At 67.0% G+C, this 55,160-nt stretch carries 57 protein-coding genes (2 of these 57 cut by a window edge); 26 read left to right on the forward strand and 31 right to left on the reverse strand.

Features of this window, described 5'->3' with window-relative positions; genetic code table 11:
- The 4 genes from ACYVI5_RS07175 to ACYVI5_RS07190 all read right to left on the reverse strand — a co-directional run.
- A protein-coding gene (locus ACYVI5_RS07175) for an ATP-binding protein (RefSeq protein WP_460579607.1) crosses the window boundary here: on the reverse strand, positions 1–463 show its 5' end (the start). Its footprint begins 1,166 nt before the window's first position; 463 of the gene's 1,629 nt are visible here — the first part of the coding sequence; the start codon lies at positions 461–463; its stop codon lies beyond the left edge, outside the window.
- Positions 464–562: 99 nt separating this feature from the next.
- Complete coding sequence (locus ACYVI5_RS07180; RefSeq protein WP_460537078.1) at positions 563–1,657, reverse strand: ABC transporter substrate-binding protein; 1,095 nt, start codon at positions 1,655–1,657, stop codon at positions 563–565.
- A gap of 69 nt (positions 1,658–1,726) precedes the next feature.
- The gene (locus ACYVI5_RS07185; protein WP_460537080.1) at positions 1,727–2,611 is read right to left on the reverse strand and encodes an ABC transporter permease; all 885 of its coding nucleotides are present in this window, start codon (positions 2,609–2,611) and stop codon (positions 1,727–1,729) included.
- Positions 2,608–3,462 carry an ABC transporter ATP-binding protein gene (locus ACYVI5_RS07190; RefSeq protein WP_460537083.1) on the reverse strand — a complete coding sequence of 285 codons (855 nt, stop codon included), beginning with the start codon at positions 3,460–3,462 and terminating at the stop codon, positions 2,608–2,610. The genes ACYVI5_RS07185 and ACYVI5_RS07190 overlap by 4 nt, the downstream gene beginning before the upstream one ends.
- Before the next feature lie 189 nt (positions 3,463–3,651).
- On the opposite strand from ACYVI5_RS07190, the gene ACYVI5_RS07195 reads away from it, so the two are divergent.
- A complete protein-coding gene (locus tag ACYVI5_RS07195; protein ID WP_460579608.1) occupies positions 3,652–4,500 on the forward strand; it encodes a hypothetical protein in 849 nt (282 codons plus the stop codon).
- Between the two features lie 3 nt (positions 4,501–4,503).
- Here the strand turns inward: ACYVI5_RS07195 and ACYVI5_RS07200 are convergent, their stop codons facing one another.
- The 3 genes from ACYVI5_RS07200 to ACYVI5_RS07210 all read right to left on the reverse strand — a co-directional run bounded on the left by ACYVI5_RS07200 (position 4,504) and on the right by ACYVI5_RS07210 (position 8,034).
- Positions 4,504–5,019 carry a MarR family winged helix-turn-helix transcriptional regulator gene (locus ACYVI5_RS07200; RefSeq protein WP_460537087.1) on the reverse strand — a complete coding sequence of 172 codons (516 nt, stop codon included), beginning with the start codon at positions 5,017–5,019 and terminating at the stop codon, positions 4,504–4,506.
- A 20-nt stretch (positions 5,020–5,039) separates the two neighbouring features.
- Entirely contained in the window at positions 5,040–6,890 is a 1,851-nt protein-coding gene (locus tag ACYVI5_RS07205) for an MFS transporter (protein WP_460579609.1), read from the reverse strand.
- Positions 6,891–7,011: 121 nt separating this feature from the next.
- A complete protein-coding gene (locus ACYVI5_RS07210) occupies positions 7,012–8,034 on the reverse strand; it encodes an aldo-keto reductase family protein (protein WP_460579610.1) in 1,023 nt (340 codons plus the stop codon).
- Positions 8,035–8,125: 91 nt separating this feature from the next.
- Here ACYVI5_RS07210 and ACYVI5_RS07215 point away from each other — a divergent pair, with 91 nt between their 5' ends.
- A complete protein-coding gene (locus ACYVI5_RS07215; protein WP_460579611.1) occupies positions 8,126–8,698 on the forward strand; it encodes a TetR/AcrR family transcriptional regulator in 573 nt (190 codons plus the stop codon).
- 26 nt (positions 8,699–8,724) lie between these two features.
- Here ACYVI5_RS07215 and ACYVI5_RS07220 read toward each other — a convergent pair whose 3' ends face one another.
- Both ACYVI5_RS07220 and ACYVI5_RS07225 read right to left on the reverse strand, forming a co-directional pair.
- Positions 8,725–9,411, reverse strand: a complete 687-nt coding sequence (locus tag ACYVI5_RS07220; protein WP_460579612.1) for an SDR family oxidoreductase — start codon at positions 9,409–9,411, stop codon at positions 8,725–8,727.
- A gap of 90 nt (positions 9,412–9,501) precedes the next feature.
- Positions 9,502–9,966 carry a CGNR zinc finger domain-containing protein gene (locus tag ACYVI5_RS07225; RefSeq protein ID WP_460579613.1) on the reverse strand — a complete coding sequence of 155 codons (465 nt, stop codon included), beginning with the start codon at positions 9,964–9,966 and terminating at the stop codon, positions 9,502–9,504.
- A gap of 124 nt (positions 9,967–10,090) precedes the next feature.
- Here ACYVI5_RS07225 and ACYVI5_RS07230 point away from each other — a divergent pair, with 124 nt between their 5' ends.
- Together ACYVI5_RS07230 and ACYVI5_RS07235 are read left to right on the forward strand one after the other, a co-directional pair.
- Positions 10,091–10,648, forward strand: coding sequence for an NAD(P)H-dependent oxidoreductase (locus ACYVI5_RS07230; protein WP_460579614.1), 558 nt, complete (start codon positions 10,091–10,093; stop codon positions 10,646–10,648).
- 101 nt (positions 10,649–10,749) lie between these two features.
- A complete protein-coding gene (locus ACYVI5_RS07235) occupies positions 10,750–12,153 on the forward strand; it encodes an FAD-dependent oxidoreductase (RefSeq protein ID WP_460579615.1) in 1,404 nt (467 codons plus the stop codon).
- A gap of 41 nt (positions 12,154–12,194) precedes the next feature.
- Here ACYVI5_RS07235 and ACYVI5_RS07240 read toward each other — a convergent pair whose 3' ends face one another.
- The 3 genes from ACYVI5_RS07240 to ACYVI5_RS07250 form a co-directional block, all read right to left on the reverse strand.
- On the reverse strand, positions 12,195–12,899 hold the full coding sequence (locus ACYVI5_RS07240) for a copper resistance CopC family protein (protein WP_460579616.1): 705 nt from the start codon (positions 12,897–12,899) through the stop codon (positions 12,195–12,197).
- Positions 12,899–13,672 (reverse strand): YcnI family copper-binding membrane protein, encoded by a 774-nt coding sequence (locus ACYVI5_RS07245; protein WP_460579617.1) that lies wholly within the window; start codon positions 13,670–13,672, stop codon positions 12,899–12,901. Before ACYVI5_RS07245 ends, ACYVI5_RS07240 begins: the two co-directional genes overlap by 1 nt.
- Before the next feature lie 277 nt (positions 13,673–13,949).
- Entirely contained in the window at positions 13,950–14,543 is a 594-nt protein-coding gene (locus ACYVI5_RS07250) for a hypothetical protein (RefSeq protein ID WP_460579618.1), read from the reverse strand.
- 422 nt (positions 14,544–14,965) lie between these two features.
- Between ACYVI5_RS07250 and recQ the strand changes: the two genes are divergently transcribed.
- On the forward strand, positions 14,966–16,816 hold the full coding sequence (gene recQ, locus ACYVI5_RS07255; protein ID WP_460579735.1) for a DNA helicase RecQ: 1,851 nt from the start codon (positions 14,966–14,968) through the stop codon (positions 16,814–16,816).
- Between the two features lie 60 nt (positions 16,817–16,876).
- Here recQ and ACYVI5_RS07260 read toward each other — a convergent pair whose 3' ends face one another.
- The 3 genes from ACYVI5_RS07260 to ACYVI5_RS07270 all read right to left on the reverse strand — a co-directional run bounded on the left by ACYVI5_RS07260 (position 16,877) and on the right by ACYVI5_RS07270 (position 18,944).
- Complete coding sequence (locus ACYVI5_RS07260; RefSeq protein ID WP_460579619.1) at positions 16,877–17,701, reverse strand: hydrolase; 825 nt, start codon at positions 17,699–17,701, stop codon at positions 16,877–16,879.
- 86 nt (positions 17,702–17,787) lie between these two features.
- On the reverse strand, positions 17,788–18,375 hold the full coding sequence (locus ACYVI5_RS07265) for a YdeI/OmpD-associated family protein (RefSeq protein ID WP_460579620.1): 588 nt from the start codon (positions 18,373–18,375) through the stop codon (positions 17,788–17,790).
- Positions 18,372–18,944 (reverse strand): DUF1697 domain-containing protein, encoded by a 573-nt coding sequence (locus ACYVI5_RS07270; protein ID WP_460579621.1) that lies wholly within the window; start codon positions 18,942–18,944, stop codon positions 18,372–18,374. The genes ACYVI5_RS07265 and ACYVI5_RS07270 overlap by 4 nt, the downstream gene beginning before the upstream one ends.
- Positions 18,945–19,159: 215 nt before the next feature.
- On the opposite strand from ACYVI5_RS07270, the gene ACYVI5_RS07275 reads away from it, so the two are divergent.
- The 4 genes from ACYVI5_RS07275 (at position 19,160) to ACYVI5_RS07290 (ending at position 24,873) form a co-directional block, all read left to right on the forward strand.
- Positions 19,160–20,095 (forward strand): DUF4436 domain-containing protein, encoded by a 936-nt coding sequence (locus ACYVI5_RS07275; RefSeq protein WP_460579622.1) that lies wholly within the window; start codon positions 19,160–19,162, stop codon positions 20,093–20,095.
- Between the two features lie 186 nt (positions 20,096–20,281).
- Positions 20,282–22,399, forward strand: coding sequence for an acyl-CoA dehydrogenase family protein (locus ACYVI5_RS07280; RefSeq protein WP_460579623.1), 2,118 nt, complete (start codon positions 20,282–20,284; stop codon positions 22,397–22,399).
- 133 nt (positions 22,400–22,532) lie between these two features.
- Entirely contained in the window at positions 22,533–23,465 is a 933-nt protein-coding gene (locus ACYVI5_RS07285; protein WP_460579736.1) for a LysM domain-containing protein, read from the forward strand.
- 88 nt (positions 23,466–23,553) lie between these two features.
- Positions 23,554–24,873: an MFS transporter gene (locus ACYVI5_RS07290; RefSeq protein ID WP_460579624.1), complete on the forward strand. Its 1,320-nt coding sequence runs from the start codon at positions 23,554–23,556 to the stop codon at positions 24,871–24,873.
- 209 nt (positions 24,874–25,082) lie between these two features.
- On the opposite strand, the gene ACYVI5_RS07295 is transcribed toward ACYVI5_RS07290, so the two are convergent.
- The 3 genes from ACYVI5_RS07295 to ACYVI5_RS07305 all read right to left on the reverse strand — a co-directional run bounded on the left by ACYVI5_RS07295 (position 25,083) and on the right by ACYVI5_RS07305 (position 26,363).
- Positions 25,083–25,670 (reverse strand): TetR/AcrR family transcriptional regulator, encoded by a 588-nt coding sequence (locus ACYVI5_RS07295; protein WP_460579625.1) that lies wholly within the window; start codon positions 25,668–25,670, stop codon positions 25,083–25,085.
- Between the two features lie 103 nt (positions 25,671–25,773).
- The gene (locus tag ACYVI5_RS07300) at positions 25,774–26,121 is read right to left on the reverse strand and encodes a hypothetical protein (protein WP_460579626.1); all 348 of its coding nucleotides are present in this window, start codon (positions 26,119–26,121) and stop codon (positions 25,774–25,776) included.
- A 50-nt stretch (positions 26,122–26,171) separates the two neighbouring features.
- Entirely contained in the window at positions 26,172–26,363 is a 192-nt protein-coding gene (locus ACYVI5_RS07305; protein WP_460579627.1) for a hypothetical protein, read from the reverse strand.
- A 198-nt stretch (positions 26,364–26,561) separates the two neighbouring features.
- On the opposite strand from ACYVI5_RS07305, the gene ACYVI5_RS07310 reads away from it, so the two are divergent.
- The 3 genes from ACYVI5_RS07310 (at position 26,562) to ACYVI5_RS07320 (ending at position 29,336) form a co-directional block, all read left to right on the forward strand.
- Positions 26,562–26,912, forward strand: a complete 351-nt coding sequence (locus tag ACYVI5_RS07310; RefSeq protein ID WP_460537120.1) for a hypothetical protein — start codon at positions 26,562–26,564, stop codon at positions 26,910–26,912.
- Between the two features lie 67 nt (positions 26,913–26,979).
- The gene (locus tag ACYVI5_RS07315) at positions 26,980–27,786 is read left to right on the forward strand and encodes an ABC transporter ATP-binding protein (RefSeq protein WP_460579628.1); all 807 of its coding nucleotides are present in this window, start codon (positions 26,980–26,982) and stop codon (positions 27,784–27,786) included.
- A complete protein-coding gene (locus ACYVI5_RS07320) occupies positions 27,768–29,336 on the forward strand; it encodes a transporter (protein WP_460579629.1) in 1,569 nt (522 codons plus the stop codon). The genes ACYVI5_RS07315 and ACYVI5_RS07320 overlap by 19 nt, the downstream gene beginning before the upstream one ends.
- A gap of 124 nt (positions 29,337–29,460) precedes the next feature.
- Here ACYVI5_RS07320 and ACYVI5_RS07325 read toward each other — a convergent pair whose 3' ends face one another.
- The 4 genes from ACYVI5_RS07325 to ACYVI5_RS07340 all read right to left on the reverse strand — a co-directional run bounded on the left by ACYVI5_RS07325 (position 29,461) and on the right by ACYVI5_RS07340 (position 33,078).
- The gene (locus tag ACYVI5_RS07325) at positions 29,461–30,300 is read right to left on the reverse strand and encodes a hypothetical protein (RefSeq protein WP_460579630.1); all 840 of its coding nucleotides are present in this window, start codon (positions 30,298–30,300) and stop codon (positions 29,461–29,463) included.
- 105 nt (positions 30,301–30,405) lie between these two features.
- Positions 30,406–31,425 (reverse strand): malate dehydrogenase, encoded by a 1,020-nt coding sequence (locus ACYVI5_RS07330; RefSeq protein ID WP_460579631.1) that lies wholly within the window; start codon positions 31,423–31,425, stop codon positions 30,406–30,408.
- Between the two features lie 37 nt (positions 31,426–31,462).
- Positions 31,463–32,503: an aldo-keto reductase family protein gene (gene mgrA, locus ACYVI5_RS07335; RefSeq protein ID WP_460579632.1), complete on the reverse strand. Its 1,041-nt coding sequence runs from the start codon at positions 32,501–32,503 to the stop codon at positions 31,463–31,465.
- Positions 32,500–33,078, reverse strand: a complete 579-nt coding sequence (locus ACYVI5_RS07340; protein WP_460579633.1) for an HhH-GDP family DNA glycosylase — start codon at positions 33,076–33,078, stop codon at positions 32,500–32,502. The genes mgrA and ACYVI5_RS07340 overlap by 4 nt, the downstream gene beginning before the upstream one ends.
- 77 nt (positions 33,079–33,155) lie before the next feature.
- Here ACYVI5_RS07340 and ACYVI5_RS07345 point away from each other — a divergent pair, with 77 nt between their 5' ends.
- The 10 genes from ACYVI5_RS07345 (at position 33,156) to ACYVI5_RS07390 (ending at position 42,516) form a co-directional block, all read left to right on the forward strand.
- A complete protein-coding gene (locus tag ACYVI5_RS07345) occupies positions 33,156–33,827 on the forward strand; it encodes a VOC family protein (protein ID WP_460579634.1) in 672 nt (223 codons plus the stop codon).
- A 99-nt stretch (positions 33,828–33,926) separates the two neighbouring features.
- Entirely contained in the window at positions 33,927–35,021 is a 1,095-nt protein-coding gene (locus tag ACYVI5_RS07350; protein WP_460579635.1) for a LacI family DNA-binding transcriptional regulator, read from the forward strand.
- A 21-nt stretch (positions 35,022–35,042) separates the two neighbouring features.
- The gene (locus ACYVI5_RS07355; protein ID WP_460579636.1) at positions 35,043–36,302 is read left to right on the forward strand and encodes an ABC transporter substrate-binding protein; all 1,260 of its coding nucleotides are present in this window, start codon (positions 35,043–35,045) and stop codon (positions 36,300–36,302) included.
- A complete protein-coding gene (locus ACYVI5_RS07360; RefSeq protein WP_460579637.1) occupies positions 36,299–37,273 on the forward strand; it encodes a carbohydrate ABC transporter permease in 975 nt (324 codons plus the stop codon). The genes ACYVI5_RS07355 and ACYVI5_RS07360 overlap by 4 nt, the downstream gene beginning before the upstream one ends.
- 40 nt (positions 37,274–37,313) lie before the next feature.
- Positions 37,314–38,129 (forward strand): carbohydrate ABC transporter permease, encoded by an 816-nt coding sequence (locus ACYVI5_RS07365; protein WP_460579638.1) that lies wholly within the window; start codon positions 37,314–37,316, stop codon positions 38,127–38,129.
- On the forward strand, positions 38,129–39,430 hold the full coding sequence (locus ACYVI5_RS07370; RefSeq protein ID WP_460579639.1) for a glycoside hydrolase family 1 protein: 1,302 nt from the start codon (positions 38,129–38,131) through the stop codon (positions 39,428–39,430). The genes ACYVI5_RS07365 and ACYVI5_RS07370 overlap by 1 nt, the downstream gene beginning before the upstream one ends.
- 38 nt (positions 39,431–39,468) lie before the next feature.
- Positions 39,469–40,374, forward strand: coding sequence for a glycoside hydrolase family 43 protein (locus ACYVI5_RS07375; RefSeq protein WP_460579640.1), 906 nt, complete (start codon positions 39,469–39,471; stop codon positions 40,372–40,374).
- 76 nt (positions 40,375–40,450) lie between these two features.
- Entirely contained in the window at positions 40,451–40,903 is a 453-nt protein-coding gene (locus tag ACYVI5_RS07380; RefSeq protein ID WP_460533480.1) for a universal stress protein, read from the forward strand.
- A gap of 138 nt (positions 40,904–41,041) precedes the next feature.
- Positions 41,042–41,725: a histidine phosphatase family protein gene (locus ACYVI5_RS07385; RefSeq protein ID WP_460533477.1), complete on the forward strand. Its 684-nt coding sequence runs from the start codon at positions 41,042–41,044 to the stop codon at positions 41,723–41,725.
- Positions 41,722–42,516: an SCO1664 family protein gene (locus ACYVI5_RS07390; protein ID WP_460579641.1), complete on the forward strand. Its 795-nt coding sequence runs from the start codon at positions 41,722–41,724 to the stop codon at positions 42,514–42,516. The genes ACYVI5_RS07385 and ACYVI5_RS07390 overlap by 4 nt, the downstream gene beginning before the upstream one ends.
- A gap of 51 nt (positions 42,517–42,567) precedes the next feature.
- On the opposite strand, the gene ACYVI5_RS07395 is transcribed toward ACYVI5_RS07390, so the two are convergent.
- The 3 genes from ACYVI5_RS07395 to ACYVI5_RS07405 are packed head-to-tail and all read right to left on the reverse strand — an operon-like array spanning position 42,568 to position 45,811.
- The gene (locus ACYVI5_RS07395) at positions 42,568–43,848 is read right to left on the reverse strand and encodes an MFS transporter (protein WP_460579642.1); all 1,281 of its coding nucleotides are present in this window, start codon (positions 43,846–43,848) and stop codon (positions 42,568–42,570) included.
- The gene (locus ACYVI5_RS07400) at positions 43,845–45,011 is read right to left on the reverse strand and encodes a MalY/PatB family protein (RefSeq protein WP_460579643.1); all 1,167 of its coding nucleotides are present in this window, start codon (positions 45,009–45,011) and stop codon (positions 43,845–43,847) included. Before ACYVI5_RS07400 ends, ACYVI5_RS07395 begins: the two co-directional genes overlap by 4 nt.
- Positions 45,011–45,811, reverse strand: coding sequence for a helix-turn-helix transcriptional regulator (locus ACYVI5_RS07405; RefSeq protein WP_460579644.1), 801 nt, complete (start codon positions 45,809–45,811; stop codon positions 45,011–45,013). The genes ACYVI5_RS07400 and ACYVI5_RS07405 overlap by 1 nt, the downstream gene beginning before the upstream one ends.
- Positions 45,812–46,067: 256 nt before the next feature.
- On the opposite strand from ACYVI5_RS07405, the gene ACYVI5_RS07410 reads away from it, so the two are divergent.
- The 4 genes from ACYVI5_RS07410 (at position 46,068) to ACYVI5_RS07425 (ending at position 48,909) form a co-directional block, all read left to right on the forward strand.
- Entirely contained in the window at positions 46,068–47,573 is a 1,506-nt protein-coding gene (locus ACYVI5_RS07410; protein WP_460579645.1) for an APC family permease, read from the forward strand.
- A 41-nt stretch (positions 47,574–47,614) separates the two neighbouring features.
- Entirely contained in the window at positions 47,615–47,974 is a 360-nt protein-coding gene (locus ACYVI5_RS07415) for a carboxymuconolactone decarboxylase family protein (RefSeq protein ID WP_460533460.1), read from the forward strand.
- 39 nt (positions 47,975–48,013) lie between these two features.
- The gene (locus tag ACYVI5_RS07420) at positions 48,014–48,406 is read left to right on the forward strand and encodes a PPOX class F420-dependent oxidoreductase (protein WP_460579646.1); all 393 of its coding nucleotides are present in this window, start codon (positions 48,014–48,016) and stop codon (positions 48,404–48,406) included.
- A gap of 329 nt (positions 48,407–48,735) precedes the next feature.
- Positions 48,736–48,909 carry a hypothetical protein gene (locus ACYVI5_RS07425; RefSeq protein WP_460579647.1) on the forward strand — a complete coding sequence of 58 codons (174 nt, stop codon included), beginning with the start codon at positions 48,736–48,738 and terminating at the stop codon, positions 48,907–48,909.
- A gap of 162 nt (positions 48,910–49,071) precedes the next feature.
- Here the strand turns inward: ACYVI5_RS07425 and ACYVI5_RS07430 are convergent, their stop codons facing one another.
- The 6 genes in view from ACYVI5_RS07430 to ACYVI5_RS07455 are tightly spaced (at most 37 nt apart) and all read right to left on the reverse strand, a layout consistent with a single transcriptional unit that may run on beyond the window.
- A complete protein-coding gene (locus ACYVI5_RS07430) occupies positions 49,072–50,055 on the reverse strand; it encodes a sugar phosphate isomerase/epimerase family protein (protein ID WP_460579648.1) in 984 nt (327 codons plus the stop codon).
- A complete protein-coding gene (locus ACYVI5_RS07435; protein ID WP_460579649.1) occupies positions 50,045–51,538 on the reverse strand; it encodes an FGGY family carbohydrate kinase in 1,494 nt (497 codons plus the stop codon). Before ACYVI5_RS07435 ends, ACYVI5_RS07430 begins: the two co-directional genes overlap by 11 nt.
- Positions 51,531–52,505, reverse strand: coding sequence for a transketolase family protein (locus ACYVI5_RS07440; RefSeq protein WP_460579650.1), 975 nt, complete (start codon positions 52,503–52,505; stop codon positions 51,531–51,533). The genes ACYVI5_RS07435 and ACYVI5_RS07440 overlap by 8 nt, the downstream gene beginning before the upstream one ends.
- The gene (locus ACYVI5_RS07445; RefSeq protein ID WP_460579651.1) at positions 52,502–53,380 is read right to left on the reverse strand and encodes a transketolase; all 879 of its coding nucleotides are present in this window, start codon (positions 53,378–53,380) and stop codon (positions 52,502–52,504) included. The genes ACYVI5_RS07440 and ACYVI5_RS07445 overlap by 4 nt, the downstream gene beginning before the upstream one ends.
- Positions 53,381–53,417: 37 nt before the next feature.
- Positions 53,418–54,323: a carbohydrate ABC transporter permease gene (locus tag ACYVI5_RS07450; protein ID WP_460579652.1), complete on the reverse strand. Its 906-nt coding sequence runs from the start codon at positions 54,321–54,323 to the stop codon at positions 53,418–53,420.
- On the reverse strand, positions 54,320–55,160 hold the 3' portion of the coding sequence (locus ACYVI5_RS07455) for a carbohydrate ABC transporter permease (RefSeq protein ID WP_460579653.1). Its footprint extends 80 nt past the window's final position; 841 of the gene's 921 nt are visible here — the last part of the coding sequence; its start codon lies beyond the right edge, outside the window — the gene reads right to left on this strand; its stop codon occupies positions 54,320–54,322. Before ACYVI5_RS07455 ends, ACYVI5_RS07450 begins: the two co-directional genes overlap by 4 nt.

Consider the following 55,160-nt stretch of genomic DNA (forward strand, 5'->3'; position numbering starts at 1 on the left):
TCACCTTGTGCTCGGCATTGAAGATCGGCGCCTTGCCGTTGGCCGAGCGGCCCAGGCTCCCCGGGTCGATGCCCACGTGCGTGCGGCCGTCGAGCACGGCCACCGGCTCTTCGAGCTTCTGCCCGATGAGCGCCGGATTCGGATGCGAGAACCGTACGCCGTTCCTGTCGGTCACGACCACGTAGCTGGCCCCGGTCGCCTTGCGCACCTGCTCGGCGAGTGTGCGGATGCTGTGCTGCGGGTCGCCCTTCGCGACGTCCTCGATGATCTGCGGCATCTGCGCCACGGAGGATGCGACGGCCAGCGACCGCTGCTGGTACTGCTCGTCGACGGTTGCGCTGCTGATCTGCGCGTACACGATCGCGCCGATCGCGCTGGTGACGATGAGGATGCACAGCACCCAGACCAGAATCTGGGTGGCGAGCGGCCAAGACCGCCATGGCATCCGTGTCGTCGTCGACATAGCTCTCATCTTCGTCTGTCACAGATGGGAGAGTGCTGTCTTGAGCGAGCGAAGCGGGCCGAGGAGTGCCCACCCTCGGCCCGCTTCGCTCCAGCTACCTCAGCCGTTGGATCCGGCCGGGGTGGTCGTGGTCTTGAAGCCCTCCAGCTTGTTGGCGGCCTCCGCGTACTTGTTGCTGAACGTGTCGGCGTAGGTGATCTTCGAGGTGTCGACGCCGAGCGTCTTCTCCATGTTGAAGATCACCTTCGGGCCGCCGGCCGGCATGATGCCGTCCGGAAGGAACTGACCCTTGTCGGTGGTCAGCCCGGCGATGTACTGCTGCTTGCTGATCGTGGCGTTCTGCACGAAGTCCGACGGCAGCTTGTTCGCGATGTCGGCGGCCGAGTGGCTGCTGATCCAGTGCATCGTGGCGACGAGCGCGTCGACCACCTTCTGCGCGGCATCCTCGTGCGACTTCACCCAGTCGGCACGTGCAAGCAGCCCGGCTGCCGGCCATGCCCCGCCGAGCGCCTTCTTGGCGCCGGACACGGTGGCGAGGTCGACCGCGGTGGTCGCCAGGTTCTTCGACGTGAGCGCACCCACGGTCGGCTGGGTCGTCATGACGCAGTCCGCGGATCCGCGCTGAATCGCGGCGATCGCGGTCGATCCGGCACCCACCGCGAGCGTGTGGTAGTCCGTCTTGGAGATCCCGTGCTGCGACGCGAGGAACTGGGTCAGCTCATCCGTTCCCGATCCGAGGTCGGTGACGCCGAGCGTCTTTCCCTTGAAGTCGGCCGCCGACTTCACGCCGCTCTTCGGGCTGCACATCTCGCGCTCGCCGGGGGCGCCGGAGAGCTGCACGAGGTTGATGACGTCCTTGCCCTTGGCCTGGAAGTCGACGGTGTGGATGTACCAGGCGCCTGCCATGTCGACCTGGCCGGATGCCATAGCATCCTCAGCGCCGACGCCTCCGTTCTGCTCCGTGGAGAGCTCGACGTTCACGCCGTACTTCTTGTAGTAGCCGAGGTTCTGCGCCAGCTGGTACGGCAGGTAGATCTGCTTGTCGATGCCGCCGACCATGAGCTTCACGGTGGGGACGGACTTGGCTGCCGGGGTGGACCCGCCTGATCCGCCGGATCCGTTGCTGCTGCAGGCGGCCAGGCTGAGCGCCAATGCTCCGGCCGCTGCCACTGCCAACACTTTGCGTGCGTGCATGTGAGTGCTTTCCTTTCTTCGTGGCCGCTTGCGGCCGATGTGGTGCAGGGTGGGTGCTTGGGGTGGGGTTCAGATGGCCTGCTGGGTCTCTGAACGGTTCGGGGGCCGCCAGCGCAGCAGTACGCGCTCGAGCAGCGTGATGAGGTATTCGGCCACGAGCGTGACGACGGCGATGATGGCCATGCACGCGAACACGGTGTCGGGGTCGAAGTTGCCGGATGCCTGCGTGATGATCAGGCCGACGCCCTTCTGCGCACCGAGCACTTCGGCCACGAGCGCGCCGATGATGGCGAAGCCGAACGCGGTGTGCAGGCTGGCGATGATCCAGGTCATCGCCGACGGGATGGTCACGTGCCGCGCTACCTGCAGCGGCGAGGCGCCGAGCACGCGAACGTTGGCGACGAGGTTGGGGTCGACCTCGCGCACGCCCTGGAACGCGTTGAAGAAGACCACGAAGAACACCAGCACCGCCGCCAGCAGCACCTTGGGGAACATCCCGAGCCCGAATGCGACCACGAAGATCGCACCGAGCAGGATGCGGGGAATGGAGTTCACGACCTTGATGTACGGCCCGAAGACCGAGGCGAGGTAGCGATTCGAGCCGAGCAGGATGCCGAACAGCACGCCGGCGACCGTGCCGAGCAGGAACCCGAGGAAGGCCTCCTGAACGGTGATCCAGAGGTTCTCCCAGATCGAGCCGAACGCCGTGCCCTGCGTGAAGAGCTTGACGAGGCTGTTCCAGATTCCCGAAGGCTGGCCGTAGAAGAACTTGTCGACCCAGCCGAGGGAGGTGAACAACTGCCAGCCGCCGATGACGAACACGAGGAGTGCGGCCCGGCCGATCCAGATCCACATGGTGCGCCTGCTGCGCGCACGGCGCGCGGATGCCTGCAGGTCGACCTCGTCGGTCGGGATCACGAAGTATCCATCGACCTTGGCCGTTGTGGTGCTCATGCCGCCACCCCCGTCGTCTGCTCGTATGCCCGGGTGACCTCTTCTTTGAGTGACTGCCATATGCGCCCCTGGATCTGAAGAAAGCGTTCCTCGTGCCGGATCTCCTGCACGTCGCCGCGGGGTCGCGGCAGATCGACGTCGAAGACGTCTTTGACGGTGCCGGGGCTGCTCGTCATGATGACGACCTTGTCGGCCAGCGCGACGGCCTCGTCGAGATCGTGCGTGATGAAGAGAACGGATGGCCGCAGCTGCTCCCACAGCTGCAGCAGCTCCGTCTGCATGATCGCCTTCGTCTGCACGTCGAGCGCTCCGAACGGTTCGTCCATGAGCAGGATCCGCGGGTTGTTGATCAGCGCAGCGGCCATCGCGACGCGCTTGCGCATGCCGCCGGAGAGCTGGTGCGGGTAGCGGTCTTCGAAGCCGGCGAGTCCGACGCGGCGCAGCCAGTCCATGGCGAGCGTCGTGGCCTTGGCCTTCGGTGTGCCGAGCAGGGTCGGTCCGATCATCACGTTGCCGAGCACGGTCTTCCAGGGGAAGAGCGAGTCGGCCTGGAACATGTAGCTGACGCCGTTCGTGATGCCGTCGACCAGCTTGCCGCCGACCCGAACCTCGCCTCCGCTGGGCTTCTCGAGCCCGGAGACCTGCGCCAGCGTCGTGGACTTGCCGCATCCGGTCGGTCCCACGATGGCGCAGAACTCGCCCGGCTCGACCGTGAGCGTGACGTCACGGATGGCGGTGAAGGGTTCGCCCTTCGGGGTGAGGAACCGTTTGGTCAGTCCCTGGATCTCGATGCGTGCCGCGTCTTCGTGTGCGATCGGAGCGCGGTCGCGGCGAGGAGTGCGTTCACTCATCAGTCCAGACCTCTCTGTCTTCTAGCTGGTGATGGACCATGCTGTGCGATCGCAGGTGAGCTTGTCTCGCTTGTGCGCCATAGCCGTCGATTAGCGCGTTTCACACCGTTTTGCGCGTTCTGCTCACCCGCGCCACGGGCGCCTCGTCAACCCCTGGTATCCGCTCCGGAGGCGCGCGAGGGTGCCACCATGACTGACACATCGAACCCACACGGCAGCGACCTGCCCACGCCGCCCGGGCACGTCGATCCGGGCGACGGCGACCCCACTGGGCGCGATCCCGGCGACCCGGTGCAGCCCGGAGGTCCTGTTCCTCCCGATATGCCGATGGGGCCGGGCGGGCCGACGGAGCCGGACATCGCGCCGGATCAGCCGAACCAGCCCGGTGGTCCGGGCGATCCGACACCTGAGCCGAACCCGCCGTCGCCGTCCGAGCCGACCGTCCCCACACCTGCCGAGCCGACGGTGCCGAGCCCGGCGGAGCCGAGGCCGGCACCGCCGGATGCCCCGAACCCAGGGGTACCCGATGTCGGTGGCGCCGGGTCAGGGGCCTCCGCCTCGAGCGATTCGTCGCTGGGCAGTCCCATTGCCGACAGCAACGCAGCGGAGGTGCTCAACGTGCCGGGAACGGCCGACATGCCGGCGAACAGCTCGTCGTCGGCTCATCCCGACCAGCCCGACATGCGGCAGGACGGCACGCGGGGCACCTCCGAGGGGCTGGCCGGAAGCCTCAGCGACTCCAGCGGCAGCGGTGACGCGAGCGGCGGGTCGGGTGGCGACGATTCGGAGCGCTTCGTGCGCGGCGAAGGATCGAACACCTCTGACACGAACCTCAGCGCTCTCGCGGAAGACGTCGCTCACCCGTTCGACCAGACGAACGGGATCCTCGACGATCTGGAGGGCGACGCCGACGACCCGGACCGCGTAGCGGAACGCCTCGGCGACCCGAAGGCGTTCGGGGATGCCTTCGCCGGCTCGGCCGAGGAGGGCGTCGACTACAGCCGTGAAGAGGTCATCGAAGACGACGAGGAGCCGTAAGCCTCACTCGGCGCGATCGGCCTCGGCTCCCGGCGGCAGCGGCACGTGCACCGCGACGATCTCGAGTGCGTCGAGTGCCGCCACCACGGTGGCCAGTTCATCGTCGTCGAGTCCGGCCAGGAGCACCGAGATGCGCTTGGCCCGCTCGGCGCGGGCGGCGAGCACCGCCGCCTGCCCCGCATCCGTCGCGCTGACCAGCGATGAGCGCCCGTCGGCCGGGTCGGGTTCTCGGGCGATGAGTCCACGCGACTCCAGTTCGGCGACGACGCGGGTCGCACTCGGCGCGGCGACCGACTCGATGCGGGCGAGGTCGCCGGGGCGCAGCGGTCCCTTGCGCACGATGCTCGACAGCGCAGACAGCTGCGCCTGGGTCAGACCCTCGCCGACCGCACGGATGCGCCGGTTGATGCGCCCCACCACGACGGCGAGACGTGCCGCGGTCTCCGCGCGGTCGGCACCGGCAGGGGATGCGGCGCCGTGCGTGGCGTCGCGGCGTTCCTGGTCCAGTGGGGCAGGCATCCGTCGATCCTAGGCCGTCGTCAGTCGCCGGGGCCGCCGGTGTCGCGGCGGGAGGATCCCGTGACGGCAGCCGCGGGGGTGTCGGCTGCCGTCGCGGCGGCGGGAGCGGTCGCTCGGGAAGCAGCATCGCCGCCCTCGCCGGGCTTGTGCGGAAGGGTCGTCGGGGTCGTGTCGACGTGCACGTATTTCTTGCCGCGGCTCAACGAGGCGACGGCGCCGATCAGCGACATGATCGCGGCGGCGATGAACACCACCACGAGCCCATCGTGGAACGACCCTTGGATGAGTTGCGGGAAGAACTCCTTGCCCGTGAGTACCGCGGCGTCGGTCTTCGGCAGCTTGTCGAGCACGCCGGTCGGGCCGAGCAGGCTCTGGATCGGGTTGTAGCCGAGGAATGCGGCGAAGACGCTGCCCACCGGGGGCAGCTCGGAGATCTTCTGCGCCGCGGCCGTCGGCACGCCGTGCGACGTGAGCCCGTTGTAGAGGGCGGAGGGCAGCGACGCCGCGAGACCCGAGATGAGCAGCGAGAAGAACAGTCCGATCGACAGCGACGTTCCGGCGTTCTGCACGGTGCCCGCCATGCCGGATGCGGCGCCTCGCTGATTCGCGGGAACGCTGTTCATGATCGCGGTGCGGTTCGGTGCGCCGAACATGCCGGATCCGATGCCCGACAGTCCGGTGATGATCGCGAACTGCCAGTACTCGAAGTTCACCGGGATGATGAGCAGCAGCACGAACGTGGCCGCGACGATGAGAAGTCCGACGGTGGCGAACATCCGGGCGCCGAACCGGTCGGAGAGTACGCCGGACAGCGGGCCGGCGATGAGGAAGCCGATGGTGATCGGCAGCATGTAGATACCGGCCCAGAGCGGTGTGTCAGCGTAGTTGAAGCCGTGCAACGGCAGCCAGATGCCCTGAAGCCAGATGATCAGCATGAACTGCAGGCCGCCTCGGCCGACGGATGCCAGCAGCCCGGCCAGGTTCGCCATCGCGAAAGCGCGAATGCGGAACAACCGCATGTTGAACATCGGTGCGCGGGAGCGCAACTCGATGAACGCGAACACGACGAGCAGCACGATCCCGGCGACGATCCCGCCGATGACCCACGGGTTGCCCCATCCGGTGGAGCTGTCGCCGTAAGGCTGGATGCCGTACGTGATCGCGGTGAGAAGTGCGGCGAGTCCGACCGCGAACGTGATGTTCCCGGGCCAGTCCAGCTTTCCGGGATTCTTGGTGCCCACTTCTTTCAGGGAGATGTACGACCAGATGGTGCCGATCACGCCGATCGGAACGCTGACGAAGAACACGGCACGCCAGTCGATGACGGCGAGCAGGCCACCGACGATGAGGCCGATGAAGCTCCCCGCGATCGCGGCGACCTGGTTGATGCCCAGCGCCATGCCGCGCCGGTTGGCGGGGAAGGCATCCGTCAGGATCGCGGTGGAGTTCGCGAACAGCATGGCGCCGCCGATGCCCTGCACGAACCGCCACACGATCAGCCACATCGCGCCCGCACCGTTCGTGAACGGGTCGAACGCGAGCGCTATGGATCCCACCGTGAACACCACGAACCCGAGGTTGTAGATGCGCACCCGGCCGTACATGTCGCCCAGACGCCCGAAGGTCACGACCAGCACGGCGGTGACGAGCATGTAGCCCATGAGCATCCAGAGCAGGTAGCTCACGTTGCCCGGCTCGAGCGGGTTGAGCTGGATGCCCTTGAAGATGGCGGGCAGCGAGATGATCACGATCGAGGAGTTGATCGTGGCCATGAGCATGCCGAGCGTGGTGTTGCTCAGGGTGACCCACTTGTAGTGCGGGTGCTCCTTGGTGAAGAGGGTTCGGGAGGGCGGCGGTGTGGCGGCTGTCACGGAACTCCAGGATGTCCGACGGGCGCGGCTCAGGCAGGGCGCCCAAAGTAGTTGCTTGTTGTGAAACAACTATAGTCGTGTTCCGGTAAAGTTGGACCGCCGTCGAACACTCGGGTGGCCGCTACCGTGCCGAACGAGAATTCGCGGGGCGCCGGCGAAGGGCGGCGTTCGCGACCTCGGGTCCCCGATAGACCATGTCCATAGCGCCGATGCTCTCTCCCGGCGGAACGATTGCGTCGATCCGGTCGAGGATGTCGTCCGACAGTGAGACATCGGCGCCGGCGAGAGTGTCCTCGAGCTGCTCCATGGTGCGCGGTCCGGCTATGGCGGCGGTGACGCCGGGGTGTGCGATCGCGAACGCCATCGCCAGGTGCGTGAGCTTGACGCCGACCTCTTCCGACAGCGCGATGAGCTGCTCGATGGCCGCGAGTCGGCGCTCGTCGCGGAAGTGCTGCATGCCGGTGCTGGCGCGGAAGTTCTCGTTCGCTTGGCCTGCCCGGTACTTGCCCGACAGTGCGCCGCCGGCCAGCGGGCTGTACACGAGCGTTCCCATGCCGTAACGCTGTGCAACCGGCAGGATCTCGCGCTCGATCTCGCGGTCGAGGATCGAATAGTTGGGCTGCTCGGTGCGGAAGCGCTCGTATCCGCGGTGTTCGGACATCCACTGCGCCTCTACGATCTCGGACCCGCGCATCGACGATGTTCCGATCGCACGCACCTTGCCCTGCCGGACGAGATCGGTCAGTGCCGAGAGCGTCTCGTCGATGTCGGTCTCGGGGTCGGGGCGGTGCAGCTGGTACAGGTCGATGTAGTCCGTGCGGAGGTTGCGGAGCGAGCGCTCGATGGCCTGCATGATCCACCTGCGCGACGCGCCGCGGTGGTTCACGTCATCGTCGACCGGGCCGAAGAACTTCGTGGCGAGCACGACCTCGTCGCGACGGCCGGCAAGTGCCTCGCCGACGACCTCCTCCGAGTCGCCGTAGCGATCGGCGGTGTCGACGAAGTTGATGCCGGCGTCGAGTGCCTTGCGGATGATCCGCACGCCCTCTTGTCGGTCGGGATTGCCGAACGAGCCGAGCATCATGGCGCCGAGCGCGTAAGGGGTCACCTTGATGCCGGTGCGGCCGAGGGTGCGGTACTGCATGGGGTCCTCCTGTAGCATCGAATACGGAACAACGTTCCGCTATCGACTCGACTATATGGAACGTTGTTCCGAATAGCAAGGAGGTGTTGTCGTGGCCTCGTCCATGGTCCCCGAACGACGAGTCCGTGCGGACGCGCGGAAGAACCTCGATGGTCTGCTGGCGGCGGCCCGGACCGTGTTCGCCAGGTCGGGCGTCGACGCTCCCTCGCGTGAGATCGCGGCAGAGGCAGGGGTCGGCGTCGGCACGCTCTACCGGCACTTCCCGACCAGGGCAGAGCTGGTCACTGCGGTTTTCACGACCGAGATCGACGCCACCGCGGCCGCAGCATCCGAACTGCTCGCCGACCACGACCCAGGCGAAGCCCTCGACCTCTGGATCACGCGTTTCACGCGGTTCGTCGCCACGAAGCAGGGTCTCTCCGCGGCTCTGCGCTCCGACGAACCGGCGTTCGACTCCCTCCCCGCGTACCTGAAGGACAAGCTGGGGCCCGCCATCCGGTCGCTGGTCGACGCTGCCGTCGAGGCCGGCGAGGTCCGCTCGGATGTCGACCCGTTCGAGCTGCTCCAAGCCATCGGCGATCTCAGCCACCGAGCTCCTTCGCCGGACGGCTCACCCAACCCGATGGTGCGACTACTGCTCGACGGCCTGCGCGTGCGTCACTGAGGGCGCCGGTTACGCCGGAGGTCGGGTCACCGGCCAGGGCGCACGCGAATGTCGGTGAGGTCGGCGTCGCGCGGCAGGTCAAGAGCGGTGAGCACGGCGGTGACGACGGACTCCGGTCTGATCCAGTCGGCGTCGTCGTACTCCGCGCCCTCCTGCTCGTGCACCTTCTGCTGCATGGGCGTCGCTGTGCGTCCCGGGTACACGCTCGTCACCCGTACGCCGTTGGCGCGTTCCTCCGCGCGCAGGGCGTCCGCGAGGGCGCGCAGGCCGAACTTGCTCGCCGCGTAGGCGCTCCAGTTGGGTGAGGCGTTGAGTCCGGCACCCGAGTTCACGAATACGACTCGGCCGTGTGCGGCGCGCAGCGCCGGGAGCGCCAGCCGGGTCAGCTCCGCAGGAGCGGCGAGGTTGACGTCGAGCGTGCGGCGCCACACCTGCGCAGGCAGCTCCGACACCGGACCGAGGTCGACCACCCCGGCGACGTGCAGCAGGGAGTCGAGCGTTGCAGGCATCCGTTCGCCGACGGATGCCTGCAACGACTCCGGATGCTCCAGGTCGCCCACCAGCGCGGTCGCCCCCGGAAATCCCGCGACGAGCTCTTCGGCACGTTCGGCGTTGCGCGCGAGCAGCACGAGATCGTCGCCGCGCTCGTGAAGTGCCTTCGCGAGGGCTGCGCCGATGCCGGAGGACGCACCGGTGACGAGGTGGGTGGGCATGGTCAAGACCCTTCTTTCAGGAGCGCGGGGAGCAACCCGAGCGCGGGAATCTGCTGCCGGTTGATCATCCTCCATGGAGACATGCGCCGGTTATGCGATTCGTGACCCGTTCGCCGGATGGTGGTTTGCGTGGCGGGCGTAGTGACGGCGCGCCTTCATGCGGTTGCCGCAGCCGGACATGGAGCACCATCGTGCCGTGTTCGGTTTGCTGTGGTCGATCAGGAACTTGGTGCAGTCGGGATTCGCACACGGGCGCAGCCTGCCAGGCAGTTCTCGCGTCACGCGCGCCCACTCCAGCACGATCCCGGCCGGCCGCTCGGCTCCGTCAGGCGCGTGAACCTCCCACTCGAGCCCGCTGGCGGTGAAGACCGGTCGCTGGTGCACGCCTCTCAGATGACGCGCCAGGATGCCCGCCTCGGCTTCCCCGCGGATCACCGCATGCAGGTCGTTTCGCACCGCTATGAGCCTCGGGTCATCAAGGGTTTCCACGATCTCGCCGTCGACGACAGGGGCGCTGTTCAACAGCGCCAGCAGTTCGTCTTCAGTCACATCCACCTAACCAGCATACCTCGATTGACAAGTTAGGGTGCGAGTCGTACAGTGAGCCCCTGACTAATCATCGGTCCTTTACCGGTTAGAGCCGGGAGGCTCGTGGTGGGGATCGCGGAAGGGATCTTCAGTGAGAACCGCTCTGATTGTGGGGCACCCCGACCTGGCGACATCGCGAGTGAGCCGGGCTCTGACCGACGCGGCGCGTTCGCTGCCGCTCGTCGACGTGCGCGTCTTGAGCGACCTCTACCCTGACGCAGGTCCGGACGTTGCCCAGGAGCAGTCCGCGCTCACCTCGGCTGATCATGTCGTTCTGCTCTACCCGACGTACTGGTACGCACCGCCCGCGCCGCTCAAGCGCTGGATGGATGAAGTGTTCGTGCGAGGCTGGGCGTACGGCACCGGAAGGCCGGGTGCCCTCGCAGGCAAGTCGCTGACGGTCGTCACCTCGACAGGCGGTGACATTCGTGGATATCACCCGGGGGAGCTTCACAGCTTCGCCTACGACGACGTCCTTGCGCCCATGAAGGCGACCGCTCATCGGCTCGGAATGATCTGGCAGCCACCGCTCGTCATCCACGGCGTCCGGGAGCTGAGCGACGAGGAACTCGCCGAGTTCTGCGCATTGTTCACGGAACGCCTCGCAGCGGCGCGCGGGGCCGAGGCTTGGCAAAGAAGCGTGGCATGACGCAATCCGGGCGCATCGGGAGCACCGACATGGCGACGAGCGCAACGGATCAATCCATTCCGCGGTGGCGGGCACCCGCTCCTCACGGTCACACTGAGCCCATGGCATCCGCAGACCAAGAACCGACGCTCGATGTGGACCTCGCCGTGATCGGGTTCGGCAAGGGCGGCAAGACGCTTGCTGCCGCGATGGCGAAGGCAGGCAAGCGCGTCGCGATGATCGAGCAGTCCGCACAGATGTACGGGGGAACCTGCATCAACATCGGGTGCGTGCCGACCAAGGCGCTGGTGTATCGGGGCGAGCATCCCGAACTCCTCGGAGATCACGTCGACGGCAGTGCACGGTGGGCTGCCGCGGTCGGTCAGACGAGCGAGCTCACAGCCCTGCTGCGTGGCAAGAACTTCGCCATGCTCGATACGCCCGACACAGCCACAGTCATCACCGGGCGGGCCACCTTCATCGACGAGCACACGCTGCTCGTGACCGCAGGCGACGACCGTCTCACGGTTCACGCCGACACGATCGTGATCAACACCGGAGCCGTGCCGATGCTGCCGGACATCCCCGGGCTGCGCGTCAACAGCAGGGTGGTGACCAGTACCGAGCTGCTCACGTTGCCGAGCAGACCCGAGCGGCTGCTCGTTCTCGGCGGCGGATACGTCGGGGTCGAGTTCGCCTCGATGCAGGCGTCGTTCGGTACGGATGTGACCCTCCTGCACCGGCGTGCGCACATCCTCCCGGGGGAAGACGAAGACCTTTCCGAACGCGTGGAGGCGCTGCTTATCGAGCAAGGCGTCCGCATCGTCACCGATGCCGCCGTGAACCGGGTGCGCACCGTTGCCGATGGGGTGTCGGTCGACTACAAGCTCGCGGATGGCACAACGGAGTCGGTGGAAGGCGACCTCGTGCTCGCCGCCCTGGGGCGCCGGCCGATGACGGATGGGCTCGGTCTCGGGGACGTTGGGATCGATACGGATGCCCGTGGTGCCGTGACAGTCGACGAACACTTGCGCACGAGCCTTCCGCACGTCTTCGCCCTCGGTGACGTGAACGGAGGGTCGCAGCACACCTACATCTCCCTCGACGACTACCGCATCGTGCTCGACCAGCTCACCGGTGCCGGCACGCGCTCCACCGCCGATCGCGTCGCCGTTCCGCACGTGATCTTCACCACACCACCGCTCGCTCGGGTGGGCCTCACCGAGCGTGAGGCGCGCAGCACGGGCCGGTCGCTACGCACCGCCACACGCGAGGTAGAGGCGATGGCGACCGTGCCGCGTGCCCGCATCGTCGGCGACACCCGTGGCGTGATGAAGGCGGTCACGGATGCCGCCACGGGTGAGATCCTCGGGGTGACGCTCCTTTCCTACGACTCGCACGAGATGATCAACGCGGTTGCCGTCGCGATGCGGCTCGGCGCGACCGTGCAGCAACTGCGTGACGGGATCTACACGCATCCGTCGATGACTGAAGCCTTCAACGACCTCTTCGCAGCCCTGTCTTAGCGCGCGTCAGCAGGCATACGGCCTGCCGGCGATCACGCCGGTCAGTCGTCCTCGCGCGACCGCCGCCTGGTCAGCGCGATCACCACGACAGCGATGAGTGCGAGGAGCACGATCGACCCCGCGATCACGATCACGATCACGATTGCGCCTGAGTTCACGGTCCCCTGAGCGGTACCGGCTCCTGCCTTGGGGGCGGCGGTGGCTCCGGCGCTCGTGCAGGCGCTGGTCGAGGATCCGGCGGCCGCCTTCGTCCCGGCCGGCGGCGCGTAGGTGAACTGGATGGAATCCGACACGACGTGGCCGTCGGCAGAGACGATCTGCCACGTGACCAGGTACTTGCCGGGGCCACCCAGCGCGACGGGAACCGTGACCTTGCGATCGCTGATGGTCGGGCATCCGGTCTCGAAGTGCTTGCCGGCACCGTTCGGGCCCGTCACCTGCAGCAGAGCCCCAGGCCCCGTCTTCGACAGATCGAGCACCACGTCGTCGAACGTGAGCTTCACACTGTCGATCGGTGTCGTCTGCGTCGATCCCGCCTTCGGCGAGCTGTCGACCAGGTAATCGTGAGCGCTCGCCGGAGCGGCGGCGAGCGGGCCGACGACCGCGGCCGCCGCGAGGGCGGCGACCGCGATCCCGGCGCGCAGAGCGTGACCGATCGATCGGCGGCGAGGGTGAGCCCCACCGCGCATCGGAGTCGGTGTCACCGAGCGTCGTGTTGCAGGACGCCCTGCCGCGCGCAGAAGCATCAGACGCCGTCCTCGCGCGTCGGCGATTGCGGCGCCGCGCCGGGATGCTCCGCGGTCGTTGCCGGCCGGGGCCGCCGTACGAGCCCGAGCACCGCCACGACCAAAGCGATCGCGGCCAGGGCAAGTCCGGCGATGCCGAGACCGAGAGCAACGGCATCGGTCGCCGTGCTCGATGCGGCCGGGGCAGGCGTGCTCGTCACGACGGTCGGTGCCGTCTTCGACGACGACGGCGGAGCGTCGTTGATGTACAGCGTTGGCGCCGGATGCTCCGGCTCCTCACCGGAGGCCGGCGTCGGCTGGTCCCACTTCACGACCGACCCGTCGGAGTACGTCTGGATGGCCGGCATCTCGATCTTGCCGGTGTCTGGCACGATGCCGGCCGAGATGCTGAACTCTTGGAACTGTCCCGGCTTGATCTGCACTCCCGGATCGGCGGTCCAGACGATCTTCGTAGGCGCCTCGGTGACGGTCGCACCAGAGATCTTCACCGGCTTGGCGAGCTTCGACGTCGTGACAGTCGCGGACCAACCCGGAACGGGCTGGTACGAAAGGGACGTGAACGGAGTCGCGGTCGGGAAGTCGACTTCGAGGCCGACGGTGCCCGCCGTCGCGGATTCGGTGGGGACGCGGAACGTGAGCACGCTGTAGCCGCCAGGCGCTGCCTGATCGGGGTCGACGCGCACGTGCGCGCTTGCTGCCAGCGGTGCGGCGACCGCCAGTGCGATGGCCGCGATCGCGGCCGCGCCTGCGGCCGCGAGGGTGTGTTTGGTCATGGTCTCTCTCGTATGCCTGTTCGCGCATATATAAGCGCGGTGCGTATGGATGTCTTGGATGTCTGCGTCGATCGGGCCGGTCGTCTCTCGTGGCAACGCCTCGTGTCTCAGAAGACGTGAGTGCGCGGCGGCCGAGCGCGCCGTTTGTGAGACACGCAGGTCGGCGGTGTCTCAGCAGGTGCTTCCAGAGGGTGCCGGGAACCGCGCCTTCTGTGACACGGGAATGACGGATGCCTGACGCAGGAACGAGGGACAGGCTGCCCGGGCGGCTCGCCCCTCAAACGAGAACAGGCGGGCCGCGGTGGCGGAGCGAGCCGAGCACGCGCGTCGGGGACGCGAGCGTGAGCGGGCGCGTCTGCACGGGCATCCGTGCAGGGGTGCGGAACGGCACGACGACCAGGCGCGCTATCGACGTCACCAGAAGCGCGGCGAAGTTCGCGAGCGCGTGCAGTGTTCGTTCGCCGTGCCGCAGAGCGGCCAACGTGACGATGGCCGCGAGCCCGTGAGCCACGTACATGAGCGGGCTGTCGTCGTGCATCGGCATCGCCCGCCCGGCCGTCATGGCGATGTGCTCGCCGAGGTGCAGGTGGCCGGCGGGAGCGTGCAGGATGGTGCCCGAGGCGTCCGACCCGAGGCCGAAGAGCAGGTGCAGGAGCAGCTGGCTGATGCCGACGGATGCCGCTTGTCGCCACAGCGAGATCCGTCGCCCTGCGAGCACGACGCAGAGCGGAACGGCGAACGCCAGCGACAGCGAGACCGCCAGCAGAGAGGGAAGACCGCCACCGGCCGCGTCGTGGAACAGCGCCGCGACGAAGACGGCGAAGCACGCAGCCGCGGTGCCGCGGAGCGTGCGTATGCCGCGTGAGGTCATGCCGTTTCCTGATGCGTTCGGATGCGTCCAGCCTAGCTTTCGCGCCGCTTGGCCCCGCCAGGCCCGAACAATGCGATTGCGCCGGCGCTGCGGCGCGATCGCTGGAACGCGTCGCGATTGCGAGGACGCCAGGCCCGGCCCGGGCTGTGGAGAACGGGTTTCGCACAGGAGCCTGCGGCCCGGGGCCGCCCGTCGGGAGCCCCGGTTAACCTGGACCGGTGAGCTTGCCCGAACCGTTCGAACTGCCGCCGGATCCTGCCGTCCCTGCCGACTGGGATCCCGCGGACTGGGATCCCGACGAGTTCGTCCCGCCCGACGACGACTACGGGCCGGAGCTTCTTCCGTCGAACGGCAGCGGAGCAGCGCCGAGCGGTGGCGCCGATCGGTACGAGGAGGAGCTGGAGCGCGCATCCGTTCGGCGCATGGTCGGAGCCGACCCGCTCGACGTTCTGCAGACCGTGTGGGGCTACGACGCGTTCCGTGGCGACCAGGCCAAGGTCATCGACCGGCTCGTCGACGGCGGCGACGCGGTTGTTCTCATGCCCACCGGCGGTGGAAAGAGTCTCTGCTACCAGGTGCCGTCCATCGTGCGTGAGGGCACCGGAGTGGTCGTGTCGCCGCTCATCGCTCTGATGCACGACCAGGTCGACGCCCTCAGCGCTGTCGGCGTACGCGCTGCGTACCTGAATTCGACGCAGGATGCCGGAGCGCGGGCATCCGTGGAGCGCGCCTACCTGCGCGGCGAGCTCGACCTCCTCTACGTCGCCCCGGAGCGGTTGTCGTCGGAACAGACGAAGCAGCTGCTGTCGCGCGGAAAGATCGCCCTGTTCGCCATCGACGAGGCGCACTGCGTGTCTCAGTGGGGCCACGACTTCAGGCCGGACTACCTGGGGCTCTCCGAGCTGGCGCAGCGCTGGCCGGAGGTGCCGCGCATCGCGCTCACGGCGACCGCGACCGACGCGACGCATCGGGAGATCACCGAGCGGCTGGCTTTGCAGAACGCCGAGCACTTCGTCGCGAGCTTCGACAGGCCGAACATCCAGTACCGCATCGTGGAGAAGAACGAGGTGCGGCGGCAACTGGTCTCGTTCATCAAGAACGAGTTCGGCGGCGATCCGGTCTCCGGCGACGGTCCGGCTTCCGGCATCGTGTATGCGCTCAGCCGCAAGACCGTGGAGCAGACGGCCGAGCACCTTCGCCAGAACGGCATCGACGCCTTGCCGTACCACGCAGGACTCGACGCCGGTACGCGCGCCAGAGCCCAGTCCCGGTTCCTGCGCGAAGACGGGGTCGTGATCGTGGCCACGATCGCGTTCGGTATGGGCATCGACAAACCGGATGTGCGCTTCGTCGCGCACATCGATCTGCCGAAGTCCGTCGAGGGGTATTACCAGGAGACGGGCCGTGCCGGTCGCGACGGCGAACCGGCGGTGGCGTGGCTGGCCTACGGTCTGCAAGACGTGGTGCAGCAGCGGCGCATGATCGAGGAGTCACCCGGTGATCTCGCGCATCGCAGGCGGATGTCCGCTCATCTCGACGCGATGCTCGCGCTCTGCGAGACCGTGCACTGCCGAAGGCAGAACCTGCTGCAGTACTTCGGGCAGGCATCCGGAGAGTGCGGCAACTGCGACACGTGCCTCAACCCGCCGGAGACCTGGGACGGCACGGTACCCGCGCAGAAGCTCTTGTCCACGGTGGTTCGGCTGAAGCGCGAGCGCAACCAGCGGTTCGGTGCCGGGCACCTCATCGACATCCTGCGCGGCAAGCGCACGCCGCGCGTCGACCAGTACGGCCACGACTCGCTCAGCACATGGGGTATCGGCGACGATCTCGGCGAGCAGCAGTGGCGCGGCGTCGTGCGACAACTCCTCGCGCTGGGGCTGCTCGCGGTGAATGACGACGGCTACGGCACGCTGGCGATCACGCCCGCCAGCGCGGAGGTGCTGAACGGCTCGCGCAAGGTGCTGCTACGTCACCAGGAGGAGCGGGTCCCGCGCTCGCGCGCGACCAAGGCGAGCGTGCAGGCGCTGCCCGAGGCGGCGCATCCGCTCTTCGAGGCGCTCCGCGCCTGGCGCACCGAGCAGGCGAGGGAGCAGGGCGTTCCGGCTTACATCGTGTTCGGCGACGCCACGCTGCGCGGGGTCGCCTCGAGCAGGCCGAGCACGCTCGATGAGCTTGCGCAGATCTCCGGTGTCGGCGCCAAGAAGCTGGAGACCTACGGCGAGGATCTTCTCGCCGTCGTCGCGGCCTCGCCTGCCTCTACCGGCGGGTGAGCGGTCGACGCGACCGGCAGCTGCACCTCCACGGCGCGATCCTCCACTCCGATGCGCGCCTCACGTCAGGTCGTCGTGGTCTCCCCGCACCCACGCGATGTAACGGTCGGCGGATGCACGGATCACCTCGTGAGCATCCTGCGGCACGCTGCGACCGAAGTTGTTGTAGAGACGGTCGAACTGAAGGCCGAGCGCCTTCCTCGCGACTCGTTCCACGACGGCGGCCGACAGCGGCAGCAGGTTGGGGTAGCTGCGCATGAACGACACGGATGTCCCGTTCGGGTTCGGGAAGACCGCGTCGCCTGCCAGCAGCACGCCCTTGCCGTCCGCGCCGGCATCCCAGAGCGCAGCGGTGCTCCCCGCAAAATGGCCGCCGAGCGTGTGCAGTTCGAGGCCCGGAGCGAATTCGGCCGTGTCGCGGAACAGCCGGATCGCCTCGTCCTGCCGTCGCACCCACTCCGCATCCGCCTCGTTCACGTACACGGGCGCCCCGCCGAGCAGCCGCGACCACGACACCTGTGCGCCATACATGTGCGGGTGACTGGCCACGATCGCCAGCACGGGTCCGTGCTCGAGCACGCGGGAGGCGGCATCCTCATCGACGTATCCGATGGGGTCGAACAACAGGTTGCCGCTCGGGGTCTTCACCAGCATCGACTGCTGCCCGATGCCCACCTCGGGGTCGCTCGTGACGGCGATCATGCCCGCCTCCACTTCGTGCAGCTCGACACGAATGCCATCAGCTCGGAGCTCGTCCGCCGTCGTCCACTTCTGCCCGGTGCGGGGAACCCACTGCCGCTCGTCGCTGCAGATCGCGCACTCGGCGGGCGGTTCGGGCGAGTCGGCGTGCTCGACACCGCATGTCGCGCAGATCCAAAGGGTCATGCTCGGGCCTCCTTGTCAGGGCGTTTCTGCAGATGTTCGCGGCGCCGCTCAATAGGCGCAATCGGCTCGGCTATGAAAACGAGCTTTCATTGCCCTCGCCTCACTTGCCTATAAATCGTCTCGCCGCGTTCGAGCATGGCGACGTACTCCGCGATCTTGCGTGCTCGCGTCTCGGCCCGTTTCACGTTGCCGATACGGAACAGGATGGCGAACCGGTTCTGGCTCGTGAGCGTCTGGAACATCGCGGATGCCTGCGGGTTCGCCGCCAGCGCCTCCGCCAGATCGTCGGGCACTTCGATGTCCCGGGATCCGGCGTAGGCGGCATCCCACCGTCCATCCGACTTGGCACGTGCGACTTCGGCGCGCCCGGCGTCGGTCATGCGGCCCTCGCGCTCGAGTCGCGCGACGTGCTCGCGGTTCCGCTTCGACCAGATGCTCCGCGCTCGCCTCGGTGTGAAGGTCTGCAGCCATTCGGTGTCGCTGAGGCCCTGCTTGGGTCCGTCGATCCAGCCGAAGCAGAGCGCCTCGTCGAGAGCCTCGGCGTAGGTGACCCCGGGCGCACCGCCCTTGGCGAGCGCGAGCTGCACACCGTCATCCACGGCGTGATTCCGCTCGAGCCACTCCCGCCAGGCGCCTGCGTTGGGCAGCCGCAGGATCGGTCGTTCGACGCTCATCGCAGCAGCTTCTGCAGCGTGTTGAGGTTGCGGTTCGTGGTGAGCAGCTTGCCGCGACCTGCCCCGATGCCCTTGCCGACGACGCTGTCCAAGGTGTGCCCGCGCTCGACCGTCCAGAAGAGAACCGGACCGCCGTCGGCGAGCTGCTCGAGCTCGGGGTCGACGTCGAGCTCCAGGGCATGCCGGGCGACGGCATCCAGGTCGGCGGGACGGTCAGTCGAGCCGGGCGCCCCGGTGGCGCCGATGAGGAACACGACGTAACGGTGCCACCCGTCGCGCTCCGGGAACGGGTACGCGTCGACGATCGCGGCGAGAGCATCCGTATCGAGCACGTGCACCTTCGCGTCGTAGCCGAACGCGTCGCTGAGCGCCTTCTCGATGTCCGATCTGAGAGCTTCAGCACGCCGAGCGGATGCCTCGCCCTCCGCCTCGAACACCACGTTGCCGCTCGCGAGCACCGTCTTCACGCTGTCGTATCCGAGCGAACGGAACACCTCGGCGAGTTCGGCCGACTTGATGGTGCGTCCGCCTACGTTGATGCCGCGCAGCAGCGCGATGTACCGCGTCATGCCGACCAGCATGCCAGGAGCCGGCGACACACCACGACATCTCGCCAGCACACGATGCGCCGGAGATGACGCGGTGCACCGCATAGACGAGCGGGCTCTATCCGGCCGATGGCACGATCTCCGGTGGAGCATTCGGCGGTGTGCGGGTGCGATGGTTCGCACGGCATCCGCGGGGCGCGCGAGCGGGCATCCGTCGCCGCCCTAGGCTCTCGTCTGTGGGGGAAGAACGCCGCGCGCCGAACCGTCGCACGGTCGTGCGCGTCGTCGCCGTCGCCGTCGTGCTCGCCCTTGTGTACGCCCTCGTCGTCACGCTGTATGCCGTGAGCGGGAGCGTCACTTCGCTCGGAGATTCCGAGCCCGAGCCCGAGAAGGGCGGCGTCACGGTCGTTCTGACCGTAGAGGGAGTGGATGCCGCCCACCAGCGCATCGACATGAGCGTGCACATCGACCCTTCGGAGACACTCTTCACCGGCAACGGCCTCGCTCTCGCCGAAGACATCCACGTGATCGTGGCACCCGTGGAGGGCAACCAGTCGCTCGTCTTCCCGGCGGATTCGGCCATCGCCACCAAGCCGGTGCGCGTGCTGGCCAACGGGGAGATCGGCAACTGGCCGTTCGACGGCTACCGCGCTGACGAGCTCGTCGTGCTCGCCTATGTGACGAGCGGCGGAGTGAGCCGCCCGATCCCCACGCACGTCTGGTTCAGCGGCGATGTGCCGGGATGGCGTGTGAACGTCACGCAGATCGGCGAGGCTCCCAAGGAGCTCCCCGCCACCCTCAACGAAGCACTCGCGGTATGGCCGCACATCGACGTGACCTCCGCGCGCTCCGGCAGCACCGTGGCGTTCGCGTTCGTGCTCCTGGCGCTGCTCGTCGTGATGCCCTGTCTCGTGCTGTTCGTGGCGATCACCGCGTTCCGCGGCAGACGCAAACTCGAACCATCCTTCATGGGGTGGATGGGCGCCATGCTGTTCGCGACCATTCCGCTGCGCACGTTCCTGCCAGGCTCGCCCCCGATCGGCTCCTGGATCGACTTCACGGTCGTGCTCTGGGTCGTAGCCGGGCTCGTCGTCGGCCTGGCCGTCTATGTGGCCGCATGGGCACGTTGGTCCCACGAGGTGCCGGAGCGAGCGAAGCAAGCACCGCGCTGAGCCGGTCGAGGTACCGAAAGGTCCACGACGAGCTAGCCCGGTTCGCTTCCGGCGAGCGCCTTGCGCAAAGCCACAGGCATCCCTGCCGGCGTCCGAAGGCCGTTTGTGGCATCCGCACGGCGAACTGGCCGCTGAAAGGATGCCTGCCTACCGTGGTAGGAATCCCCACCTGAGAAAGGTCTTGCGATGGTCGACACCGCCTCGAAGCCCGTCACCGAGCACATCACACGGCCGGACCGGTCCTCCTACACGCTGCAGACCGGTCCCGTCGACGTGGACGCCCCGCCCGCCGAGGTGAACGTGGCCGAGCTGGGCCGCAAGCTGCTGGGCTCATGGGCCGACGTGCGCCTCGCATCCCTGGAGTTCGCGAAGAACCCCGCGCTGCAGCGGGTCGAGGGTCTGAGTCTCGACGAGCACCGCAAGCGCGTGTTCGAGCAGCTGAAGCTGCTGGTGGAGAACGGGCAGGTGCACCGCGCTTTCCCGGCATCCGTCGGTGGCGGCAACGACCACGGCGGCAACATCGCGGCGTTCGAGGAGCTCGTCACGGCCGACCCTTCGCTGCAGATCAAGGGCGGTGTGCAGTGGGGGCTCTTCGGTGCTGCGGTCTTGCACCTCGGCACGCAGAAGCACCACGAGAAGTACCTGCCGGGCATCATGAGCCTCGAGGTTCCCGGCGCGTTCGCGATGACCGAGACCGGGCACGGATCGGATGTCGCCTCCATCGCCACGACCGCCACCTTCGATCCCGAGACGCAGGAGTTCGTGATCGACACGCCGTTCCGCGGCGCGTGGAAGGACTACCTCGGCAACGCCGCGAAGGACGGCCTGGCCTGCACCCTCTTCGCGCAGCTCATCACGAATGGCGTCAACCACGGCGTGCACTGCTTCTACGTGCCGATCCGCGATGCCGCGACCGGCGAGTTCCTGCCCGGCATCGGCGGAGAGGACGACGGCCTCAAGGGCGGCCTGAACGGCATCGACAACGGACGCCTGCACTTCACGAACGTGCGCATCCCCCGCGACAACCTGCTGAACCGCTACGGCGACGTCGCAGAGGACGGCACGTACACCAGCCCGATCTCGAGCCCGGGACGCCGCTTCTTCACCATGCTCGGCACGCTCGTGCAGGGCCGCGTGTCGCTCGACGGCGCATCCACCATCGCTGCCGCAATGGGCCTGACCATCGCCGTCACCTACGGCAATCAGCGCCGCCAGTTCACGGCGGGCAGCGACACCGACGAGGAGGTGCTGCTCGACTACCAGCGGCACCAGCGGCGTCTCATCCCGCGGCTCGCCACGACGTATGCGCAGTACTTCGCGCACGACAAGCTGCTGCTGAAGTTCGACGAGGTCTTCAGCGGCAAGGCCGACACGGATGACGACCGCCAAGACCTCGAGACCCTCGCCGCAGCTCTGAAGCCGCTCTCCACCTGGCACGCCCTCGACACCCTGCAGGAGGCGCGCGAGGCGTGCGGCGGCGCCGGATTCCTCACCGAGAACCGTCTCGTCAGCCTGCGCGCCGACCTCGACGTCTACGTCACCTTCGAGGGCGACAACAACGTGCTGCTGCAGCTGGTGGCCAAGCGCCTCTTGACGGACTACTCGAAGAAGTTCGCGAAGGCGGATGCCGGTGCCCTCGCCCGCTACGTCGTCGCCCAGGCCGCCGACCGTGCGTACCACGGCTCCGGCCTGCGCCGGCTCGCGCAGACGGTCGCCGACTTCGGCTCGACGGCGCGTTCGGTCGGCCAGCTGCGCGACCCGGAGACGCAGCGCGAGCTGCTCACCGATCGCGTCGAGACCATGATCGCCGAGGTCGCCACACGCCTGCGGAACGCGAACAAGCTGCCCAAGGACAAGGCCGCCGCGCTGTTCAACTCCCAGCAGAACGAGCTCATCGGGGCCGCACGCGCGCACGGCGAGCTTCTGCAGTGGGAGGCGTTCACGGAGGCGCTCGACACGGTGAACGATGCCGGCACCAAGCAGGTGCTCACCTGGCTGCGCGACCTGTTCGGCCTCGGACTCATCGAGAAGCACGTCGCCTGGCACATCATCCACGGTCGGCTCTCCCCGCAGCGGGCGCAGGCTGTGACCGCGTACATCGACCGGCTCGTCGCGCGGCTGCGACCGCACGCGCAGTCCCTGGCGGATGCCTTCGGCTTCGAGCAGGAGCACCTGCGCGCGAAGATCGCCAGTGGTGCCGAAGCCGAGCGTCAGAACGAGGCGAGAGAGTATTACCGCGTGCTGAGGGCATCCGGAGACGCGCCCGTCGACGAAAAGACCTTGCACCACAAGAGCAAGCGCTAGGCGTCGCAGCAGAGGCGGGCTCGGCTCGAGTCATCGCATCGCCTAGAGGCGATTGAGGTGACAGGCGGCGAGCCGATTGAGTCTCTGAGCGGCGAAGCCGTGATAGACGCACGGTTAGTATTCGGCTGTGCGGATGATCAGGGGCGGCAACGAGGTCGACGGAAAGAACCAAGCGGGAACCGGAAGCGCGAAGGCGCGCTGGCTCGCTGCGATCGGAGCCTCCATGGTGGTGGCGGCGGCGCTCAGCGGATGCAGCGTGGCCGCCGCGACAGCCAAGACGCACGCCACCCACAGCAAAGCGCCCCACACGCACACGCCGTCGCCGACGGCTTCCGCCGCTGCCGCCGATCCGGCGATATCGCATCCGGCCACGCCTGCGCCGAGCGAGGCGTCGGAACCGGCTCCCACTCTCATCCCGGTGCCGGCCGGCACGGTTGTCGCGCAAGGGGATGTCGCGTCGCCGAAGGGAAGCATCCACTACCACTACAGAGTCGTCGCGAACGGCGACAACACGTTCACGGCGCAGTATTCCGGGTTCACGTCGACGGTGCCGATTCCGGTGTCGGTCACGCTGCTCGACATTCCGCCGAAGGTGGGCGACGGCCTCACCTGGCACGGGGTCGGCGATCACCTGCTCGGCGGCCCCACGACGTCGCCGCAGAGCTCATCGGGGTCGCTCGGCTCCGAGGACCAGCCGTCGTACCTCGTCGCGCTGGTCACCTACTCGTCGGTTGCTTCCGCCGACGGCGTGCCGGTGGAACTCGGGCCCAACAAGGTGCTGGCGGTGAACACGGTGAGCTGGAACGTGCCGGTGCGGCAGTCCAACGTGCACCCGGTCGATGGTGGTGCGCGCACCTATGCAACGGGCACGGTCACGGCGACCACGGCCAGCGGTGCCCCGAAGAGCTACCTGATCGCTTCCGGCGACATCACCTCGGTGGTGGCGGCTCGATTCGGCATCTCGGTCACGGATCTCATCTGGCTCAACGCGAACCTGCAGGTCTTCGGTGACCAGCAGTACCTCTACTCGGGGACGACCCTGAATCTCGACCCCAACAGCGTCTGACGCCTCGCCGTTTGCCTTCTTGAACAGATCGGTCTAATCTCTTGGACAGATCGGTTTGAACAAGTCTGTTCAAAGAGAGAAGGCCAGCATGACTTCACAGGTATCGCCCCGCGTGGCGGACACGACGGCGCCCCCGGCGACCGTGCGACGGCGCCTGGCCCTTCCGAGGGGAGCGGCGTTCATCGGAACCGCGCTCGCCGCGGTCGGGCTGTACCTGGCATCCGGTGCACCGACGCCGATCCTCCTGCTGCTCCAGCAGGAATGGGGCTTTCAGTCCTGGGCGCTCACGCTCGCGTTCGCGGCGTATGCGTTCGGTCTGATCGCCGCGCTGCTCGTCACCGGCAAGCTGTCGGACCACATCGGGCGACGTCCCGTTCTGATCGTGGCGCTTGCGGTGCAGGCGGTGGCGATGCTCGGTTTCGTCGTGGCATCCGATATCTGGTGGGTGACAGCGGCTCGCACGCTGCAGGGCATCGCGACGGGTGCGGCGACCAGTGCGTTCACGGCGTCCATGGTCGAGCTGGCACCTGAGCGGTTCAAGCGACTCGGATCGATCATGGGCGGCGCCGTGCCGCCCGCTGGCCTAGCGCTCGGCGCGCTGTTCGCCGGCCTTGCGATGCAGTTCACCACGTCGGCCGACGCCGTCGTGTTCGCGGTGCTCGCCGTCGTCGCCGTACTCGGGCTGGTGGTGGCGGTACTCGCCCCCGAGACCTCGACCCGGCGGAGCGGCGCCGTACGAAGCCTGATTCCGCGCATCGCGGTTCCTCGTGCCGCCCGAGCCGAGTTCGGTGCCGCGGTACCGGGGATCGTCGCGACCTGGACGCTTGGCGCCCTGTTCCTCGGCCTGGGCCCGACCATCGTGCTGCGCGTTTTCCACATCGACAGCGGAGCCGTGGACGGCATCACGGCGTTCGCGGCGCCGGCGGCCGCTGCCGTCGTGGGCTTCGTGCTCGGTCGCATCGCGGTGCGCCGCGTGCTGCTCTTCGCCGTCGTCGCGGTGTTCATCGGGGGTGCCCTCATCGTGGCATCCGTCAACGCGGGGTCGCTGACGCTCTTCATCGTCGGCGGAGTGATCGGCGGATCCGGCTTCGGCGCCTCGCTGTCGGGAGCACTTCGTGTGCTCACCGGCATCGCCCAGCCGCACGAGCGAGCAGGCGTCTTCGCCGCCGTCTACACCGTCGCGTACCTGGCGTTCGGCCTGCCGGCCATCGCCGGGGGACTGCTCATCGCGCCGCTCGGACTGACCTCGACGGTCGTGCTCTACGGCATCGTGATCGCGCTCGCCGCGATCGTCGGCCTCCTCGCACAGCAGCGCCTCATCACCCGGCAGCGCAGGGCGGCAATTGCCCTCGCGACGGCTGAGCGCGCGGCAGGATGCCCGACCACCGGCTGCACGGCGACCGTCTGAGGCGTCCACCCGCCCCTCCTGCGCGACCAGCACCGGCAGCCAGCCTCCAGTGCCCACGAACGGTCGGGCGGAAATAGTCAGATCGGCCGGATGAATGAGCGCTCTGTGTACGGAGCCTCGTTCGATTTCCGGCCGTTCGTGCGGTGATAAACGGGCTGTGTGGCGGTGGTCGCGCTGCGGGCCGGCCGCTCAGCGGGCGAAGCCGGCGATCAGTGGTCGGCGGATGCCGGCACTGCAGCGTCGATGAGCTGCTCGGCCAGTGCGCGCGCCGTCTCCGCCACTCGCGGATCGCCGTCCATCTGGAATCCCATGCGCGCGCCGTCGTAGACCACGAGCAGCCGCTCGGCGAGCGTGGGGGCATCCGTCACGTCGAGCGCGTTGGCGAGCCGGCCGAACAGGCCGTGCATCCAGCCGCGATAGCTGGCCGACTCCTCGACCTCGGCGCTGCCGGGCTGGGCCTCGGCCAGGGCGCGGGAGAACGCGCATCCCCGGTAGCCGGGATCGCGGATGACGGTCCCGAGCTCGTCGAAGATCGCGAGCAGCTTCGCGCGCGGATCGTCGACAGCCCCGATAGCGCCCTCGATGCGCGCGGCCATGCTGGCGTGGCGGCCGAGCAGGTACTCGCGCACCAGATCGTCTTTGCCGTCGAAGTTGTAGTAGAGCGAGCCCTTGGCGACGCCGGCCTTCTCGATGATGCGGTCGATGCCGACGGTGTGGATGCCCTCGTCGTAGAACAGCTCGTCGGCGGCGGCGAGCAGACGCTCCCGTGGCGACGATCCCTTGTCGCGTGCTGCCATGTGCGCATCCTATCAGACAGACCTGTTCAAAAGTGGATCGGCGCACCCAGCAGGAGCGGCGTGCGGATGCCGGGCTCGAGTCCGTGGGCCCGGCATCCGCACGCTAAGACCTCCTGGAGGAGGCCATCCCCACGACGAAGCCGACCACGGCGGCGATGGCCGCGACCACGAGAATGACCTTGAGCGGGTTCTCGCTGGTGGTGTCCAGTGCGCTGTCGCGCATGTCATCGAACGAGCCGCCCGCCTGGTTGATCCCGCGCGACGCCTTCTTCTTGCTGTCGTCGATGACGTCGTGAGCGGTGTCGACGGCGCGGTCGACCCCTCGCGACCCCGCTTCGGATGCCTCGTTCATGCGTTCCGAAACCGCGCCGGCCGCCTCGTCGACCGCACCCTTCGCCTTGTCTGCGGCGTCATCCACGCCGTCCCCCAGTGCCTCGTTCATCTCGGCCATGTCTCTTCTCCTGACGTTCCGATCCTGTTCGTCCTGCTCATCGCTTGCGGCTACACCGATTTCGCAGCCTTCTCCGCGCGCTTCATGGCCCGCTTGCGGGCCTTCTTCACGCGCGGGTCGTTCCACATCGCGTCGACGCCCGCGCGGATCTCGCGGTATCTGCCGCGACCGGCCTTCGCCCCATAGGTGTACGCGATGAGCGCGACAACGCCGATCATGAGCACGGTGAAGAACTTGCGCATGCGATTCCTCTTTCCTCGGAGTCTGCAAGATTCACCGCTCTGCCCGAGCGTTGTCGAGGACTTGACTGCATCCGCTCGGCATGCCAGGACCCGAGCCGAGCGTCTCGCTGACCGAACCCGTCCGCGCTGCCCCGGGCTCTCATCGCGCGGTCATAGCTCGTCGGGCGGATGCCCATACACGGTTCGTAGACTCGCACCATGACCGTCCAGGAGGTGAAGCCGCCCTACCTCGTCTGGGACATCATCATCTCGGTCGTCGTGTGGCTGGTCACCGGGGCGTTCATCAGCATCGCGTCATTCGCGGCGATCTTCGGGCTCGCGTTCCTCGACTACTGCCCTCCGCAATCCTGCAGCTCCGAGGCGGCGGTGGCGTGCCTGTTCGCGGCGGGCGCGGCATCCGTCGTCGTCGCGCTCGCCGGGTTCGTCGGTGGGCTGGTGCGCATGCTGCGTCGCGCGTCGAGCTGGTGGATCACGCTCGGGGCGTTCGTGCTGTGCGTGGCGTGCTGGATGGTCGGCTTCATCTCCGCGTGGCGCGCGATCGGCTGGTGATCGGCGCATCGGATGTCATCCGATCGCGGGACGACAGGGTCGGATGCCCGCAATAGGCTGGGTTGCCATGACCGATGCCGTCAACCCGCCGGCGCAGTACGCGCCGCCCGCACCCGACCCGGCGGCCGCGCTGTCGATCCGCGGGCTTTACAAGTCCTTCGGCCAGAAACGAGCGGTCGACGGAATCAGTCTCGACGTGCCGATCGGCAGCTTCTACGGCCTGGTCGGACCGAACGGTGCAGGCAAGACCACCACACTGAGCATGGCGACCGGGCTGCTCAAGCCGGATGCCGGCGCCGTCGCCGTGCACGGCATCGACGTGTGGGCGCGGCCCCTGGAAGCGAAGGCGCAGATCGGCGTGCTCTCCGATGGCGCCCGGCTGTTCGACCGCCTGACCGGCGAACAGCTCGTCGTGTACGCGGGTCTGCTCAGCGGCATGGACCGCCCGACCGCGGTCTCGCGCACGAAGGATCTGCTGCAGCTCCTCGACCTGCAGGAGGCGGCGGGCACGCTCGTCGTCGACTACTCGGCCGGCATGACGAAGAAGATCGCGCTGGCGTGCGCGATGGTGCATGCCCCGCGGCTGCTTGTGCTCGATGAGCCGTTCGAGTCGGTCGACCCGATCTCGGCGGCGAACATCCGCGACATCCTCGGCGGATTCGTGCGCGGCGGCGGCACCGTCATCGTCTCCTCGCACGTCATGGACCTCGTGCAACGCATGTGCGACCACGTCGCCGTCATCACGAACGGGCATGTCGTGGCATCCGGAACGGTCGACGAGGTGCGCGGCGGCGCCGACCTCGAGGACCGCTTCGTTCAGCTCGTCGGCGGCCGTCGCGTGCAGGAGGGGCCGGAGTGGTTGCAGCACTCGTAAGGCTCCGCCTGCTCGTTCTTCGCAACAGTCTCAAGCGCAGCATCGGTCAGCTCATCGCCGTCATCATCGGCGGCCTCTACGGCCTGTTCGTGCTCGGAATGGTCATCGTCGGACTGTTCGCGCTCAACCTGGCGCCGGTGGAGATCGTGCGCACCGTCGTCGTGCTCGCCGGCTCCGTGCTCACGCTCGGCTGGGCGATCCTTCCCCTGTTCTTCTCGGTCGAACAGACTCTGGATGCCCCGCACCTCGCCGTCTACCCGATCCCGCTGAACAAGCTGCTGACCGGGCTGCTGATCTCGGGTGTGGTCGCCATCCCCGGCGCCATCACGATGATCGCGTCGGTGTTCACGTTCGGCTCCTGGCTCCGGATGCCCGGAATCGCCGTGCTCGCACTGCTCTGCGGGATCGCCGGCGCGCTGCTCTGCGTCATGCTGTCCCGCGCCGTCACGTCCGCGGCGGCGGGGCTGGCATCCGGGCGCAGGTTCCGCGAGGCGGCGGGCATCCTCATCTTCATTCCGCTCGTGCTGCTTGGGCCGATCATCGTCGGCGTCACGTCGTCTCTGCGGCACTCGGCCGACGCCTTGCCGAGCCTCGGCGATGCCATGTCGTGGACCCCGCTCGGGGCGATCTGGGCCATCCCGTCGCAGGTCGCGCTCGGCGACCCGCTCGGCGCCGTGCTGCGCGCCCTCATCGGTGCGGCCACGATCGCGGTCGTGTTCCTGGTGTGGCGTTGGGGGCTCTCCCGCTCGCTCGTCACGCCGGTGCACGCCGCATCGAGGGTGCGCGCGCAGGGCAAGCTCGGCCTCTTCGGGCTGCTGCCGGCCACGCCGGCCGGAGCGATCGCCGCGCGTTGCCTCAACTACTGGTTCCGGGACCCGCGCTATGTTCGCCAGCTCGTGATCATCCCGGTGATACCGATCCTGTTCTGGTTCTACTCGTCGCTGACCCACTTCCACGCGCTCCTGCTGTGGTCGGGGCCTATGGTCGCGTTCCTCCTCGGCGTCACGCTGATCGCGGACGTGTCGTACGACTCCACCGCGTTCGTGCTGCATGTCAGCAAGGGGGTGCCCGGGCGCGCGGACCGCTGGGGGCGGGCATCCGCCGTGCTCACCTTCGGCCTTCCCGCCGCGGTCGCCGTGACCCTCATCACCGCAGGCATCAGCCAGGAGTGGATGCTCGTGCCCGGCCTGCTCGGACTCGCCTTCGGTCTGCTGCTCGGCGGCTTGGCCGTGTGCTCGGTGACCTCCGCGGTGCTGGTGTATCCGGCTCCGGCCCCGGGGGACAACCCCTTCAAGACACGGCCCGGCGCGAACACGGCGCTGCTCGGGTCCACGTTCCTCACCTGGGGCGTGCTCGCCGTGGTCACGGCACCGGAGATCGTGCTGCTCGTGGTGAACGTGGTGACCGGGCAACTGCTGTGGGGGTGGATCGCTCTCGTGGCCGGCGTCGTGCTCGGTCCGATCAGTCTGGCGATCGGGGTGCGGCTGGGTGGAGGCATCCTCGATCGTCGCGCTCCGCAACTGCTGATGCAGTTGCAGAAGGACGCGTGACGCGTCGCCCTACCGTCCCCACCCCCAAGTGACACTAGGTGTATGCGCCGAAACTGGGTGCATGGCGCCCGGTCTCGGCGCATACACCTAGTATCACCGCGGGGGAAGGGTGCACCCGCCCGGTTCAGCGGCTGAGGGCGGGGTCGAGCTCGTTCCACTTCTGCGTGGTCTGCCCGATCCAGAAGACGGCGAAGAAGACGATGAGGGCGACCTCGCCGAAGAGGATCCACGGCTGGCCGGCACCTGCGCCGGAAAGGTGGGTGAAGAACACCACGGCGAGGTAGACGAGGCTGACGCACATCCCCACCGTCACGACGATGTAGAGCGCACGCCACGGAGCGCGTGCCGTGATCGCCGAGACCGCCGACACGGCGATCATGATGCAGAAGAAGACGCCCGTGACGACCAGGTGGCCGATCGCGAGCAGCGCCTGCTGTCCGGCTCCGAGCCACACCATGAAGGCGATCGACACGGCGGCGACGACCGCGGCGGGAACCACAACCCCAGCCGTGATGCGGTGCCGTACCGCGGCGAGCCAGACCGCGACGATCGCGGTGAGGATGCCCATCACGGCCACCACGACGATTCCCACGGTTGCGGCAGCGGCCGCCGTCGCTGGAACGCACACCGTTCCGTCCGGGCACAGCCCGGCGACGCCCGGCGCATCCCGGGCGGCGATCGGCGTGGGCAGCACCGCGATCAGGGCGGCGAACCACGCGGCGATGTCGAGCAGCACCTGCTCGACGCTGTGTCCCGACAGCGCGACCAGGCCGAGCGTGATTCCGAACAGCGCCCCGGTGAACGCCGTTCCGCCCGGTGTGTAGTAGAGCGCGCTGAGGCTCGAGACCGGGCCGACAGTGATCGTGACGACGACGAGCGTCACCAGGGTCATCACGGCCGCACCGATCACGGCCAACCGCAGGTGCCGGTACGTGCGCTGAGTGGACGTGCTGGACAGCTGCATGGTCACGATCCTGCACCCACCCGAGACGACGCCCCGGAATGCGGGGCGCGAGTCCGCGGTCGACGGCACGCGGCGTGCTCGAGGGCCGCGTACGAAACCGGAGACTCAGTCGGGCAGCAGGCGGAGCGCGCGCACGGCCTCCCGTTCGTCGAGGAGCTCGGCGACGGATGCCTCGATGTGCGCCCGCGCAACCTCCGAGTGCTCGAGGCCGGTCACGACCCGCCACTCGCCGCCCTGCGACCGCACCGGCAGCGAGCAGATCAGCCCGTCGTGCAGGCCGTACGATGCAGCAGCCTCCGCGTTCGCGCCGCTCGTCGTGACGCCTGCCGAGGTCCAGCGCCCGTCTGTGCCGTGCATCCAGTCGTACACGTGGTCGATGGCGGCGTTCGCCGCTGATGCCGCGCTCGACGCGCCGCGCACCTCGATGATCTCCGCGCCGCGTCTGGCGACCTTCGGCACGAACACCTCCTCGCACCACGCCGCGTCGACCACCTCGAGAGCCGGGCGGCCGTCGATCGTGGCGTGCGAGACATCCGGATACTGCGTCGCCGAGTGATTGCCCCAGACCGTCACGCCATCGACCGCGGTGACAGGCACCTCGGCCTTCAGCGCCAGCTGCGCAACGGCCCGGTTGTGATCGAGCCGGGTCATCGCTGTGAACCGCTCGCGCGGCACATCCGGTGCGTGCGCCGAGGCGATCAACGCGTTCGTGTTGGCCGGGTTGCCCACGACGAGAACGCGCACATCGGATGACGCATGCTCGTTGATCGCGCGCCCCTGCGGTCCGAAGATGGCCGCGTTCGCTTCGATGAGATCGGCCCGCTCCATGCCCGCCGTGCGGGGCCGCGCGCCGACCAGCAGCGCGACGCCGGCTCCGTCGAAGGCCTGGGCGGGGTCATCCGTCACATCCACGGATGCCAGCAGCGGGAACGCGCCGTCGATGAGTTCGAGGGCGGTGCCCTCGGCTGCGCGGAGCCCGAGCGGGATCTCGAGGAGATTGAGCCGCACCGGCGAATCGGGCCCGAGCAACTGCCCCGATGCGATGCGGAACAGCAGCGCGTAACCGATCTGCCCTCCCGCTCCGGTGACGGTCACGGTGACGGGCTGCCGAGTGATGGGGGCCATGACGCCAGACTATGGCCGCGGTATGCCCGGGCTGGTGTCAGGCCAGTTCGCCCCGCCGGGCGGTCGCCCAGAGATCGACGCCGGAGTCCACTGCGTGCTCGTCGATCGCCTCCAGCTCGTCGTCTGTGAAGTCGAGATGATCGAGGGCTGCCACGTTCTGCTCGAGCTGTTCGACGCTGCTCGCCCCGATCACGAGCGAGGTCACACGCGAGTCGCGCAGCGCCCAGGCGAGGGCGAGCTGCGCGAGCGTCTGATTGCGCTCCTCAGCGATGTCGGCAAGGGAGCGGATGCGCGCGAGTGCGGCATCCGACAGCAGCTCGTCGGGCAGCGACGACGCTCTCGATGCGCGCGATCCCGCCGGGATGCCGTTCAGGTACTTCCCGGTGAGCATGCCCTGCGCGAGCGCGGTGAAGCCGATCACGCCGATGCCGAGTTCGCCCGCGGCATCCAGCAGTCCCTCCGTCTCGATCCAGCGGTTGAGCATGGAGTACGACGGCTGGTGGATCAGGAGCGGCGTACCGAGATCGGCGAGGATCGCAGCGGCCTTGCGCGTGTCATCCGCGTTGTACGACGAGATGCCGACGTACAGCGCCTTGCCGCTGCGCACGGCGGTGTCGAGTGCGCCCATCGTCTCCTCGAGCGGGGTCGACGGGTCGGGTCGGTGCGAGTAGAAGATATCGACGTAGTCGACGCCCATGCGTTTCAGCGACTGGTCGAGGCTGGCGAGCACGTACTTGCGGCTGCCGCCGCCCTGGCCGTAGGGGCCGGGCCACATGTCCCAGCCGGCCTTGGTGGAGAGGATGAGCTCGTCCCGGTACGGGAGAAGGTCTTCGCGCAGGATGTGCCCGAAGTTCGTCTCCGCTGCCCCGTACGGCGGGCCGTAATTGTTGGCGAGGTCGAAGTGCGTGATGCCGAGATCGAACGCCCGCCGCACGATCGCGCGCTGCGTCTGCATCGGGCGGTCGTCGCCGAAGTTGTGCCACAGACCGAGCGACAGCGCAGGCAGGTCGAGCCCGCTGCGCCCGGTGCGGCGGTAGAGCATCCTGTCGTAACGGTCGTCCTGCGCGACGTACGTCATCTGGCTCCCTTCGCTGCGGCCTTCGCCGCCCGCTTGTTCTCTCGTACTCGGGTGAGGGATGCCTCGTCCACGATGTCGGCGACCGAGCGGTACGAGCCTTCCTCGCCGTAGTCGCCGGCGGCTTCGCGCCACCCGGCGCCGTCGTATCCGTACTGCTTGCCGAGAAGGGCGAGGAAGATGCGCGCCTTCTGGTCGCCGAACCCGGGGAGCGTGCGCAGCCGCTTCAGCACCTCGGCGCCGCCAGGGGCTCCCTCGGTCCAGATCGCCGAGGCGTCTCCGCCCCAGTCCGCGACGATGGCGCGGCACACCGCCTGGATGCGCGCCGCCATGGAACCAGGGAAGCGGTGGACCGCCGGCGGCGTCGCGCAGAGCTTGGCGAAGGCGTCCGGGTCGTCGTCTGCGATCGTGGCGGCATCGAGGCCGCCCATTCGGTCGCGGATCTTCGCCGGACCGCTGAACGCGGTCTCCATGGCGACCTGCTGGTCGAGCAGCATGCCGAGCAGAAGGGCGAGCGGGGAGGTGGAGAGCAGGTCATCGGCGGCAGCATCGCCGGTGATGTGCAGAGTGCCGGTCATACCGTCATCCTGGCACGCGTGTCGACCGTGACCCGAGGAGTGCCGCAAGGTCGGCGGTCGGCGGGAGGATGAGCGGCATGGTCGAGCAGATCACGGTGAAGCAGTTCCACGAGGCTGTTCCTGGCAACGCCTGGCATCGCGTGTACGGCGGCGCCACCGCCTATTTCGCCACCGGATCGTTCACGAAGGGCGTGGAACTCGTGCAGGCGATCGGGCAGCTCGCGGATGCCGCGAACCACCACCCCGACGTCGACCTGCGCTACTCCGCCGTCACCGTTCGCCTGCAGACGCACGAGGTCGGGGGACTGAGCGAGCGTGATACCGCGCTCGCCGTGCAGATCGAGGATGCCGCGCTCCGGCTCGGCGTCGAACCGGACCACACGCGCGTGCACGCCGTGCAGATCGCGATCGATGCGATGGACATTGCCCGTGTCCTGCCGTTCTGGCAGGCGGTCCTCGGGTACCGGCGACGGGACGAGGTGGCGCTTGTCGATCCGCGCGGCATCGGTCCTACCGTCTGGTTCCAGCAGATGGATGCTCCGCGCCAGCAACGCAATCGCATCCACATCGATCTCGCCCTGTCACGCGACCAGGCCGAGCAGCGCATCGCTGCCGCGCTCGCCGCGGGCGGCCATATCGCGAACGACGACAACGCACCGCACTGGTGGACGCTCGCGGACCCCGAGGGCAACGAGATCGATGTCGCGCCGTGGGGCGACGACACCGTCTGGGAGGACGACGCCGACTGAGCGCGACCACACGGGCCGGTCGCGCGGCAGCAGGAACGTAGCGCTTGCTTAATCGATAAACCATCGCTAGTTTAAACGATAAAGCACAGGAGGAAATCGATGGCGAAGAAGCCAGCCGAACGCGCGACGGTCACTCTGAAGGACGTCGCATCCCGCGTGGGTGTGACGACAGCCGCAGCATCCATGGCGTTGGCCGGGCACGATCGCATCAGCGACAAGACACGTGAGGCAGTCCGCCGGGCAGCCGACGAGCTCGGCTATGTTCCTAGTTCCGCGGGACGTGCACTGCGCAATCAGCGTGCCGGTGCGATCGCGCTCATCGTTCCGAACACCTCACAACACGTGTTCGGCCATCTCTACTTCATGCACGTGCTGACCGGCGTATCGTCCGCCGCCAACGACCACGACTCGCAACTCATCGTCTCGACCAATCCCGATGAAGCACACGGCGTGGTGGCGTATGAGCGGGTGATGCGGTCTCGAAGCGCCGACGGCGCGATCGTGACGAGTGCCGCCATCGACGATCGGAACATCGAAGCCCTCGTCGAGACGGGGCTGCCTGTCGTCTTGATAGGCAACTTCCCGTACCTGCCGTCGGCCGTCACGGTTGGCATCGACGACGTGCACGCCACTCGAGCCATCACCGAACACCTCATCGAGGTCCACGGCGCGCGTTCTCTACTGCACGTGACCGGGACTCTGGATCATCAGACCGGCGTCGACCGACGGGCTGGTTTCCTCGGAGCAGTTACCGATCGCGGCCTGCTCGACGACGCGACGATCATCGAGGGCGACTTGAGCGAGGACTCGGGTGCGCTGGCCGTCCGGAAGTGCGTGGAGGACGGCATCCACTTCGACGCCATCGTCTTCGCCAACGACGACATGGCCCTCGGCGGGATGCGTGTGCTGCGAGAACACCGCATACGAGTGCCAGAGGATGTCGCCGTTGTCGGCTTCGACGACTTCGGGCTGGCTCGCGTGTCGACACCGGCGATCACCACCGTGCGCGTGCCCGCCGAGCGGATGTCCCGACTCGCAGCGGAACAGTTGTTCCGGCTCATCAATGGGTCGGCAGAAGGCCCCACCCACCACGAGCTCGACGTCGACCTCGTCTTCCGCGCCTCTTGCGGCTGCGGAGCGGGCGACCACGAGCGCGTGACCCCCCTGCGCGGCGACCAGCCGCATCCGCAATGACCTGCAAAGGAGCGTTTCGTCATGAGAAAAAGGATCGCGGTCGCCGTGGCGGCGACCGCCATAGTCGCATTGGGCTTGGCCGGATGCTCGGCATCTACCGGAAGCGGTGACAGCGGGGGCAAAGTGGCGCTGTCCCTATGGACCGGGTTCACCGGTGGCGACAGGCCGGGGTACGCGCAGATCGTGAACGACTTCAACGACTCGCACCCGAACATCCACGTCACCATGACGGTGCAGCCCTGGGACACCATCCAGCAGAAGCTGCCATCGGCCTGGCTGACCGGACAAGGACCCGACCTGGCGACGCCCTCGAGCGATCCCAACGCGGTCGCCGACTACGTGAAGAAGAACTCCGTGCTACCGATCACTCAGACGGGATCGGGCAAGGACCAGATCGACACGGACAAGTTGGCGCCAGGCACCGTGAAAGAGTTCACCTATAACGGCAAGCTGTATGCCGTTCCGGCCAACTTCGCGACGCTCAGCCTGTACTACAACAAGAAAGCGTTCGCCGCCGCGGGCATCGACGAGCCGCCTGCCACGGTGGCCGAGTTCGCCGAGGATGCCAAGAGGCTGACCACCGGAGATCAGTACGGCCTCGTGCTCGCGGACAACCAGACGATCCAGATGTGGCCGATCCTGCAATGGCTCGAGGGTGGCGACATCGTCGACTCCAAGTTCTGCAGCGTTGTACAGACGTCAGCCGGACAGAGGAGCCTGTCGACCTGGAGCGACCTGGTGTCGAAGGAGAAGATCAGCCCTGTCGGCCTGACCGGTGCCGAAGCCGACTCGCTCTTCTCTGCCGGGAAGGCCGCCATGGAGATGAACGGACCTTGGGCCGCTCCCGGCTACAAGTCGGCCGGCATCGACCTGGGAATCGCACCCATCCCGACCGGAGTCGACGGCACCTCGGTGACGCTCGGATCGACGGCTCCACTCGCGATCTCGGCGAAGACGCAACACCCCAAGGAGGCACAGGAGTTCCTCGCCTACTGGACGAGCAAGAACGTGCAAGAGAAGTTCTCGCTCAAGACTGGCTTCCCACCGTTGCGCACCGATCTGGCCGACGACGCCAAGCTGAAGTCCGATCCGGTCATCTCGGTGTTCGCCGGACAGGTACCGGACTCACGTCTGTACCTGCCACATGTTCCTAACGCCACGAAGGTGGACTCGGACGCCTACACCACCTTGATCGGGCAGATCACGAGAGGGACGCCCGTCGACACCGCCACGAAACAGGCGGCCTCGACCATCAACGGACTCACGGGCTGCTCGTCATGACATCCAGCACCACCGATCGGGTTTCGTCGCACGCTCGCGGCGGGACCCGGTCTCCCGAAGCGAGGGCGACGAAGTCGCAGCCCGCAGAAGTGGGACGGGCCCGCCGCCGCCTGCGCTGGCAGCCGGCGTGGCTGTTCATGGCACCGAGCCTGATCATCCTCAGCGTCTTCGTGCTCTATCCGATCCTGCGAACGCTCTACTACAGCTTCTTCGATTGGTCTGTCGGGGCGGCCGTTCAGCCTTTCGTCGGCCTCGGCAACTACGTGAAGCTCTTCCGGGACCCGCAGTTCTGGAACGCACTCGGTGTGACGTTGGAGTTCACGATCGTCTCGGTCGTGCTCCTCATCGTGTTCGGTCTCGTCACAGCCCTGGCGCTTCAATCGGAGGGGCTGGCGAGTCGCATCACCCGTTCCGTGTTCTTCTTTCCCACGATCGTCTCGCTGGCGACCATCGGTCTCGTCTGGAAATTCCTCCTCGATCCCGACATCGGACTGATTGGGGGGATCACGAAAGCGCTGGGACTGCCGCCCTTGGCATGGCTGCAGTCGGAGCAGTTAGCTCTTCCGACGCTCATCTTCGTCTCGGTATGGCGCAGTCTCGGATTCGCGATGATCCTCTTCGTCGCCGCTCTGCAGGGGGTGCCGACGGAGCGGTACGAGGCCGGACGTCTCGATGGTGCCGGCACCATCGCGCTCTTCCGTTACATCACGCTGCCCGGCATCCGTCCAACCATGTTGTTCGCCACGATGATGCTGACTATTCAATCGCTTCAGGTCTTCGACCTTGTGTACGTCATGACCGGCGGGGGACCCATCTATCGGACGGATACCCTTGTCAACCTCATCTACCGGGACGGATTCGTGAACTTCCAGACCGGGTACGCCGCGGCGGTCTCTTGGGTGCTCTTCGCCCTGATCATGCTCATCTCGCTCCTTCAGCTTCGGATCTTCAGGTACAACGATGTCGACTAGCACCACGCTTGCCCGAGTCAGGACGAGGAGACGTGGTTCCGTGCGTCCGGCCGGCGTTGCACTCAAGTGGGTCTATCTGGGCATCGGCCTGGTACTCGCTCTGGCGCCGTTCGTGTGGATGATCTCCGGATCTTTCCGTAGCGAGGCTGATCTGTATCAAAACCCGGCGAGCCTCTTCCCGACGAGTCTCACTCTCCACGGATATATCGGAGTCTGGCAGCAGCTGCCGTTCCTGCGCCTTCTGCTCAACTCATTCGTGTTCGCCGGCGTAACCACCGCGCTGACCATTCTGTTCGACTCGATGTGCGCCTACGCGCTCGCCCGTCTGAACTTCGTGGGTCGGAACGTATGTTTCGTGATCGTCATAGCGACGCTCATGGTCCCGTTCCAGGTGACCCTCATCCCGGTGTTCATCCAGTTGTTCCATCTCGGATGGCTGAACACGTATCAGGGACTTATCGTGCCGCGTGCGACGAGCGCGTTCGGAATCTTCCTGTTCCGCCAGTTCTTCATGAGCATCCCGCGCGATCTGGACGAAGCGGCGCGCATCGATGGCGCCGGGCACTGGCGCATCTATTGGCGGGTCATCCTGCCTCTCGCCAAGCCCGCGATCGCCACCGTCGCCATCCTCAACTTCACCAATCTGTGGAACGACCTGCTTTGGCCGCTCGTGATCACTAGTTCGAACGACATGCTGACCCTCCCGGCCGGCCTCACGCTCTTCGGAGGACAACACGTGACAGATCACGCGATTCTGCTGGCGGGAGCGACAATCTCGCTCCTGCCCATCGCGATCGGATTCTTCTTCGCCCAGAAGTACTTCGTGGCCGGTGTTGCCACTACAGGGTTGAAGTGATGGAGGAGTTCGGGTGGATTCTCGGCATCGAGGACACGTGTGTCTATCCGCACGCCGGTGCTCGGATGCAGCCCCTCGACGAGTTCGAGCTCACGGAGCACAACCGCAGGTGGCGCGATGACCTCACGCTTGCACGCGACCTCGGGGCGACGGCCATCCGCTATGGCGCCGGATGGCCGGTCGTGCATCCGTCTCGAGGACGGTTCGTCTGGTCGGCGCTGGAGGAGCGATTCGACTTCGCCGTCAACGAGCTCGGGCTCCGCGTCATCGCGGACTTGGTGCACTACGGCACGCCCACGTGGCTAGCGGGTTCGTTCGCCGACCGAGACTATCCGGCGGTCGTTGCCGAGTACGCGGGAGAGTTCGCGGCGCACTTCGCCGGTCTCGTCGACGACATCACTCCGCTCAATGAGCCGGTGACGACTGCGTCGTTCTGCGGTCTGCGTGGAGTGTGGCCACCTGCACTTATCGGGTGGGACGGGTGGACCACCGTTACACTCGGCCTGGTACGCGGCATGCAGTCCTCGGTGCGCGCGATCCGGGAGGGCAATCCTCTGGCGCGCATCGTGCATGTCGAGGCATCTGCACTTTACGAAGCAGAGACGGAGTCGCTAAACCCCCACGCGGAGCACCTCGAGTCCGTCGGGATGCTTCCCACAGACCTCCTGACAGGTCGGGTCACTCCGAAGCACGAGAAGCACGATTGGCTGATCGAGCACGGTGCGAGCGAAAGTGAGCTCGAGACCATCGTCCGTGAAGGCGTCACCTTCGACTTTCTCGGGGTCAACTATTACCCCGATCTGTCGCCGCGCACGCTGACGGAGTCAGGTGGGGCAATCGAGCAGCGCGCCACGAACCTGTGGACGCGCGGTCTCGTCGACAGCGTGCGCGGCTTCATTCGCCGATACGGCGCGCCCGTCATTGTGACGGAGACGAGTATCGAGGGCAGCGACGACGTGCGCAGTGCGTGGGTCGACGGGTCGATCGCCGCAGTTCGCGAGCTGATGGCGACGGGTGCGGACATTCGAGGGTTCACGTGGTGGCCGCTTTTCGACTTCGTGGACTGGTCGTACGCCTCCGGCGGCCGGAACGTCGAGGAATTCGTGCTCGACGAAGCGGTGGTCGCGGCCCGCACCGACTCCAGTGTGGGGTCCAAGGCTCCTTTCCTGCGGCGTATGGGCCTCGTGCGGCTGGAGGAACAACACGACGGCAGCTTGTTGCGTGTGCCCACAGCCGCGGCGCGGGCGTTCGCGCGCCATGCGCTGGCGAGCGCTCATGCCGAACGGGAGGCCGGCCGATGAGCGCTGCCGGCTTTCCCGCATCCTCTCGAGCACGACAGATGCCCCGGCTTTCGTTGCCTGGGCATCCCGAACCCGTGCGGACGGCGTACTTCGCCGACCCGCACCTGACACGCTTCGGCGACCGGTTCTATGCATACGGCACAGCCGAGCCGAGGGGTCCGATCGCGACCTTCGAGGCCATCTGGTCGCGAGATCTCCTGCACTGGAAGTCGGGAGGCCAGGTGCTCACGCCGCTCGCATCTACGTTCGGCGACTCGTACTGGGCTCCTGAAGTCGTCGAGCGCGACGGCAGCTTCTGGATGTACTACTCAGTAGGCAGCGGCATCGACCGGCACCACATCCGGGTCGCCGTGGCCGATTCCCCCCTGGGGCCGTTCGTCGACTGTGGCGTCAATCTCACACCCGACGAGACCTTCGCCATCGATGCGCATCCGTTCCGAGACATCGACGGTCGCTGGTACCTGTTCTTTGCGCGGGATGTTCTCGACGGTGCCCGTCCCGGAACTCATCTGGCTGTCTCGCGACTGACGAGCCCGACACAGACCGGTGCGAAGCCGCGTGCCGTGCTCGCGCCTGATGCCGACTGGCAGATCTACGAGCGCGACAGGCAGATGTACGGGCGTCGATTCGACTGGCACACTCTGGAAGGACCGACCGTCATCCGACACGGCGCGACGTACTACTTGTTCTTCTCCGGCGGCTCGTGGGAAGGCGCCGGGTACGGCGTCGGAGTCGCCACGGCCGAGCACCCGTTCGGCCCATGGATGCACCATGCAGAACGCTCCGCAGACCTTCTCGACTCGACAAGCAGCGGCCTGGTCGGTCCAGGGCACAACTCGGTCCTGGAACTCGACGCGGGACGATACCTAACGGCATTCCACGCCTGGAACGGCCAGCGCAGTGCGCGACAGATGTACATCGCGCCGGTCGTATTCGAGGGGTGATCGGGGTCGCGCGGCATCCGGAATCTCACCCGTCCTGGTGGTGGCGCGATCCGGTTCTCCCACACATGCTGGAGAAATGAGCGAGACAAGCGAGAACACATCGCAGCCGCAGTCCGAAAAACCGAAGATCGTCGTGGGTGTCGACGGTTCCGAGCAGTCGATCGCCGCCCTGCGGCAGGCCGACCGTCTATCACGCCTTCTCGGTGCACGCATCGAGGCGGTGACGACGTGGAGCTACCCGGTCGCAGTGTCGCCGTACGCGATGTCGGCCGATCCGTCGTTCGAAGACATCGCCCGCGACACCCTCGACGAAGCGCTGAAGGATGCGTACGGATCCGACCGCCCTCCGCTCCTGACGACCGTCGTGCAGCACGGGCATCCGGCACAGGTTCTCATCGAACGGAGCAAGGGCGCGGAGATGCTCGTGCTCGGATCTCGAGGACGCGGCGGGTTCGCCGGCCTGCTGCTCGGCTCCGTGAGCTCGGAGTGCGCGTCGCACGCGAACTGCCCGGTGCTGATCGTGCGCTGACGGGGCGGCCGAATCTGATTCAAGTCGCTCAATCGGTCCTTATGGCTGGCCAAAAGGGCCGATTGAGCGACTTGAGCCGGCTGTGGGATGTCGAGGTCCGCTGAGCCAGGCCCGGGCGCGCGTCCTAGTCTGAAAAACATGGCCACGGTGATGCTCGTCCGGCACGGACGCACCGCGGCCAATGCAGCCGGCATCCTCGTCGGGCGTGCCGGCGGCGTCGCGCTCGATGACGTGGGCCGTGCACAGGCGGAACGCACGGCGCAGCGCCTCGCGGCCGTTCCGCTCGCGGCGATCGTGTCCAGCCCGCTGGAGCGCTGCCGTGAGACATCCGAAATCGTTCTGGCCCTGCAGCACGGATCGCCGCCGCTGTCGATCGAGCACGGGATCACGGAGTGCGACTACGGGCAGTGGCAGGGCAAGCGCCTGGCGGAGCTGGCGCGCGAGAAGCTGTGGGCGCAGGTGCAGACGAGGCCGGGATCCGTCGTCTTTCCCGGCGGTGAGTCGATGGCTGCGATGCAGGCGCGGGCGGTCGCGGCCATCCGCCGTCAGGATGCCGTCATCACGGCGGAGCACGGGCCGAAAGCGGTGTGGGTGGCGGTGAGCCATGGCGACGTGATCAAATCGGTGCTGGCGGATGCCTTCGGCATGCACCTCGACCTCTTCCAGCGCATCAGCGTCGGCCCGGCGTCCGTCTCGATCGTGCACTACGGCGCGGGCAACCCGCGCGTGATCGGCACGAACACGGATGCCGGCGACCTGGACTGGCTGCGCGACGGCGTCGCCGAGACGGAGACAGTCGGTGGCGGGGCGAGCGCCTCGTGACTCAGGAGCAGGCGCCCGGATGCCCGGCCGACGCGAGCCGCGGGCTGCGGGGGAGTGTCGAGCTGGTGGCGCGCATCCCTGCCGCGTCGAACGAGACGTTCCTCGCCGCGATCGACGACGTGCCCGTGGTCTACAAGCCTCGCGAGGGTGAGAAGCCGCTGTGGGACTTTCCCGACGGCGACCTCGCCGACCGCGAGTACGCGGCGTATCTCGTGTCGGAGCGTCTCGGCTGGAACGTCGTGCCACCGACATGGATAGGCGACGGGCCGCTCGGCGAGGGCATGCTCCAGTTGTGGCAGCAGGTCGACACGGTACAGAGCGCCGTCGACATCGTTCCGGTCGAGGGTATTCCGGAGCGCTGGCGTCGAGCCTTCGAGGGTGCCGACGAAGACGACCGCCGGGTCGCACTCGTGCACGAGGACTCTCCGGCATTGCGGCGCATGGCGGTCTTCGACACGCTCGTCAACAACGCCGACCGCAAGGGCGGCCATGTGCTGGCCATGCCCGGTGGTCACCGCTTCGGCGTCGACCACGGCCTCACGTTCCACGCCGAACCCAAGCTGCGCACGGTGCTCTGGGGGTGGGTGGGCGAGCCGCTCACCGCGGAGGAGACCGACGGAGTCGCGCGAGTGCGGGCATCCCTCGGCCATGAACTGGGACGGGAGCTGGCCACTCTGCTGTCGGCGGCCGAGCTCGAGGCGTTCGCAGAACGGTGCGACCGATTACTCGGCGTCGGCCGATTCCCGGCGCCGAGCGGATGGATGCCCGCCACACCCTGGCCCCTGTTCTGACGCTGCGGGCGCGGTGCCGGGCGGGAACGGGGCCGAAGGCCTGACGGGCGATCAGGCCTCGACCGCGCTGCGGCGCAGCCGGGCCCGCACGCCCGCCCATACGAGCACCACGAGCACCACAGCGGCCATCACGTTGACCGCGAAGAATCCGCCGAGGGCGAGCACCGGCCCGGCGAGGGCCCCGAGAGCGGCGGCGCCGAAGTTCATCGAGGCATCCACACCGCCCTGAAGGGGAACCCGGATGTGCGCGGGCACCGACTCGACGAGCATGGCGGAGCCGCCGATGAGGCACGCGGACCAGCCGAGGCCGAGCAGGAAGAGGGCCGCCATCAGGCGTGGCATGGCCGAGTGGCCGGCGCCGTCCCAGGCGCCGAGGCTGAACGAGCAGACGAAGAGCGCCGCGCCGATCCACGCGACGGTCTGAGCGCTCGTCTTGTCGGTGAGCCAGCCGAAGACCGGGCTCGCCGCGTACATGCCCACGATGTGCACACTGATCACAATGCCGACGAATTCGAGCGACATCCCGTCGTTGTTCATGCTCACCGGTGTCATCACCATGACGGCGGCCATCATCATCTGGCCGGTGACGATGCTCGCGATGGCGAACACCGCTCGGGGTGTTCGTAGCGCGATCCGGAGTGCGGCGAACGCGCCCACCGGCGACTGCCCGGCGGGAGTCGGATCGTTGCCCGGCGCGTGCCCTGCGATCGGACGGATGCCCACTGTCACGATCGCGGCCAGCACGAAGCCTGCAAGCGAGAACAGGTACGGACCGCTCAGCGGAACGAGCCCCAGCGCTTTGCCCAGGTTCGCCCCCGGTGCGGAGAGGTTCGGGCCGGCGATGGATCCTACGGTCGTCGCCCAGAGCACGATCGACATCGAACGCGCCTCGGCTCCTGGCCGGGAGAACTCCATCGCGGCGTAGCGGGACTGCAGATTCGTCGCTGTGCCCGAGCCGAACAGCACCATCGCGATCAGGTAGAGCCAGAACTGCCCGGTCGTGGCGGCGATCAAGATGAGCACCGCGCCGACGGCCGCCGTCGTGAAACCCAGGGTGAGCGACCACCGGCGGCCGTGTCGCACGGCGAGCCGCGCCAGCGGGATGGCCATCAGCCCGGCGCCGATGATGCTCGCCGTCTGCGCGAAACCGGCGACACCCATCACGCCGGAGAGCTTCTCGGCGAGCACGCCCCCGACCGCCACGCCCGACGCGATGCCGACGCCGCAGAGCAGCTGCGCGACGACGAGACGCACTCGGTTCGCGATGGTGTGGTCGCTTCGGGCGGCCGGCGCGGTCGTCACCGAGCCGGTTCCGGCATCCGGTGCGGTCACCGGCGCTTCACGGCGTCGGCCATCTGCCTGACGGCCTGCTCGATGATCGGCCGGGGCGTGGCGAAGATGAACCGCATGAACCCGACCCCGGCGTCACCGCATGACGAGCCGTCGGTCATGGCCACGTCGGCCCGCTCGCGGAAGAAGTCCGCCGGCGGCACCTCGAGCTCGAGGGCACGGGCATCCAGCCAGGCAATGTACGTGCCCTCGGGTGCGGTGTAGCGGATCTCGGGCAGGTGCTCCGCCAGCAGATCGCCGAGCAGGCGTCGGTTGCCGTCGAGGTAGCCGACCGTGTCGGCAAGCCATGCGCCGCCCGCGGTGTAGGCGGCGGTGTTGGCGATCACGCCAGGGTTGCTCGCCCCGTGGCTGGCCATGAAACCGATGCGTTCCCACACCTCGGCATCGGCATCGTTGCTGAGGATGATCTGCGCGCACTTCAGCCCGGGCAGGTTCCAGGCCTTGGAGGCGCTGGTCGACGTGATGGTGTGGGATGCCGCGGCATCCGACACGCTGGCATACGGCACGTGCTTGCCGTCGGGGTAGACCAGCGGGGCGTGGATTTCGTCGGAGAAGACGCGCGCACCGTTGCGCTCCACGACCTCGCTCACGGCGAGCAGCTCCTCACGTGTGAACACCCGGCCGAGCGGGTTGTACGGGTTGCACAGGATGAGCAGCCCTCCACCATCGTGGAACGCGCGGTCGAGGCCGTCCAGGTCGAACTCGTAGCGCCCATCGCGGATGAGCATCGGCACCTGGATGATCTCGCGCCCGAGCGTCGGAGGCACCGACAGGAACGGCATGTATGCCGGCGTCGGCAGCACGATCTTCGATCCGGGTGCGGAGAAGTGCTCGATCGCGACCTCGAGCCCCTTGATGACGTCGGGGAGCGGATGCACGCGCGCGGCGGGCACATCCCATCCGTACCGCGACTTCTGCCACGCGGCACAGGCATCCGACATCGCTTCAGACAGAGAAGGCGGAAGGTAGCCGAACAGGCCGTCGTCGACGGTGTCGTGCAGCGCCTTCGCGATCGCGGGCGCGCATCCGAAGTCCATCTCGGCGACGAACGCACCGATCTTGCCCGGGAACATCGTCCACTTCAGGCTGCCGATCTCGCGCAGCCTGTCCATTCCGATGGCGTCGTATTCGTGTGCGCTGGTCATCAGCCTTCCTTTCCGATCTGCAGTGGTTCGTCGTCCGTGGCGTCGTCGGCATCCTCGTCGGCGATCTCGTTCAGGTAGTTGTAGATGGTGAACCGGGTGACCCCGAGCGTCGTCGCGATCATGTCGATGGCGTCGCGCAGGTGGAACATCCCCCGGTCTTTGAGATCGCGCACGACGGCCACCTTGTGCCGCTTCTGCATCAGCTCGACCGGCACATCCACGTCGGAAACGGCCTGTCGGATGAGGTGCGCGGCCAGCTGGTCCACATCGGTGACGAACACCTCGGGATCGGCCGATTCGATTGTCGGTGCCGGCGCGATGCGCGTCTCGCCGGAGTGCGGTGCGGGCTTTCGGACGCCACCGAGGTCGAGCATCGACGACGCGATGTCTTGCACCGACTCCCACACGGACAGATCGGAGTTGAGGCAGAGGGCCGCAACGGCTTGGCCGGTCACGTCGCGGATGATCATCGTCGACGAGCGGATGCGTCGCCCGTCGGCGAGATGCGTCTCGTAGCCGACCATGTGGTCGTCGGAGAGTTCGGTGAGGTTCTTCAACAGCAGGTCGGTTGCAGGGTCACCGACGCGGCGCCCGGTCACCTCCCCGTGGATGGCGACGATCGAGTTCGGCAGCTTGCTGAGATCGTGCAGCACGACCTCCGTCGACGGCGGAAGCGACCGGCCGAGCGGTTCGACGAGCGCCGAGAACACGGCGATCAGCCGTTCACCGTCGACCGTCGGGCGAATCCCCTGATCGAGGATGCCGCCGGCGGGCGCCGGCCGTGAACGCTTCTGCGCCATATTCGATCTCTTTCTGTCCGGTGGTCTGCACGAGCTGTCCCGTGGCCTGCACGAGCTGTGGCGAGTGGTGCCATCACGAGCATGGGTCAAAAGCACGAGGAAGTCAACGAGCCGTGGATCGCATCAACAAACTATTGACAAATCGTCCACGATGTGTGGAGATTGCACAAGATGTTGAAGGACTCGATGGGATGTTGACTTCCGGTCAATATCCTCCGCCCGCAGAGTCGCGGGCTCGATTCGAATGGAGAGTGACATGGATGCCCCCGCAGCCGGTGCGCTGAACTCAGCTGGCACGCTGAACCAGGAGAACCTCAAGAGATCGATCACCACGCCCCAGGCGCTGGGAATCTCGTTCCATCAGATCGTCGGCGGCGGAGTCGTGTCCCTGACCGGTGTGGCGATCGCGATGACCGGCGGCGGAGTGCCGATCGCGTTCATCGTCGCCGCGATCGCCATCCTCATCGTCTCGGTACCGATCGCGACGCTCGGCGCATCCATGCCCGTCGTCGGCGGCACCTACACGTACGCGACGAAGCTCGTGCATCCGATCATGGGCTTCGTCAATCTGTGGTTCTTCATCATCCAGATGGCGAGCCTGAGCCTGTACGGGCTAGCGGCCGGCAGCTACCTGCACAGCCTCAATGCGTGGTTCGATCCCACCGTCGTGTGCGTGACCCTGATCACTATCTTCTTCGTCGCGAACCTGATGGGGGCATCCTTCTCGGCGCGCATCGGCATCGTGCTCGCCGGCATCATGCTCGTCGCGTTCGGATGCTTCATCGTGCTCGGGCTTCTGCACGTGCACTGGAGCGAGTACCCGCCGGTCATTCCGAACGGCACGCTCAAGCTGTTCCAGGCCGCGGCGCTGCTCACCTTTGCCACCGGCGGGGGAACCGTGGTCGCCGAGCTCGGACGTGAGATGAAGAAGCCGGGACGCACCATTCCCACCGCGGTGATCGGCGGTACCGTCTTCGCCGGCATCATGTACGTGCTGATCGCGCTGCCTGCTGCGGGCATCCTGCCGATCGCGAAGGTGGCGGGTGAACCGCTCTCGGTCGTGGCGAAGACGTTCATGCCGCCGTGGATGTGGTACTTCTTCATCCTCGGCGGCGCGGTCGTCGCCGTCATCGGCACCATGAACGCCCAGATGCTGTGGGGCTCGAAGAGCGCGCTCGCCGCGGTGGATGACGGCTGGTTCCCGAAGAAGGTCGGGGCCGTGAACAAGCGCTTCGGCACTCCGCACTGGCTGCTCTGCATCATGTTCGTGGTCGGCATCGTTCCCGCTGTCTCGCACATCGACATCAGCGTGATCGGCAGCGTCAGCAGCCTCATCGGCCAGGTCACGTTCGTGATCCTCATCCTCGCGTCGATCCGGATGCGGTACCTCTTCGCAGAGCGGTACGCGCAGTCGCCGTTCAAGCTGCCGCTCTGGCTGCACTGGACGTTCACGATCGTCGGCATCGCCGTATGCGCCTACCAGTTCTACCTGCTCACCGAGGGCGTCACCCCGATGGTGTGGATCGCGCTCGGCGTCTGGGTGGCGCTCGGAATCGTCGTGTTCGCACTGCGCTATCGGCACGCGACGAGGGTGCAGCTGGACCGGATGGCCCGCGGCGAGACGGTCACCGGCAGCACCCGGACCATCGAGGGCGTGGTTGGATCCGAGCGCGAGGCGATCAGCATGGATGCCATGGCTCTGCCCAAGGTCGGCTTCGGGGACGAGGGCGAGATCCCCACTCTGACCCGAGACGACGAATGAGTACTCGCTACAAGACCATCGCAGCAAGAGAGGAACATCCCATGACCGAGGCCTACGCAGAGCACTATCACGACCCGCGCGACAAGCAGTTCGCACGGCAGCTCCGCCGAGGCGCGCCTGACGCCTTCGCTGCGCTCACGACGTTCGACGACGCGGCGCTGCGGCGCGAGGGCATGGCGATTCCGCGCAAGTACACCGAGCTGATGGCTCTGGCGGTCGCGCTGACGACGCAGTGCGTCTACTGCATCGAGGCACACACGAAGGCCGCAGCCGCAGAGGGCGCGACGGAAGCGGAGATCTCCGAGACCGTGTTCATCGCGGCCGCGCTGCGAGCGGGCGGTGCGATCGCGCACGGCTTCCAGGCGATCAAGCACTACCTGCGCGAGACCGGGGAGCATTGATCCGCTGTCGGCCCGCATCACGCCGATAAGGTGATCGGCGTGGAGCTTCCCGCGGATCTTCTTCGCCTCTTGCGTTCGGCCAGCATGTGCTACCTCGCCACGGTCATGAAGGATGGGTCGCCGCAACTGACGCGGGTGTGGGTCGACACTGACGGCGAGCACGTTCTGGTCAACAGCGTCGACACCCATCTGAAGGTGCGCAACATCCGCCGGGATCCGCGTGTCGCACTGACCGTGACCGACCCGGAGAACGAAGGGCGCTACTACCAGGTCCGGGGTCGTGCGGCGCTCAGCTACGACGGCGCAGCCGAACACATTGAGACGCTGTCGCAGAAGTACACCGGCGGTCCGTACCTCTGGTACGGCGGTCGCGAGCAGGTGCGCATCCTCCTCACCATCGCGGTCGACAGGGTCAGTCAATTCGGGGGCTGAGGCCGAGCGAGGTGCGCCGGCAGGAGGCGCGAATGGGCTACTTCGTCGTGGTAGCGGGCAGACCACCGTGCTGCCCGTGGCCAGCGGAATCATCGAGCTCGCGGTTTCGGGCGGTGACCCGGTGCTGGTGTTCGGCAAGTGGTGGGTGTTCTGGGTGTCGGCACGCGTCTGCTTTCCGCCGGCATCGCCCAGGTGTCCGGCAAAGGGGCGACTGCCGCCATCCTCGGCGCCGCCACTCCGAGCGTGCAGGAGGTGCAGCTAGCCCGGGAACTCGGAACAGCCAACATCGGCATGGGCTGGCCAGTCTGCTGGCACTCTTACCTGGTTGGGTGCTGCCAGCCGGGCTCGGAGGCGCGATCTTCCTGCTGCTCGCCGGCATCCTGCACGTGGCGAAGAAGGGCAAGAACGCGGAGGAGGCTCTCGCAACCTGGACTGACGAGCTCGTCGGTGTCGTCGTGGTGGTCGTTGGCTTCTACATGCTTGTTCCCGCGCTCATCGGCTGACCGCTCCTCCGGTCGCAGCAGGACGGATGCTCAGATCTTGGTCATGCTTCCATCGACCGCGAACGAGGCTCTCGTGGCGAAGGCGCTGTCGTCCCCGGCGAGGATCAGCCGAGCTACACCGGACCGTCTGTCAGAACCGCCGGATCACGCGTGTGCCTCCGCTCAGTACGACGAGTACAGCGCCTTCTGCGCGAGAGCGAGCGCCGCGACGGCGTCGTGCTCGCTCTGAGCATTGCGAAGGGCATCCACATCGAGCACATCGAGTCCCCGGTGCGCTGCCTTGAGGAACGCGATCGCCTGGTTGGCGGCCGCGACGCTGTCTTCACGGAACGGGAACTGGTCGAGCTGCCAGACGCCCTCCCAGGCGTTCTTGCGCAGAGTGTAGAAGAACTCGAACAACTCGATCGGATGGATAGTGCCGGCAATCATGTCGTCGTCCCACTGACGCAGGTTGTCGTTCACATCCATGCCGAACAGGCGACCGTAGTCGATCGCCAGCTGAGCGGAGTCCGCGGGGGACTCGCCGCCGAACAGTGCGTGCCCGAAGTCGAGCAGGATGCCGACGTTCGGCAGCCCGATCTTCTCGATGCCGAGGAGCGTACGCGGCAGAGAGTCAAAGCTCATGTGCACCCGCGGTTCCCGCGGCTTGTACTCGATGACGAATCGCAGGTCCGGATTCTCGCTCGCCAGTCTTCCGACGCCGTCGATCGAGTTCTTCCACAGTGCACCATGGTCCACTTGGAACGGGTAGTCCCAGCCGTCCTGCCCCGGCCACAGCTTGACGTAGCTGGCACCGAAGTAGCGAACGACGTCCGCGGCGCGGCTGATGAGGTCGTGAGCCTCCCGCCGCACACCGGGGTCGGGGTTCGTGAATGCACCTTTCGCGAACTTTCGCGTGTAGATCTCCGGCGTGATGCCGATGACACTCAGTCCGTTGGTGTCCAAAGCTTGTTTGACCTGCTCGTTCGTGAAGTCGCCACCGAAGTACGGCCAGTTCAGGTCGACGACGGAGAGGTCGTCCACCTTCCCGGCTAATTCGATGGCGTCGATGATGGTACGCGGCTCGCCGTATCCATCGGTGGCGTACCGGTCGACATAGGTGGCGAAATGCCAGATGCCGGCGCCAAACTTCTGGTCAGTGGACATGCGTGTGCTCCCTTGCGCTGGTGGTTGGTGCGGGTTCTAGATCCGCCACCCTTCGGGCGGATGCCACGGCCGCGGCCCATGACCGCCGTCGCATGGTGGCAGTGTCCGCGTCGAGCCTCGGGGTGAAGGTGTCGCCGCGGTCGTGAGTATCGGCATCCGGCTCCCATAAGCCCTGCGCGGCGCCGGCCAGAACGGCAACACCGAGACCCGACAGCTCGGCGACGAGTGAGCGCTGCACCGTCCGCTGGCTGAGGTCGGCCTGGAGCTGCACGAGCCAATCGTTGGACGACGGGCCACCATCGAGCAGCACGCGATCGATCGGGATGCCCGCGCTCTCGCACGCGGTGAGCACGTCCTCAACCTGAAGGGCGATCGAGTCTGCCGCGGCCCGGCCGAGCGTTGCACGGTCGGTACCGAGCGTGAAACCGCGAATCGTCGCGACGGCCGATGCATCCCACCAGGGGGCTGCGAGTCCCGCGAACGCGGGGACGAGGTCGACGCCGTGCAGAACAGGCGCACTGGCCGCGGTCTCAAGCATCTCGGTGGGCGTGCTGCCGAGGATGCCAGCGAGCCAGAGAAGGGTCGCTCCAGTCGAGAGGATGTTGCCCTCGAACGCGCGCTCCGTCCGTCCGCCGGTCGTCCAAGCGATCGTCCGCGCCAGCGAAGACGGCACGGAGTGGCCGGCGGGCGCGAGTCCCATGACCGACGATCCGGTGCCGTAGGTGATCTTCACGGCACCGGGCGAGCGAACGCCGTGTCCGTAGAGGGCGGCATGCGAGTCGGCGAGCACAGCCTCGATGGATGCCGCGCCTTCCCGTCCGGGTCGCTTAGCGTCGGAGGCAACGAGCTCCGGCAGTGTCGGCGCGGGGATGTCGAAGATCTCAAGGAGCTCGGGATCCCAGGCGACGCGGTCGATGTCGAGAAGGAGCGTGCGGCTCGCGTTTCCGGTCTCGATCACGTGGTCTCCAGTAAGGCAGTAGCTGAGCCAGGAGTCGATCGTTCCCACCGCGAGCTCGCCGGCGCGGGACCGACGGCGGTCAGGGTCGGTCTGGTCGAGGAGCCACTTCAATTTCGGTGCGGAGAACATGGGATCGAGGGGGAGCCCGGTTCGCGCGGTGATCTCGGAGGCCGAGCCGTCGGCTTCCAGCCGCTGCACGAGGTCGGCGGTGCGTCGGTCCTGCCAGCCGAGCACGGGCCCGAGGCAGCGGCCGGTAGACCGCTCCCAGACGAGTGCCGACTCACGCTGCGTGGAAAGACCGACGGCGCAGACGCGTGATCCGTAGGCATCCTGGGTTCGATGCAGGAGGGTTTGCACCGAGCGCGCGATCTCGTCCGCGTTCTGCTCGACCCATCCCGGCCGCGGATGGTGCTGCCCGATCGTGACCGAGTCGACGCCGAGGACGCGCCGGTTGGCATCGACCACCACGCACTTGGTTGAGCTCGTGCCCTGATCGACGGCGACGACCACCGGAGAATCAAGCACGCGTAAGAGCCGCCTTCGCTGCTTCGGCGATGGCCTCGTCGGTGAGGCCGAAGCGCTCGAGGAGGAACGCGGTGCTGCCCGTGGGCGCGAACTCGCGCAGTCCGAGGATCTCGATCGGCACGCGTGCGGCAGACTCGAGTGCGGCCACGACCCCGGTCACGGCGGCACCGAGGCCGCCGGAGACATTGGCCTCCTCGGCGGTCACGATCGCGCGGGTCTCACGTGCAGCGCACGCGATCGTGGCGACGTCGAGCGGCGCCAGGTAGGCGGCGTTGAGCACGCGGGAACTGATGCCGTCGGATGCGAGCAGATCGGCCGCTGCGAGTGCTCGTGACACTGTAGTTCCCAGACCGATGAGCGTCACGTCCGAGCCGTCCCTCAGGACCTGGATGGTGCCGCGCTCGATGGGTGGGGTTCCGTTCGGGAGATCGGGTACCTTGAATCTGCCGACGCGGAGGAACGCCGGCCGTGGGTCGCTCACGGCGTCGCGCACCGCCTGACGTGTCTGTTCCCGATCGGCGGGGACGACGATGTCAAGGCCGGGCAGAGCGCGGAGCCAGGAGAAGTCCTCGACCGAGTGGTGAGTTGGGCCCAGTTCCCCGTAGGCCATGCCCGGGCTCATTCCGCAGAGCGTGACCGGTAGCTGGTTGTACGCTACGTCCGCCTTCACTTGCTCCAGTGACCGTCCCGTGAGGAACGGCGCCGCGCCGCACACGAACGGGATCATCCCGGCGTTCGCGAGCCCGGCGCCGACCCCGATAAGGTCCTGCTCCGCGATACCCACGTTGATGAGGCGATCCGGAAACTCTTGACGGAAGGCGACCAGGTTGCTGGATCCGACCGAGTCATTGCACACCGCGACGACTCGATCGTTCTCACGTGCCTGGGCGATGAGCTCCTCGGCGAAGGGCACACGGTTATCGAAAGCTTCCGCCGGCCGGGAGACCGCTGTCTCGATCGTGGTCATATGAGTTCCTCCAGCGCTGCGCTCACTTGTTCGGCGTTCGGCACCTTGTGATGCCACTCGACGCGGTCCTCGATGAACGAGACCCCTCGCCCCTTCACAGTGTTCGCCACGACGGCGACTGGCCGACCAGTGGTCGAAGGGCCGAACGCCGCCAAGAGCTCGTTGTAGTCATGTCCGTCTACAACCCGCACCTCCCAGTTGAAGGCGGCCAGCTTCACGTCAAGCGGATCGAGCGCGTTTGTCTCCTCGGTCCTGGCCCCCTGTTGCAGCCGGTTGCGGTCGACGATCGCCGTCAAGTTGTCAAGGCGGTAGTGCGCACCCGCCATCAACGCCTCCCAGTTCGAACCCTCCTGCATCTCACCATCGCCCATCACCACGAAGGTGCGCGAACTCCGACCGGCGAGCTTGGCACCGATTGCGGTGCCGACGGCGACCGGGAGGCCGTGGCCGAGCGGGCCGGTGTTCGTTTCTACACCCGGCACCTTGTTACGGTTCGGATGCCCGTTCAATGGCGACAGCGGGGCCATGAAGGTGCCGAGCTCCGATGGAGAGAAGTAGCCGCACCGCGCCAGCGTCGAGTACAGCGAAGCGGCCGCATGCCCTTTGCTCTGAATATACGTATCCCGCTCCGGCCAGTCCGGGCGCTCCGGGTCGATATTCAACACCGCGAAGTACAGCGTCGTCAGGATGTCGGTGACGGAGAAGTCGCCGCCGATGTGTCCCTGCCGAGCCGAGTCGATCATGGAAACGACAGATCGGCGTATCCAGGTCGCTTCGTTGTGGAGGAGAGCGTTGCGTTCCTCTGGCGCCGCCGCGGCGATCGCCTGGCGCAGGTGTCGCCAAACACTGACCTGTTCAGCATCTGCGTACAGCATGTGTGTCTTTCTTCCGTTCTGTGTTGCGTGCACGGATTCAACCCTTCACGGCGCCGGCAGTCAGCCCTGAGACGATCCAGCGCTGAAGGATGGCGTACGCGATGAGCATCGGAATGACGGCGATGAGGATGCCTGCAGCGAGGCCCGTGTAGTCGGTTCCGAACTGTCCGGAGAAGTTCAGGAGTCCCAATGGGAGCGTCTTGTTTTGGTTCGAATTGAGGAGGATCAGTGCCATCAGGAGCTCATTCCATGTGGCGACGGCGTCGAGGATGGCCACGGTGATCAGAGCTGGCAAAGAGAGTGGCAGCATGATCTGGAAGAAGATCCGCCAGTTGCCGGCGCCGTCGATGCGAGCTGCCTCGAAGACCTCCTCGGGAACACGTCGGAAGAAGGAGTGCAGAACCAGCACTTCGAAGGGGATGCCGAACGCAAGGTAAGGCCCTAGGAGCCCGAAGACGTTGTCGATGAGGCCGAGATCTTTCACGATGCCGAAAAGCGGTACGAGCGTGATATAGATGGGCACCGTCAGTCCCAGGAACACGGCGAACATGACCGTCTTGCGTCCGAACATGCGCAGCTTCGCAAGGGCGAATGCCAACATCGCCGAGATGAGTACTCCAATGGGTACCTTCACCACCGTGATGATGATGCTGTTGCGATAGGTATCGGAGAACAGGCCCTCACCCCACGACCTCACGAAGTTCTGAAACGTGAACGAAGTCGGGAGGGCTAGGGGCCCATTCTGGGCGAAGTCCGTTGCAGAGCGGATGCTCGTCAAGAGCAGGATGATGAACGGCGCGAACCAGACGATCGCGATCACCAGAAGCACCACGGTACTGACGATCATGGCAGCGAGCTTGCGCCTGGATATCGCCCTCTTCACCGGAGCCGATCCGCGAAGCTCGGTCTCGTCGCGCGTCAACGTCGTTGTCGTCGCGGTCATTTCTCTTCTCTCATCTGTGAGATCACGTATGGGATGCCGCAGGCGAGAGCGACGATCGTGATGAACACGGCGATCGCAGTGCCGTAACCCGCGTGGTAGAACTGGAAAACGTTGAAGTACATCCAGGTGCCGAGAACCTGAGTCGAATTGCCCGGACCGCCGTATGTCATCGCGTAGATGATGTCGAAGACCTTGAACGAGTCGATCAGCGACAACGCCAGCACGATGTAGTGCGCGGGCCGCAAGCTCGGCATCGTGATGTGCCAGAAGCACTGCCAGGCGCTCGCGCCATCCGTCTTCGCCGACTCGTAAAGCTCTGATGGGATACCCTGCAGCGATGCCAGATAGATGAGCATCGGGAAGCCAGTGCGCACCCAGATGGCGGGAACCATGATGGCTCCGAACGCCGTGGACGACTGGCCGAGCCACGGCTGCGCGAGAGCTCCGAGGCCGATGTCTTTCAGGAGAGCATTGATCGCTCCGTTCGACGGGTCATAGAGCCAGCTCCAGATCGTGGCTATGGCGACAAGTGGCATGACAGCGGGCATGTAAAAGACAGTGCGAAGGAGCGGTTTGAGCAACGTCGCACCATTGAGTGCCACCGCCAGCAGCAGACCGAGAACCATCGGCACGGCGATCGTCACGATCGTCCACACCACGTTGTTGCGGATGGCGAGCAGTGCGGTCGAGTCTTGGAAGATCTGGACGTAGTTGTCCAGGCCGACGAAAACCTTGGTGGGCGAGATGCCGTTCCAGTTCGTCAGGCTGATCCAGATCGACTGAACGGCCGGTGAGACCAGGAACACCACATAAGCGACCAGTGCAGGCAACGCGAAC

This window comes from Humibacter ginsengisoli, from assembly GCF_054780095.1.

Excerpts from the sequence above, each read along its gene's own strand:
- ACYVI5_RS07180 (WP_460537078.1), bottom strand. The coding sequence starts at position 1,657 with ATGCACGCACGCAAAGTGTTGGCAGTGGCAGCGGCCGGAGCATTGGCG.
- ACYVI5_RS07185 (WP_460537080.1), bottom strand. The coding sequence starts at position 2,611 with ATGAGCACCACAACGGCCAAGGTCGATGGATACTTCGTGATCCCGACC.
- ACYVI5_RS07190 (WP_460537083.1), bottom strand. The coding sequence starts at position 3,462 with ATGAGTGAACGCACTCCTCGCCGCGACCGCGCTCCGATCGCACACGAA.
- ACYVI5_RS07195 (WP_460579608.1), top strand. The coding sequence starts at position 3,652 with ATGACTGACACATCGAACCCACACGGCAGCGACCTGCCCACGCCGCCC.
- ACYVI5_RS07200 (WP_460537087.1), bottom strand. The coding sequence starts at position 5,019 with ATGCCTGCCCCACTGGACCAGGAACGCCGCGACGCCACGCACGGCGCC.
- ACYVI5_RS07210 (WP_460579610.1), bottom strand. The coding sequence starts at position 8,034 with ATGCAGTACCGCACCCTCGGCCGCACCGGCATCAAGGTGACCCCTTAC.
- ACYVI5_RS07220 (WP_460579612.1), bottom strand. The coding sequence starts at position 9,411 with ATGCCCACCCACCTCGTCACCGGTGCGTCCTCCGGCATCGGCGCAGCC.
- ACYVI5_RS07235 (WP_460579615.1), top strand. The coding sequence starts at position 10,750 with ATGGCATCCGCAGACCAAGAACCGACGCTCGATGTGGACCTCGCCGTG.
- ACYVI5_RS07240 (WP_460579616.1), bottom strand. The coding sequence starts at position 12,899 with ATGCTTCTGCGCGCGGCAGGGCGTCCTGCAACACGACGCTCGGTGACA.
- ACYVI5_RS07245 (WP_460579617.1), bottom strand. The coding sequence starts at position 13,672 with ATGACCAAACACACCCTCGCGGCCGCAGGCGCGGCCGCGATCGCGGCC.
- ACYVI5_RS07250 (WP_460579618.1), bottom strand. The coding sequence starts at position 14,543 with ATGACCTCACGCGGCATACGCACGCTCCGCGGCACCGCGGCTGCGTGC.
- recQ (WP_460579735.1), top strand. The coding sequence starts at position 14,966 with ATGGTCGGAGCCGACCCGCTCGACGTTCTGCAGACCGTGTGGGGCTAC.
- ACYVI5_RS07260 (WP_460579619.1), bottom strand. The coding sequence starts at position 17,701 with ATGACCCTTTGGATCTGCGCGACATGCGGTGTCGAGCACGCCGACTCG.
- ACYVI5_RS07265 (WP_460579620.1), bottom strand. The coding sequence starts at position 18,375 with ATGAGCGTCGAACGACCGATCCTGCGGCTGCCCAACGCAGGCGCCTGG.
- ACYVI5_RS07270 (WP_460579621.1), bottom strand. The coding sequence starts at position 18,944 with ATGACGCGGTACATCGCGCTGCTGCGCGGCATCAACGTAGGCGGACGC.
- ACYVI5_RS07280 (WP_460579623.1), top strand. The coding sequence starts at position 20,282 with ATGGTCGACACCGCCTCGAAGCCCGTCACCGAGCACATCACACGGCCG.
- ACYVI5_RS07285 (WP_460579736.1), top strand. The coding sequence starts at position 22,533 with ATGATCAGGGGCGGCAACGAGGTCGACGGAAAGAACCAAGCGGGAACC.
- ACYVI5_RS07290 (WP_460579624.1), top strand. The coding sequence starts at position 23,554 with ATGACTTCACAGGTATCGCCCCGCGTGGCGGACACGACGGCGCCCCCG.
- ACYVI5_RS07295 (WP_460579625.1), bottom strand. The coding sequence starts at position 25,670 with ATGGCAGCACGCGACAAGGGATCGTCGCCACGGGAGCGTCTGCTCGCC.
- ACYVI5_RS07300 (WP_460579626.1), bottom strand. The coding sequence starts at position 26,121 with ATGGCCGAGATGAACGAGGCACTGGGGGACGGCGTGGATGACGCCGCA.
- ACYVI5_RS07305 (WP_460579627.1), bottom strand. The coding sequence starts at position 26,363 with ATGCGCAAGTTCTTCACCGTGCTCATGATCGGCGTTGTCGCGCTCATC.
- ACYVI5_RS07310 (WP_460537120.1), top strand. The coding sequence starts at position 26,562 with ATGACCGTCCAGGAGGTGAAGCCGCCCTACCTCGTCTGGGACATCATC.
- ACYVI5_RS07315 (WP_460579628.1), top strand. The coding sequence starts at position 26,980 with ATGACCGATGCCGTCAACCCGCCGGCGCAGTACGCGCCGCCCGCACCC.
- ACYVI5_RS07325 (WP_460579630.1), bottom strand. The coding sequence starts at position 30,300 with ATGCAGCTGTCCAGCACGTCCACTCAGCGCACGTACCGGCACCTGCGG.
- ACYVI5_RS07330 (WP_460579631.1), bottom strand. The coding sequence starts at position 31,425 with ATGGCCCCCATCACTCGGCAGCCCGTCACCGTGACCGTCACCGGAGCG.
- mgrA (WP_460579632.1), bottom strand. The coding sequence starts at position 32,503 with ATGACGTACGTCGCGCAGGACGACCGTTACGACAGGATGCTCTACCGC.
- ACYVI5_RS07340 (WP_460579633.1), bottom strand. The coding sequence starts at position 33,078 with ATGACCGGCACTCTGCACATCACCGGCGATGCTGCCGCCGATGACCTG.
- ACYVI5_RS07345 (WP_460579634.1), top strand. The coding sequence starts at position 33,156 with ATGGTCGAGCAGATCACGGTGAAGCAGTTCCACGAGGCTGTTCCTGGC.
- ACYVI5_RS07350 (WP_460579635.1), top strand. The coding sequence starts at position 33,927 with ATGGCGAAGAAGCCAGCCGAACGCGCGACGGTCACTCTGAAGGACGTC.
- ACYVI5_RS07355 (WP_460579636.1), top strand. The coding sequence starts at position 35,043 with ATGAGAAAAAGGATCGCGGTCGCCGTGGCGGCGACCGCCATAGTCGCA.
- ACYVI5_RS07360 (WP_460579637.1), top strand. The coding sequence starts at position 36,299 with ATGACATCCAGCACCACCGATCGGGTTTCGTCGCACGCTCGCGGCGGG.
- ACYVI5_RS07370 (WP_460579639.1), top strand. The coding sequence starts at position 38,129 with ATGGAGGAGTTCGGGTGGATTCTCGGCATCGAGGACACGTGTGTCTAT.
- ACYVI5_RS07375 (WP_460579640.1), top strand. The coding sequence starts at position 39,469 with ATGCCCCGGCTTTCGTTGCCTGGGCATCCCGAACCCGTGCGGACGGCG.
- ACYVI5_RS07380 (WP_460533480.1), top strand. The coding sequence starts at position 40,451 with ATGAGCGAGACAAGCGAGAACACATCGCAGCCGCAGTCCGAAAAACCG.
- ACYVI5_RS07385 (WP_460533477.1), top strand. The coding sequence starts at position 41,042 with ATGGCCACGGTGATGCTCGTCCGGCACGGACGCACCGCGGCCAATGCA.
- ACYVI5_RS07400 (WP_460579643.1), bottom strand. The coding sequence starts at position 45,011 with ATGACCAGCGCACACGAATACGACGCCATCGGAATGGACAGGCTGCGC.
- ACYVI5_RS07405 (WP_460579644.1), bottom strand. The coding sequence starts at position 45,811 with ATGGCGCAGAAGCGTTCACGGCCGGCGCCCGCCGGCGGCATCCTCGAT.
- ACYVI5_RS07410 (WP_460579645.1), top strand. The coding sequence starts at position 46,068 with ATGGATGCCCCCGCAGCCGGTGCGCTGAACTCAGCTGGCACGCTGAAC.
- ACYVI5_RS07415 (WP_460533460.1), top strand. The coding sequence starts at position 47,615 with ATGACCGAGGCCTACGCAGAGCACTATCACGACCCGCGCGACAAGCAG.
- ACYVI5_RS07430 (WP_460579648.1), bottom strand. The coding sequence starts at position 50,055 with ATGTCCACTGACCAGAAGTTTGGCGCCGGCATCTGGCATTTCGCCACC.
- ACYVI5_RS07440 (WP_460579650.1), bottom strand. The coding sequence starts at position 52,505 with ATGACCACGATCGAGACAGCGGTCTCCCGGCCGGCGGAAGCTTTCGAT.
- ACYVI5_RS07445 (WP_460579651.1), bottom strand. The coding sequence starts at position 53,380 with ATGCTGTACGCAGATGCTGAACAGGTCAGTGTTTGGCGACACCTGCGC.
- ACYVI5_RS07450 (WP_460579652.1), bottom strand. The coding sequence starts at position 54,323 with ATGACCGCGACGACAACGACGTTGACGCGCGACGAGACCGAGCTTCGC.